This window comes from Bifidobacterium sp. LH_512, from assembly GCF_056356435.1.
The window spans coordinates 230,326-287,996 of sequence record NZ_JBKEUE010000001.1 but is presented as its reverse complement, the minus strand read 5'-3'; the positions used below and the strand labels follow the sequence as shown (position 1 = coordinate 287,996).

General features: G+C 57.5%; 49 protein-coding genes and 3 tRNA genes (2 of these 52 only partly in view). 16 read left to right on the top strand and 36 right to left on the bottom strand.

What is annotated here, in order from left to right; translation table 11 throughout:
* Nucleotides 1-180: the 3' portion of a DUF2530 domain-containing protein gene (locus AC1AWD_RS01235; RefSeq protein ID WP_476563254.1), read on the top strand. Its footprint begins 75 nt before the window's first position; 180 of the gene's 255 nt are visible here — the last part of the coding sequence; its start codon lies beyond the left edge, outside the window; the stop codon is at nt 178-180.
* A 13-nt stretch (nt 181-193) separates the two neighbouring features.
* On the opposite strand, the gene AC1AWD_RS01230 is transcribed toward AC1AWD_RS01235, so the two are convergent.
* Nucleotides 194-1,366 (bottom strand): sensor histidine kinase, encoded by a 1,173-nt coding sequence (locus AC1AWD_RS01230; RefSeq protein ID WP_476563253.1) that lies wholly within the window; start codon nt 1,364-1,366, stop codon nt 194-196.
* Between the two features lie 211 nt (nt 1,367-1,577).
* Here AC1AWD_RS01230 and phoU point away from each other — a divergent pair, with 211 nt between their 5' ends.
* Entirely contained in the window at nt 1,578-2,258 is a 681-nt protein-coding gene (phoU, locus tag AC1AWD_RS01225) for a phosphate signaling complex protein PhoU (protein WP_476563252.1), read from the top strand.
* 220 nt (nt 2,259-2,478) lie between these two features.
* On the opposite strand, the gene AC1AWD_RS01220 is transcribed toward phoU, so the two are convergent.
* The 3 genes from AC1AWD_RS01220 to lysS form a co-directional block, all read right to left on the bottom strand.
* Nucleotides 2,479-3,219, bottom strand: coding sequence for a phosphoglyceromutase (locus AC1AWD_RS01220; protein ID WP_476563251.1), 741 nt, complete (start codon nt 3,217-3,219; stop codon nt 2,479-2,481).
* Nucleotides 3,220-3,310: 91 nt separating this feature from the next.
* Entirely contained in the window at nt 3,311-4,405 is a 1,095-nt protein-coding gene (gene menA, locus AC1AWD_RS01215) for a 1,4-dihydroxy-2-naphthoate octaprenyltransferase (protein WP_476563250.1), read from the bottom strand.
* Nucleotides 4,406-4,591: 186 nt separating this feature from the next.
* Nucleotides 4,592-6,271 carry a lysine--tRNA ligase gene (lysS, locus tag AC1AWD_RS01210; RefSeq protein ID WP_476563249.1) on the bottom strand — a complete coding sequence of 560 codons (1,680 nt, stop codon included), beginning with the start codon at nt 6,269-6,271 and terminating at the stop codon, nt 4,592-4,594.
* 213 nt (nt 6,272-6,484) lie between these two features.
* Between lysS and AC1AWD_RS01205 the strand changes: the two genes are divergently transcribed.
* The 4 genes from AC1AWD_RS01205 (at nt 6,485) to AC1AWD_RS01190 (ending at nt 11,102) form a co-directional block, all read left to right on the top strand.
* Nucleotides 6,485-6,558 (top strand) — tRNA-Pro (locus tag AC1AWD_RS01205).
* A 91-nt stretch (nt 6,559-6,649) separates the two neighbouring features.
* On the top strand, nt 6,650-7,837 hold the full coding sequence (locus AC1AWD_RS01200) for an MFS transporter (RefSeq protein ID WP_476563248.1): 1,188 nt from the start codon (nt 6,650-6,652) through the stop codon (nt 7,835-7,837).
* A 151-nt stretch (nt 7,838-7,988) separates the two neighbouring features.
* Nucleotides 7,989-10,295 (top strand): DUF4037 domain-containing protein, encoded by a 2,307-nt coding sequence (locus AC1AWD_RS01195; protein ID WP_476563247.1) that lies wholly within the window; start codon nt 7,989-7,991, stop codon nt 10,293-10,295.
* Between the two features lie 174 nt (nt 10,296-10,469).
* Nucleotides 10,470-11,102 carry a DUF4125 family protein gene (locus tag AC1AWD_RS01190; RefSeq protein WP_476563246.1) on the top strand — a complete coding sequence of 211 codons (633 nt, stop codon included), beginning with the start codon at nt 10,470-10,472 and terminating at the stop codon, nt 11,100-11,102.
* Nucleotides 11,103-11,788: 686 nt separating this feature from the next.
* On the opposite strand, the gene AC1AWD_RS01185 is transcribed toward AC1AWD_RS01190, so the two are convergent.
* Nucleotides 11,789-12,574, bottom strand: a complete 786-nt coding sequence (locus AC1AWD_RS01185; RefSeq protein ID WP_476563245.1) for a YidH family protein — start codon at nt 12,572-12,574, stop codon at nt 11,789-11,791.
* Complete coding sequence (locus AC1AWD_RS01180; RefSeq protein WP_476563244.1) at nt 12,567-14,330, bottom strand: PspC domain-containing protein; 1,764 nt, start codon at nt 14,328-14,330, stop codon at nt 12,567-12,569. The genes AC1AWD_RS01185 and AC1AWD_RS01180 overlap by 8 nt, the downstream gene beginning before the upstream one ends.
* A gap of 282 nt (nt 14,331-14,612) precedes the next feature.
* Between AC1AWD_RS01180 and AC1AWD_RS01175 the strand changes: the two genes are divergently transcribed.
* Both AC1AWD_RS01175 and AC1AWD_RS01170 read left to right on the top strand, forming a co-directional pair.
* The gene (locus tag AC1AWD_RS01175; protein ID WP_476564513.1) at nt 14,613-15,935 is read left to right on the top strand and encodes an ATP-binding protein; all 1,323 of its coding nucleotides are present in this window, start codon (nt 14,613-14,615) and stop codon (nt 15,933-15,935) included.
* Between the two features lie 14 nt (nt 15,936-15,949).
* Nucleotides 15,950-16,687 carry a LuxR C-terminal-related transcriptional regulator gene (locus tag AC1AWD_RS01170; RefSeq protein WP_476564511.1) on the top strand — a complete coding sequence of 246 codons (738 nt, stop codon included), beginning with the start codon at nt 15,950-15,952 and terminating at the stop codon, nt 16,685-16,687.
* A 140-nt stretch (nt 16,688-16,827) separates the two neighbouring features.
* Here AC1AWD_RS01170 and galE read toward each other — a convergent pair whose 3' ends face one another.
* The 9 genes from galE to serS form a co-directional block, all read right to left on the bottom strand.
* Nucleotides 16,828-17,847, bottom strand: coding sequence for a UDP-glucose 4-epimerase GalE (galE, locus tag AC1AWD_RS01165; RefSeq protein WP_476563243.1), 1,020 nt, complete (start codon nt 17,845-17,847; stop codon nt 16,828-16,830).
* 237 nt (nt 17,848-18,084) lie between these two features.
* Nucleotides 18,085-19,596 (bottom strand): UDP-glucose--hexose-1-phosphate uridylyltransferase, encoded by a 1,512-nt coding sequence (locus tag AC1AWD_RS01160; RefSeq protein WP_476563242.1) that lies wholly within the window; start codon nt 19,594-19,596, stop codon nt 18,085-18,087.
* Nucleotides 19,596-20,678 (bottom strand): phosphotransferase enzyme family protein, encoded by a 1,083-nt coding sequence (locus tag AC1AWD_RS01155; protein WP_476563241.1) that lies wholly within the window; start codon nt 20,676-20,678, stop codon nt 19,596-19,598. Before AC1AWD_RS01155 ends, AC1AWD_RS01160 begins: the two co-directional genes overlap by 1 nt.
* Nucleotides 20,679-20,813: 135 nt before the next feature.
* Nucleotides 20,814-23,066: a 1,3-beta-galactosyl-N-acetylhexosamine phosphorylase gene (gene gnpA / locus AC1AWD_RS01150; RefSeq protein WP_476563240.1), complete on the bottom strand. Its 2,253-nt coding sequence runs from the start codon at nt 23,064-23,066 to the stop codon at nt 20,814-20,816.
* A gap of 99 nt (nt 23,067-23,165) precedes the next feature.
* Nucleotides 23,166-24,107, bottom strand: coding sequence for a carbohydrate ABC transporter permease (locus AC1AWD_RS01145; protein ID WP_476564509.1), 942 nt, complete (start codon nt 24,105-24,107; stop codon nt 23,166-23,168).
* A 17-nt stretch (nt 24,108-24,124) separates the two neighbouring features.
* Nucleotides 24,125-25,096 carry a carbohydrate ABC transporter permease gene (locus AC1AWD_RS01140; RefSeq protein WP_476563239.1) on the bottom strand — a complete coding sequence of 324 codons (972 nt, stop codon included), beginning with the start codon at nt 25,094-25,096 and terminating at the stop codon, nt 24,125-24,127.
* A gap of 156 nt (nt 25,097-25,252) precedes the next feature.
* Nucleotides 25,253-26,569 (bottom strand): ABC transporter substrate-binding protein, encoded by a 1,317-nt coding sequence (locus AC1AWD_RS01135; RefSeq protein ID WP_476563238.1) that lies wholly within the window; start codon nt 26,567-26,569, stop codon nt 25,253-25,255.
* A gap of 282 nt (nt 26,570-26,851) precedes the next feature.
* A tRNA-Ser gene (locus AC1AWD_RS01130) sits at nt 26,852-26,939 on the bottom strand.
* 124 nt (nt 26,940-27,063) lie between these two features.
* Nucleotides 27,064-28,350, bottom strand: coding sequence for a serine--tRNA ligase (serS, locus tag AC1AWD_RS01125; protein WP_476563237.1), 1,287 nt, complete (start codon nt 28,348-28,350; stop codon nt 27,064-27,066).
* A 162-nt stretch (nt 28,351-28,512) separates the two neighbouring features.
* Here serS and AC1AWD_RS01120 point away from each other — a divergent pair, with 162 nt between their 5' ends.
* Nucleotides 28,513-29,685: a diacylglycerol/lipid kinase family protein gene (locus tag AC1AWD_RS01120; RefSeq protein WP_476563236.1), complete on the top strand. Its 1,173-nt coding sequence runs from the start codon at nt 28,513-28,515 to the stop codon at nt 29,683-29,685.
* A gap of 164 nt (nt 29,686-29,849) precedes the next feature.
* Here AC1AWD_RS01120 and AC1AWD_RS01115 read toward each other — a convergent pair whose 3' ends face one another.
* Together AC1AWD_RS01115 and AC1AWD_RS01110 are read right to left on the bottom strand one after the other, a co-directional pair.
* Entirely contained in the window at nt 29,850-30,701 is an 852-nt protein-coding gene (locus tag AC1AWD_RS01115) for a PRD domain-containing protein (protein WP_476563235.1), read from the bottom strand.
* A 27-nt stretch (nt 30,702-30,728) separates the two neighbouring features.
* On the bottom strand, nt 30,729-32,843 hold the full coding sequence (locus AC1AWD_RS01110; protein WP_476563234.1) for a glucose PTS transporter subunit IIA: 2,115 nt from the start codon (nt 32,841-32,843) through the stop codon (nt 30,729-30,731).
* A gap of 294 nt (nt 32,844-33,137) precedes the next feature.
* On the opposite strand from AC1AWD_RS01110, the gene pgm reads away from it, so the two are divergent.
* From pgm to rpiA, 3 genes are all read left to right on the top strand, one after another.
* A complete protein-coding gene (gene pgm, locus AC1AWD_RS01105) occupies nt 33,138-34,814 on the top strand; it encodes a phosphoglucomutase (alpha-D-glucose-1,6-bisphosphate-dependent) (RefSeq protein ID WP_476563233.1) in 1,677 nt (558 codons plus the stop codon).
* 151 nt (nt 34,815-34,965) lie between these two features.
* Nucleotides 34,966-36,180, top strand: a complete 1,215-nt coding sequence (locus tag AC1AWD_RS01100) for a ribonuclease H family protein (protein WP_476563232.1) — start codon at nt 34,966-34,968, stop codon at nt 36,178-36,180.
* 129 nt (nt 36,181-36,309) lie between these two features.
* Entirely contained in the window at nt 36,310-37,008 is a 699-nt protein-coding gene (rpiA, locus tag AC1AWD_RS01095; protein ID WP_476563231.1) for a ribose-5-phosphate isomerase RpiA, read from the top strand.
* Nucleotides 37,009-37,224: 216 nt separating this feature from the next.
* On the opposite strand, the gene AC1AWD_RS01090 is transcribed toward rpiA, so the two are convergent.
* Nucleotides 37,225-37,314, bottom strand: coding sequence for a 30S ribosomal protein bS22 (locus tag AC1AWD_RS01090; protein WP_004268639.1), 90 nt, complete (start codon nt 37,312-37,314; stop codon nt 37,225-37,227).
* Nucleotides 37,315-37,439: 125 nt separating this feature from the next.
* On the bottom strand, nt 37,440-38,063 hold the full coding sequence (locus AC1AWD_RS01085) for a hypothetical protein (protein WP_476563230.1): 624 nt from the start codon (nt 38,061-38,063) through the stop codon (nt 37,440-37,442).
* A gap of 68 nt (nt 38,064-38,131) precedes the next feature.
* On the opposite strand from AC1AWD_RS01085, the gene radA reads away from it, so the two are divergent.
* The gene (gene radA, locus AC1AWD_RS01080) at nt 38,132-39,577 is read left to right on the top strand and encodes a DNA repair protein RadA (RefSeq protein WP_476563229.1); all 1,446 of its coding nucleotides are present in this window, start codon (nt 38,132-38,134) and stop codon (nt 39,575-39,577) included.
* 237 nt (nt 39,578-39,814) lie between these two features.
* Here the strand turns inward: radA and ribF are convergent, their stop codons facing one another.
* From ribF to nusA, 5 genes are all read right to left on the bottom strand, one after another.
* Nucleotides 39,815-40,966 (bottom strand): bifunctional riboflavin kinase/FMN adenylyltransferase, encoded by a 1,152-nt coding sequence (gene ribF, locus AC1AWD_RS01075; protein WP_476563228.1) that lies wholly within the window; start codon nt 40,964-40,966, stop codon nt 39,815-39,817.
* A gap of 72 nt (nt 40,967-41,038) precedes the next feature.
* Nucleotides 41,039-42,055, bottom strand: a complete 1,017-nt coding sequence (gene truB / locus AC1AWD_RS01070; protein ID WP_476563227.1) for a tRNA pseudouridine(55) synthase TruB — start codon at nt 42,053-42,055, stop codon at nt 41,039-41,041.
* A complete protein-coding gene (gene rbfA / locus AC1AWD_RS01065; RefSeq protein WP_476563226.1) occupies nt 42,052-42,615 on the bottom strand; it encodes a 30S ribosome-binding factor RbfA in 564 nt (187 codons plus the stop codon). The genes truB and rbfA overlap by 4 nt, the downstream gene beginning before the upstream one ends.
* 239 nt (nt 42,616-42,854) lie before the next feature.
* Nucleotides 42,855-45,707, bottom strand: coding sequence for a translation initiation factor IF-2 (gene infB, locus AC1AWD_RS01060; protein WP_476563225.1), 2,853 nt, complete (start codon nt 45,705-45,707; stop codon nt 42,855-42,857).
* Nucleotides 45,708-45,927: 220 nt separating this feature from the next.
* Nucleotides 45,928-47,022 (bottom strand): transcription termination factor NusA, encoded by a 1,095-nt coding sequence (nusA, locus tag AC1AWD_RS01055; protein ID WP_476563224.1) that lies wholly within the window; start codon nt 47,020-47,022, stop codon nt 45,928-45,930.
* A gap of 133 nt (nt 47,023-47,155) precedes the next feature.
* Here nusA and AC1AWD_RS01050 point away from each other — a divergent pair, with 133 nt between their 5' ends.
* The 3 genes from AC1AWD_RS01050 (at nt 47,156) to AC1AWD_RS01040 (ending at nt 49,904) form a co-directional block, all read left to right on the top strand.
* Complete coding sequence (locus tag AC1AWD_RS01050) at nt 47,156-47,995, top strand: hypothetical protein (RefSeq protein ID WP_476563223.1); 840 nt, start codon at nt 47,156-47,158, stop codon at nt 47,993-47,995.
* A 205-nt stretch (nt 47,996-48,200) separates the two neighbouring features.
* A tRNA-Ser gene (locus AC1AWD_RS01045) sits at nt 48,201-48,288 on the top strand.
* Between the two features lie 176 nt (nt 48,289-48,464).
* Nucleotides 48,465-49,904, top strand: a complete 1,440-nt coding sequence (locus AC1AWD_RS01040) for a C1 family peptidase (RefSeq protein WP_476564508.1) — start codon at nt 48,465-48,467, stop codon at nt 49,902-49,904.
* Nucleotides 49,905-50,203: 299 nt separating this feature from the next.
* Here AC1AWD_RS01040 and AC1AWD_RS01035 read toward each other — a convergent pair whose 3' ends face one another.
* The 12 genes from AC1AWD_RS01035 to rpsE all read right to left on the bottom strand — a co-directional run.
* Complete coding sequence (locus AC1AWD_RS01035) at nt 50,204-51,124, bottom strand: tRNA pseudouridine synthase A (RefSeq protein ID WP_476563222.1); 921 nt, start codon at nt 51,122-51,124, stop codon at nt 50,204-50,206.
* 210 nt (nt 51,125-51,334) lie between these two features.
* Nucleotides 51,335-51,808, bottom strand: a complete 474-nt coding sequence (gene rplQ / locus AC1AWD_RS01030; RefSeq protein WP_476563221.1) for a 50S ribosomal protein L17 — start codon at nt 51,806-51,808, stop codon at nt 51,335-51,337.
* 90 nt (nt 51,809-51,898) lie between these two features.
* Nucleotides 51,899-52,894 (bottom strand): DNA-directed RNA polymerase subunit alpha, encoded by a 996-nt coding sequence (locus AC1AWD_RS01025; RefSeq protein ID WP_476563220.1) that lies wholly within the window; start codon nt 52,892-52,894, stop codon nt 51,899-51,901.
* 79 nt (nt 52,895-52,973) lie between these two features.
* Nucleotides 52,974-53,372: a 30S ribosomal protein S11 gene (rpsK, locus tag AC1AWD_RS01020; RefSeq protein ID WP_476508833.1), complete on the bottom strand. Its 399-nt coding sequence runs from the start codon at nt 53,370-53,372 to the stop codon at nt 52,974-52,976.
* A gap of 82 nt (nt 53,373-53,454) precedes the next feature.
* The gene (gene rpsM / locus AC1AWD_RS01015) at nt 53,455-53,832 is read right to left on the bottom strand and encodes a 30S ribosomal protein S13 (RefSeq protein WP_107042202.1); all 378 of its coding nucleotides are present in this window, start codon (nt 53,830-53,832) and stop codon (nt 53,455-53,457) included.
* Nucleotides 53,833-53,971: 139 nt separating this feature from the next.
* Nucleotides 53,972-54,085, bottom strand: a complete 114-nt coding sequence (rpmJ, locus tag AC1AWD_RS01010) for a 50S ribosomal protein L36 (protein WP_003842636.1) — start codon at nt 54,083-54,085, stop codon at nt 53,972-53,974.
* Between the two features lie 23 nt (nt 54,086-54,108).
* Nucleotides 54,109-54,327, bottom strand: coding sequence for a translation initiation factor IF-1 (infA, locus tag AC1AWD_RS01005; protein ID WP_003808114.1), 219 nt, complete (start codon nt 54,325-54,327; stop codon nt 54,109-54,111).
* 214 nt (nt 54,328-54,541) lie between these two features.
* Nucleotides 54,542-55,102, bottom strand: a complete 561-nt coding sequence (locus AC1AWD_RS01000; RefSeq protein ID WP_476563219.1) for an adenylate kinase — start codon at nt 55,100-55,102, stop codon at nt 54,542-54,544.
* A 188-nt stretch (nt 55,103-55,290) separates the two neighbouring features.
* Entirely contained in the window at nt 55,291-56,628 is a 1,338-nt protein-coding gene (gene secY, locus AC1AWD_RS00995) for a preprotein translocase subunit SecY (RefSeq protein WP_476563218.1), read from the bottom strand.
* A gap of 224 nt (nt 56,629-56,852) precedes the next feature.
* On the bottom strand, nt 56,853-57,314 hold the full coding sequence (gene rplO, locus AC1AWD_RS00990) for a 50S ribosomal protein L15 (protein WP_476563217.1): 462 nt from the start codon (nt 57,312-57,314) through the stop codon (nt 56,853-56,855).
* 2 nt (nt 57,315-57,316) lie between these two features.
* On the bottom strand, nt 57,317-57,499 hold the full coding sequence (gene rpmD, locus AC1AWD_RS00985; protein WP_476563216.1) for a 50S ribosomal protein L30: 183 nt from the start codon (nt 57,497-57,499) through the stop codon (nt 57,317-57,319).
* Nucleotides 57,499-57,671 carry the 3' end of a 30S ribosomal protein S5 gene (gene rpsE, locus AC1AWD_RS00980; RefSeq protein ID WP_476563215.1) on the bottom strand. The gene runs 553 nt beyond the window's last position, so 173 of the gene's 726 nt are visible here — the last part of the coding sequence; its start codon lies beyond the right edge, outside the window; its stop codon occupies nt 57,499-57,501. Before rpsE ends, rpmD begins: the two co-directional genes overlap by 1 nt.

Sequence of the window (57,671 nt, the reverse complement as noted above, 5' to 3'; positions counted from 1 at the left end):
GTCTTCACCATCGGCACCGCATTGTGGGCATTGGCATTGGTGGTATGCCTTATTCTTGACGCCGCAGGGATCGGCCTCGATTATGTCAGGACGGTTTGCGCGGCAGGCACCATCATCGGCGTGACGTTGCTGGTATGGGAGCATTTCGACCGTTGGGATTACCGTCGTCTGGGCCAATAATCCCCTGATATGATCACACGGCAGCCGGCAGAATCAGATTGAACGTGCTGCCCTGCCCCGGACTGCTCCACACCGTCGCATTGCCGTGATGCGTCAATGCGACATGCTTGACAATCGCCAATCCCAAACCGATGCCTTCTGTTGAACGCTCATTCTGATTGTTTCCACGATAAAAACGCTCGAAAATACGTGATTGTTCGCTGCGAGCGATGCCGCAGCCGAGATCGATCACACGAATCACCACATCGTGGCCATCGTCCGATGCGAGGGCTGAAATGCTAACTTCTGATCCTTGCGGAGAATATACAATCGCATTGTCCAACAATTTGATCACGGCAATGCGAATCTGATCAGATTCGTCATGCGCCATCAACGATTCGTCACCTTCCAGACGAACGCGCACATCACACATTTCCGCCTGCGGACGAATCTCCTGAATCGCGGCACGCAACTGGTCCATCACACTGACCTTGTTGTCTTCTGTGGCCGTAACGGGCTCCTGTGCACGAATCAGCAACAACAAATCGGCCATCATATGGCTCATACGCATATACGATGTGCGCAGTACGCGCGCATCCTGCCGAATCGCGGCCTCGTCCAATTGGTCATGCTCCAGCGAATTCGCAAGCTTTTCCAATTCCTGCGTCGGCTTAAGCAACTGCTCCGACACATTAGTGATGAAAGAATCACGAACTTGCGAGAAACGAATGGATTCGCTGATGTCGTCGATCAACACCACCACAAAACGCTTATCAATGCGCCCAACCGTTACTTTCAGCCAATTGGGTCTACTTACCGAGGTTTCATGCTGCATCTGCTGCGACGAAGACTTCTGCGAATGCGCATCAATCTGCGTCCAAGTATCACGCTTCGGTGTATTCGTCGTCAGATTGAACTGACGTTTTCCGCCGGATACCCGAATATCATGAACCGCCGCCAAAACAGTGTCATTGATGATGGTGTCATCACGAACTACGCCCAACGAATATGCCGACGGGTTCGAACGAATCACTTCATCGTTTTCACCGACGACAACGGATGCCTGCGTCAAAATCGACAGCAACGTCGCCGTCGAAGCATCCAAATCATCCGCGTCACCATCATCATCGTCATCATTATTCCGCTTTCTGAACAGGCGTTTCAGCAATGACTGCACGTCGCCCGCGGAATTCCTCGATTCGAACATATATGTATTGTCACACAGCAAACCAAGTATGACAGTCCAAAACAGCGAATCGCCCCCACAACGTGTCTCAAATGCGACCCTCATATGAACAGTATTTGAACGCGGCGTGGCTTTTATCCAATATGGTGGAGAATGCGCGCCGCAAACTATACACTTGGAAAAGGCTTATACCCAGTAGACCGGTCAGAAAACCACATGAAAGGCGAATCAAATGCGCGTTATTTTCAATGAGGAACTCAAGGCCGTGGCCGATGACCTCGAGCGCATGGTGCAAGGCGTGCGCAAGGCGGTCAACGGTGCCGGCGAAGCGCTGCTTCATCAGAACATCGAAGCCGCACAGGCCGTTATCGATGGCGACATCGAGATTGATGCTTTGGAGGAAAGCATTGTTGACCAGTGCGTGAAGCTGCTGGCCAAGCAAAACCCTGTTGCCACCGATTTACGCGTGGTCGTATCCACGATGCGTCTGGCCACCACTTTTGAGCGTATGGGCGATCTTGCTCGCCACATCGCAGAATCCGCCCGCCGCACCTACCCGTCCTCCCCGCTGCCGGCCGAGGCCGTTGAACTGTTCTCCCAGATGCAGGAATTCCTGAACATGACCGCCGACCGCGTGGTTGACATGCTGGCCATACGCGACACGTCCGTCGCCGAACAGATCATCATCGACGATGACAAGCTGGACGTCCTGCACCAAAAGTCCTTCGAACTGGTTCAGTCCCCGGAATGGAACGGCACGAACCAGCAACTGATCGATGTGGTACTGATCGGTCGTTTCATGGAGCGTTTGGGCGATCATGCCGTGTCCGCAGCACGCCGTGTTGTGTTCATCGTTTCCGGTTTCGATCCAAGCAAGGAGCCGACCCGCGATGAAGAAGGCATGACCGACTGAGCCGCATCAGCATTGTCTCGAAAACGCTGACTGATTGTGGTCCGCATTCCGATCGGACTGCGGACCACAATCGTTATGATTTCATGTTGTACCGCATTGCATCGTGCTGTTGAAATGCGCACGTCGCGATACGAAAAGAATACAAAAGCGAATATGAAAAGGCCGCCGACTTAAAGTCGACGGCCTTTTCATTACGGCTTACAGCTGTTCCAAAGTCAGATCACTTCTGGCCCTGAGCAGCGACGGCAGCGGCACCGGCAGCGGCAGCTTCCGGATCCAGATACTCGCCACGCGGCTTGATCGGCTTGAAGTTTTCGTCCAGCTCGTACAGCAGCGGCATTGCGGTCGGAATGTTGACCTTGGCGATTTCCTCTTCGCTCAGATTGTCAAGCATCTTGACAATGGCGCGCAGGGAGTTGCCGTGAGCGGCGATCAGAACGGTCTTGCCGGCCTTGAGCTCCGGAATAATGTCGGATTCGAAGTACGGCTTGACGCGCTCGACCACATCGGCCAGGCATTCGGCTTCCGGAACCGGATCGCCGGCGTAGCGCGGATCGTTGTTCTGCGCATACTCGTCGTTCGGATCGATTTCCGGCGGCGGGGTTGCATAGGAACGACGCCACAGCATGAACTTCTCATCACCGTACTCTTCACGGATCTGAGTCTTGTTCTTGCCCTGCAGAGCGCCATAGTGACGCTCGTTCAGACGCCAGCTGCGCTTGACCGGAATCCACAGGCGGTCAGCCTCATCCAGTGCGACATTGGCGGTGTTGATGGCGCGACGCAGCATCGAGGTGAAGACGATGTCCGGCAGAACATTCTTCTCCTTGAGCAGACGGCCGCCGTTCTTGGCTTCCTCAACGCCCTGTTCGGTCAGCGGGACGTCAACCCAGCCGGTGAACTGATTGGTTTTATTCCATGCGCTCTGTCCATGACGGAGCAATACTAGTTTGTAAGTCATACTGCACAGTCTACCGCTCAAGGCACCCCAACCGCGCCATTTCTTAGATTTTGGCGAATATCATCATTAAAAATATCCGTACAAAATCACATCATGACAATTGCGCAGACAGCACCGACGCCGATCCAACGAATACAAAACCCCAGCAAATCGCCGTAATCACAGCAAACAGACCCACCGAAAGCAGAGCGCGCTTCCAATTACGGCGCTGCACACCGCGAAATGCGATAATCGCGAACACCCAGACCGGCAACGACAGCACCAACGATCCCAGCCCGTTGAACAATTCCATATTGTAGGTCGTCATAAACAATGCACTGATAATCAGTGTGTTCGTCAACATCGCGTACAGCATGCCCCTTGCACGGGGCGCGCCCACGTGTGCCGCATAGGTGCGTTTTCCGGCGGCCTTGTCGGCATCGATATCGCGGATATTGTTGACCAGCATCAGCGACACCGCATTGAAACCGGCAATCAGCGAGGCCAGCAGCACATGTTGGAAACGCAGGTCGAAGGTGCCAATCATCGCATAATATGTGCCGCCCACCGCGACGGGGCCAAAGAATATGAATGCCGCGATTTCGCCGAATCCGCGGTATCCGTACGGATTGCGGCCGCCTGTATAGAACCAGCCGGCGGCAAGGCAGGCGACGCCGACCAACAACAGAGGCCAGCAGCCACTGATTGCGACGACGGCGACACCAGCAATGCAGGCCATGCCAGCGGCAATGCCGGCCGCCAGCAATACTTTTTTCGGTACGACACCGGAGGCCACCAGACGGCGTGGCTTGTCGGATTGTGCAACTGTCGACTGCGCCGGTTGCGTTGCGCCGCCTTGGACCACGTCGCTACCTTGGACCACGTCCCGGCCCGCATCCGTACCGCGAATGCCATCGGAATAATCATTCGCGAAATTCACAGCAATCTGCAAGCCGAGCGCAACGATAAGGCACAACACAAAATACAGCACAAACCAATTCGGGGAGCCGATAAACGAGGACTCGCACGCAGGATAGGCATTCGCCGGAAGCGAGCCGGTTTCATTGAGTACGGCATCGCATTCAGCAACCTGCTCGTGCACGCGCATCCATGCGGCGCACGCGCCCATAATCACCGGAGAGGCGCCGATCATCAACGTTTTCGGTCGCATACCCTGCAACCACATCGTCCAAGTCGTCTTCGTCATATGCACCATCGTAATATGCGTCATCGCAAACGGGTGAGGATATATGGCGTCAATGCCGTGGATACAAACATCCCGCCGCGAAAGCGAACGCCTGCACAGCGGGATGTTCAGAATACTACAGTGACGCTGCAGTGGCGCTACCGTGACTGCTATAAACGGCAGTGTCGGTTCAGCGCCGATTCCGCATCAATTCAAGGGCTTGACCAATGGGAAGGTGATCGTCTCGCGAATCGTGGCGCCCGTAAGTGCGATCAGCAGACGGTCGATGCCCATGCCTGTGCCACCTGCCGGCGGCATGCCGACACCGAGGGCCTCCAAGAAGTCCTCATCGATGTCGCAAGCTTCCTCGTCACCGGCCAGCGCATCCTTCGCCTGGGCGACAAAACGTTCGCGCTGCACCACCGGATCATTGAGCTCGGAGTAGCCCGTGGCCAGCTCGAAGCCGCGCACGTACAGATCCCACTTCTCCACAACGCCCGGCTTGCTGCGGTGGCCCTTGACCAGCGGCGAAGTCTCAACCGGGAAGTCGCGCACGAAAGTCGGCTCATAGAGCTTGTCTTCGTAGAAGTGCTCCCACAGATGTTCGACCAGCTTGCCGTGGTTCTCGACATCGTCGCGTTCCACGCCCAGCTTGTCGGCGATGGCGCCCAAGTGTTCGACGGAGGTGCCCGGATTGTCCGGACCGCCGTTCGGAATGATCTCCTCGCCCAACGCTTCAGACAGGGAATCGTACATGCTCATGGTCTTCCATTCGCCACCGAAATCGTATTCGGTGCCGTCCAGCAGCGTGACCTTATGCGAGCCGTACACGTCCATGGCGGTGCGTTGGATCAGCTCCTTGACCAGCGCGCCGATGGTGTCATAATTGCCGTACGCCTGGTACGCCTCAAGCATGGCGAATTCCGGAGCGTGTGTGGCGTCGACGCCTTCATTGCGGAAGTTGCGGTTGATTTCGAACACGCGGTCGATGCCGCCGACCAAGCAGCGCTTCAGGAACAGTTCCGGCGCGATGCGCAGATACAGGTCCAGATCGAAGGCGTTCATATGCGTGGTGAATGGGCGTGCCGCGGCGCCACCATGCACGGTCTGCAACATCGGGGTTTCGACTTCAAGGAAGTCGTGCTCGGCGAAGGTGTTGCGGATGGAACGCACGGCCTTGGAACGATTACGGACCATGTCGCGGATCTTCTCGTCGGCGATCATGCCGATATACGGCTTGCGAGTACGGGTATCGTCATTCAATTCCTTATGCAGGGCCGGCAGCGGCTGCAGAGCCTTGGCGGCGATGGCCCATTCGGTGGCGAACACGGACAGTTCGCCGGTCTTGGAGGAGATCACGCGGCCCTTCAAAAACAGGTGGTCACCCAAATCAACCAGCTGCTTGAACTGCTTCAAAGAATCGGCGCCGATTTCCTTCTTGGAAATCATGCCCTGAATCTTCGTGCCGTCGCCAGCGGAAAGCTGTACGAAGCACAGGCCACCGGCGTTACGTAGAAACAGCACGCGGCCTGCAATACCGACAACGTCTTCAGTTTCCGCACCGGCTTCCAACTTGCCGTCATATTCAGCGCGCACCTGCTCGATTGTGTGCGTCACATCCAGAGTCACCGGGTACGGATCAACTCCGTTTTCCAGCATCATCGCACGCTTGGCCACGCGCATCTGCACCTGTTCCGGATGTGCGGACGGGCCGAATTCCTTATTGCCCGGGTCGACGGCTTCATCCAGAGTCGCGCCTGCTGCGATCTTCGCGCGAATGGCTTCATCCTGGTCAAGCAGCATCTGAGCGCGTTCCACCGTGCTCATAACGGAGACGGCATGCTCTTCTTCATTCTGATTTTCAAGGGTTTCTTCGATGTCACTCATAGGCCAACAGTGTAGCGTTACGGCGATACACGGCCGATGGCCGATAAAAGAGATATACAGGCGAAGCGGCAAGAACGGTGATGCATATATGACGAGACTGGAACCGACAAGCGCAAAAACATCGTACGGAACAGACAATGGCGGAAATAAGCACGACACGCCGATATTTGCATTTCTCCCGAAATGACGTAAAGTATCACCCGTTGCGAACAACGGGCTGTAGCGCAGCTTGGTAGCGCGCTTCGTTCGGGACGAAGAGGCCGCGGGTTCAAATCCCGCCAGCCCGACCCATGAAGAACCGCCGGAAACGGCGGTTCTTTTTTTGTATCCACTGCAACCTTGAGGCATTCCGTGCCGCGATTCCCCGGGAGAAATCCATTGAAAAAGAATCTGCTTGCGCTGGCTTCCGGCGCATTCGTCCTCGGCGCCGCCGAATTTGTGATGATGGGCATCCTGCCGCAAACGGCCGACGCGATGGACGTTGATATCCCGACCGCGGGCAATTTCATTTCCGCCTACGCGATCGGCGTGTGCGTCGGCACATTGATGCTGGTGTTCGGCCGTAAAGCGCCGCCGCGCAATCTTATCGTCCTGTTCATGGTCATCGCATTGCTCGGCAATCTGTTGAGCGCCCTCTCCATGAATGCGCCGATGCTGATCGCGGCGCGTTTCATCTCCGGCCTGCCGCATGGCGCATTTTTTGGCACGGCCACGCTGATCGCAAAAGTCCTCGCCGAACGAGGCAAGGAAGCGCAGTCTGTTTCCATGATGGTCACCGGTCAGACCATCGCCAACATGTTGGGCGTTCCCGCAGGCACATTGATGGCTGAATTCATGTCATGGCGTCTTGCCTTCGGCATTCTCACCTTGTGGGCCGCAATGACAGTAGTGCTGGTGCTGGCGTGGATTCCGCGCGTGGAACCGATTAAGGATGCCGGCATCGCAGGTCAGTTCCGCTTCCTCACCAAGCCCGGCCCATGGATGATTCTTCTTGCCGTTTTCACCGGCAATACCGGCATTTTCTGCTGGTGGAGCTACGTGTCGCCGTGGCTGCAGAAGGTCGGCGGCTGGGCGTCCGGCATCGTGCCGATGCTGATGATGCTTGCCGGTTTCGGCATGGTTGTCGGCGGCATTATCGGCGGCAAAATCACCGACCGTTGGCGTCACGCAGGCACGGCCGCCGTCGGTCAGGCGGTCGCCTGCACTGGTTTGTTGTTGGTGTTCCTCCTGCCTGGCAATTATGGCACCACCACTTTGCTTACGTTCTGGATTGCATTCGGCCTGTTTTTTATTTCCGCTCCTCAGCAGCTGCTGATGGTCGAAGCCGGCCAAGGCGGCGGCGAACTAATCGCCGGCGCAGCCGTGCAGGTGGCATTCAATTTCGGCAACGCCGTCGGATCGGTCATCGGCGGCGCCATGCTGACTGGTTTCGCCATGAATTACCACTACACCGGCCTCGGCGGCCTGCCTTTCGCCGCAGTCGCCGTGGCTCTGCTGGCGTTCTATTCGATTCGCTACGAAAAGCACGTCAGCGCAATGGACCGTCTGCAGCGCGTCGAAGTCTGATCCCGCAAATCGTTAAAACCACGTGGTTTTAACGATTTGCGGCCTATTGAGAGTGCGTTTTCGTTAAAACCACGTGGTTTTAACGAAAACGGGCGGACGATGCGGCGGAGTCTTACACTGGTAGGAGATTTTCCTGGTGTAAGGAGACGCAATGGGCGAGGATGCTTTGGACACGGACGCAGCGAATAGCGAGACGAACGACGCAGCAAACAGCACAACGGACAACGCAGCAGGCTCCGCCGCAAACGGCGGCGCCGCCTGGGACGCGCAGGAGTTTTTACGCGGTCTTGACGCGATTTTCGACGCGCATGTTGGTGAGACGAAAGCCGAACCATATCTGCTGGAGGCATTAACAGATGCCGAAAACGCTGGCGATGACGCCGGTCAGCTCACCGTACTGAACGAAATCATGGGATTTTATCGGTCGCGGGGCCGTCATGACGACAATCAGTGGATGATTCAGCGCGCAATGGAGCTGGGGCTGCGCATGCGCATTCAAGGCACGGAAGCGTGGGCGACGACGCTGATTAATGCAGCGACCAGTATGCGTGCCGCCGGGCGTTATGATCAGGCCACCGATTTGTACGATATGGCGTTGGCCGAGGCGTCGCGCTGCTTCTCCCCTGCAGATCGCCGCCTGGCCGCATTGCATAACAATATTTCGATGCTATACAGCGAAACCGGCAACCTCGCACAAGCCGACCGGGAACTGCGCGCGGCGTTGGATATTCTGCGACAATCCAGCATTGACGCGTCGACTGACATTGACATCGCGTCCACACATACGAATTTGGCGCTGGTCTTGCTGGGTGAGGCGCAGGCGGCCACCGCCAATGCCGATTCCTCCGCGGCCGCTGATGATACAAGCGGCAGCGGCGACACGGATGCCGCCGGCAACAACACCGCAAACGACGCAGCGTCACGATTGCTGCGGGATGCCCGCAAGCATGCGCAGGCCGCGCTTGATATCTACAAGGCTGGTCATTTGGAAAACAACAGCCATTACGCATCCGCCTTGGCAGGGTTCGCGCAAGTGAGTTTCACCGATGGTGATTTCGCCGCAGCTGCGAACGGATACCGCCGCTCATTGGCGGTAATCGAGGATTGCTACGGCAAGGATAGCGACTATTGGAAAATCACCGACGCGAATTTGCAGCAGGTGATTGAGATCGCCCGCAATCATGGCGTCAATATTGACGAGCCTGCCGCTAATGCGCCTCTCTTCCCTGCAGCATCATCACAACCAGCGTCGCAACCGTCAGCATCCTCGCCGGCAACGCCATCATCCGCATCATCCGATGCATCCGCGACGTCGCCAACATCACAACAATCTTCCACTTCGGAGTCAGCGGCATCATCATCCGCAATACCAACGTCTGCATCATCCGACGTGTCACTGGCAGCGCAGCAGCCGCCGGCAACGCCTGCCGCCGCCGCACCGGCCAATATCACTGGCATGCAGCTGGCCCGCGAATATTGGAAGACGTATGGCAAGCCGCTGCTCGCCAGCAAGTACGCCGCATATCAGGGCCACATCGCCGCCGGCCTCGTCGGGCACGGTTCGGAATGTTACGGTTTCGACGACGCGATTTCACGCGACCATGATTTCGGCCCCGGCTTCTGCCTATGGCTGACCGACGAGGATTATGAGGCGATCGGCGAGCAATTGCAGGCCGATTACGACGCATTGCCGCAGGAATTCATGGGATTCGGCCCACGCGAGGCGACGCCGCGAGCGCAAGGCGCAGGCAGGCGTGTCGGAGTATTTCGCATCGGCGATTTTTTCGCCGGTATCACCGGCTACGAACAGGCGCCGGGCGACGACAGTCCGCATGAGTGGCTGATGTTGGATGAGCCGACATTGGCCGCGGCGACGAATGGCCAGGTGTTTGCTGATCCGTTGGGCGCGTTTTCAAAGCGGCGTCAAGGTTTCAAATTGATGCCTGACGATGTGCGCTTGTCGCTGATTTCGCGCCGCTTGGGCATGATCGCACAGTCCGGCCAATACAATCTGCCGCGCATGTTGGCCCGCAATGATGGCGCCGCGGCAATGGCAAGCATTCATGAATTCGCTGAGGCCGTCGTTTCACTGGTTTTCCTTATTAATACGCCGATTTCGGCCGGATATATGCCGTATTACAAATGGCGTTTTGCGGCGCTGCGCGCGTTGAGCGCCCGCATGGCGGCCCGTTTGCCGGATGCGTGCGCGCGTTTGGAGGAAATATTGCGATTGTCGTCAGCGGCCTGTTTTGGCGGCGCCGGTTTTGGCGAGGGCGGCAAGGGCGCGGCTCCGGCGGCCGCTCGTGTGAATGCGCTTGTTAATGAAATCTGCGCCGATATCGTCGCTGAATTGCGCCATGAAGGCTTGACGTCTTCGGATGACGTCTTCTTGGAATGGCAGAGGCCATACGTGGAGGCGCATATTCGCAGCGATTCGCCGGTGCTGCACAGCCTGTGACACCGTCGTGCTTCGCCGCGACATCACCGTATCGGAAGCATCGCATCGTCGCGGCTGACGCCGTCACGGCAACGTCACCGCGATCTCGCCGCAATATCACGGCAACATCACAGCACTGTCAATCGTGAAAACATCCGTGAAACATAATCAACAATGTGTGGAAAGCCATCGATAATGTCTGAAGAACAAGTATCCAACGAAGCACTCATCGAAGCGATCATTACACTGGAATGGGATCAATTTCAGAACACCACCAATGAAGGCGGCCGCGCATCTTGCCAAGGTAATTGGCCGATGTTCCATCAGATGCGCGACAGCCAATTTTTGACGTGGCCACGCGATCTGCTGGAAAGCTACCGCGACGATTTGGTTAATGCGAATCAGGTTGGCCGCAATCTCATCACCGAAAAATATGGACGCATGATGGCCTCGACCGTACCGGAGGATTACCGGCGCAACATCGAGCCGTATATTCCGCGACTTACCGACGAGCGAATCGCCCGCCAGGAGCAGGTAATCGAACGTCAAGTCGCATGGGCCGCGGATTTTCGCGAGCGCTATCCGAAACTCGGCATGGCGATGCGTGTATTGACCACAGCCGAAGACACCGCTGAGGACACGTCGTTCGAAACGTATCTGCGCGGCGAATTGAGCACATATTCCGATGCAACGTTCGCTCTGTATGAGCGGATGGTAGTGGATTTCGCCGCCTCCGGCCGTAATCTCACCGAGGAGACGATCCGTAACACCGTGTTCTTGGGTGGATTTTCCGGTCTTGACGAGGCTGAGGCTATGCAGGCCGCATAACCCACGCCGTACCGGCTCTGTCCTGTTCAAGAACGTGATTTTCTTGGGGAAATCACGTTCCGCCCATCAACTCCGAAGCCAAAACGTTGGAAGCAACTCCACCCACACAATGCATGGGCAGTATCAACAGAATGTACGAGTGACGCAACACACAGCAGCACACAATATGTAACGCCATCAGAATGTACGGGGTGGCCCACTTGCGGATTCCCCTCCTTTCATTAAGCGCGGCCGGGAACACCAGCAGAATTGCAAGGTGGCGCACGCGCGTTGTATCCCGCACATCGCGATGTGTGTGCTGCATCAGCAGAATACATAGAGGAGCACACGCGCAATGTGTAGGTGACACTAACACATTGTGCATATGGCACCCACACAATGTGCGCCCTACCCCCGTACAACGCACATTGTGTGTCCGAACAACGCACAATGTGCGCTAATCCGACACGCAATGTGCGTACCGGAAACCAATGACGCACAATGTGCGAGTGCCACTAACACAATGTGCATATGGCACTGGCACAATGTATGAGTAACACACGCACAATGTGCGGGTGACGCGCGCGCAATGTGCGGGCCGAGAAGGCACATTGCGTATGTGGAGACGATGCCCGACAACAGCACACGTGCATCGCTCATCGCCACAGGCACATTGTGCTCGCCGGTAAAATACTCTCCTGTTGTTTTTAATGTTGCGGATTGCGGCCGGCTTCGCCCATTGTTAGATCGGATTCAGCCAATTTACTGTTTTTGCGATTACCGATTGCTTTGGAAACGCCCCAGACGACGGCGACTACCAGCAGAATCGCACCGATTCCGCCGAAAACAACTGCAATCAGAACACGCGGCTCAAACTGGGAGAGGTTAATAGGCATCCAATAGCCGAACATTGCAGTGAATAGACCAAGCAGAATCATCAGCACGCCCAAAACAATGGTCATGACGCTGGGGCCTTTAGGTCGTACGACAGGACTCTGCATCGGAGCTTGGCGAGGAACCTGCACATACGGATATGCGGGTCGCTGCCGGAATCCGTTCATATTACCGGGATTCATTGGATTTCCTTGTTGAGGAGTCCCTGATTGCGACGGCATCCCAGAATGCTGAGCCCCCTGCATTCGTGGCGGTTCGGCGCTATACAACGGCACCTGACTGCCGGGGGTAGCATCATATTGCGCGGATTGCGCAATGGGCTGATCCAACTTCGAAGCAGCATCAGTAGCCTTCTGATTACCATCTACAGTCGACTCATCGAAAGACCCACGCATATGATTCACCGGCATCGTGGAATCATCGGACGCCACAGTAGTTTCATCAGATGCCACAGACTGCTTACGCATCGCCACCGTCGGTTCGCCAGGTGCCGAAGTCACCTTGCTCAGCTGCACCGTAGGTTCGCCGGAGGCCGCAGTCACCTTGTTCATTTGCACCGTAGGCTCATCGACACGCGACATTTTCGTAGTGTCACTCATGGTCGGACTCCTTGTGATAGATGCCGTCACCGGCCACAGACCTGCCGGCCGAAGGCAACGTGTTTTGTGATTCATATTGAACGATGATCTTGGCGTCAGCGACTCCCCGAACATTGATATTCAGGTCCGGTACAGCGGATTCCGGCGCCACCGCACGGCACGGCCAATACGGATCGGAAGGAATATCGTCGGAGGAGATGACCTCATAATCAACGGTATCGCACACATCCTGCGCAGATACCTCCATGGAGGACTCCCAGTCGAAGGGTGAGGAAAGGGAGACGCCACCATACTGGCCGATAAACGAATGGCGTCCGTACCCATAGCTGCCATCGCCGGCCCAACCATTGTTGAATGTCCAGCCGCAACCGTCCGGCAATGTGACGTACACACGGGATTCCTCGGCGTAAAGATTCAGCGTTCCCGCCGGGCATGCACTGTCCACCGCACTGCCATCGTTCAGCCTTCCCGTGTGCGTACCGTTATTGCGGACGTAATCGGCCAAATCGATGTGTACGATGCTCTCGTCGTAATCATCTCCAAGAAAGGCTATGCCTTGCGTATATGCCTGCATCTGCTCCGGAGACGACCCGTATACACGCAAATCACCCACTTCGACCCTGTTGTAGTTTCCGATGCCGCGACGAACCTCATTCAACGAGTACGCGTATCCCATGGAGACGAAGAGCATGCATGAGGCGACGATGGCTGCACACCATGCCAAGGGGTGCAGGCCTCCGGCACGACGTCCGAAAGCGCCCAATCCGACGATCAATACACCAAGCGCCGCGCAGATGATGCCGGACCATATGCATAGCCGTTGCAGGTCTTCCGTTATCGAGTCCGTGCCATCAAGACCGAGGGCGACCGCCCCTACGCTTACAAGCATCAAACCCAATGCGACCAGCACGACAAGAGGGCCGGCCGGTTTACGACGCACACGTTTGGGGCACGGGACCTCCTGCGGAGCACGATATGCGAAAGTCACCGGCATTCCGTCCGGCATCGGCTGCTGTGGCGCCGCCTGCATCAGCGGGACCGACTGCGTAGACGAAACCGGCCCTGCAGGAGGAACCGGCTGCTCCGATTGATGTGTTGACCGCATCGTGTTCGTCGGAGGCATATTTGTCGCAGACATGTTCTCCGACGACATAGCCGATGAATACGCCGTGGTTGCGGAATATGGAGGAATCGCAGCCCCCATCGGACGCTGCTCGTATCGCCAAGCTGCGCGCTCGCTGGCACGGACCAGATACCACAACAGCACCGCAGCCAATGCGAAGGCCAACCATCCGGTGCCCGGAATCAGCAATGCGCATGCCAGACACAGGAACACGCCGACCATGCTCCAATCCCACTGCCCATCAACCAGATCCTGCACAAGAATATGACCATTCCTACTATCCGGGAGCAGCATCCAAGCCAATCCATAAAAGGCGGCACCAGCACCAAACAGCAATACTGAAGCGACCATCAGCGAGCGCACCAGCACGGTGCTCCAGCCGAGACGTTGGGCTATGCCGTCGCATGCGCCGCCGATCCAGCGATCATCCGTCCGCTGCAATCCGCTCTCGCGAATACGGCGGAACAACCGTTGCAGCCAGGTCTCCTTCGGGATGTCGCCATAGGGAACATTGCTGTACGGCGCATTGTTATACGAAGTGCCACCATATGAGGCGCCCCCATGCGCCGCATCATCGTATCGCATAGTTCCGTCGCGCCTGTCAGCGCGATAATCATCATTCATACCGTTCATGTTTTCATTACAGCAGTCAGACGTCTTCCCCACCCCCGGGAAACACCCTGAATGCACCCTGAATTTCCCCTTCAGGCATCGCATCGCCTCCCCCAGGCGCGGCACAATGGAATCATGCCCGATTCGATGAAACACCAGCGGCGTATCACTTTGCCCGCCGACGGCACTGCGGCAAACCGCATGCCGCCGTATGCCGGCCCCTATGCGACATCAGCGTCTTCTGAGACTGCCGACACCGCCCACTCGCGGTTGCAGCCGATACGTCCTGCGAAGCTTCCCCTGATGCGCCCTAGGCAAGGCCGCTGGCTGGCTGGCGTCTGCAAAGGCATCGCCATGCATCTTGGAATTAGAGTCGGCGTCGTACGGTCGCTGTTCGTCATCTCCACGATGATGTGCGGAGCTGGAACGGCCGCGTATATCATGCTATGGATGCTCGTGCCAACGGGCGACCCCGTTGTGCAGGCCGCACGACAGGCGCGATTCAACGACATCAATGCCCCACTGTCTCGTGGAAACATACAGTATGGCGGCACAGCAGAAGCTTTTAATAATGCCGATGCGGAAGAGACGACCTCGTCCGGAGAGAGCCTCTCCGAAATGTTTCGTCATGCGTCAAAACCGGCGCTGATTGCAGCGGCAGGCATCATATTGCTCACACTCGCTCTGTTGCTGACGGCCAGCGGCGTCAATCGAACGCTGATTCTTCCGGCGGTGCTCACACTCAGCGGCATCGGCATATCCTGGCTGCGGTACAACGCGAAGGACGGCCAATCGTGGACCATGATTGGCGGAATCGTTTTGATTTTCCTCGCCTACATATTGGTGGCGGTCGACGTAACGCAACAGCGATACGGCACAAGCGCGCCGCATATGATCATCGCGGGATTCCTGATGTTAATCAGCATTGTGTTGACCGTCGTGCCGTGGGCGGTTTCTTTGATTCGCGACATCGGCACCGAACGGGCGTTGAAGGAACGCGAAGAGGAACGTGCCGATATGACCGCACATCTGCATGACGGGGTGTTGCAGACGTTGGCGCTGATTCAACTGCATGCCGGCGAGGCGCAAACCGTATTCACATTGGCTCGATCCCAAGAGCGCGAGCTGCGCGAATGGCTATATCAGGAGCGTTCCACATCGGATCGCTCCATCAAAGCGGGCCTCAAACTCATCACCGCACAAGTCGAAGACGATCATGGCAAGCCGATTGAAGTGGTTACCGTCGGCGACGCCCAACCGAGTGCGCAGACCGACGCGCTGCTTGATGCCACGCGGCAGGCCTTGGTCAATGCGGTCACGCACGGTGCGGAACCCATTTCCGTATATTGCGAAGTGCATGACGGCACCGTCGAGATTTTCGTGCGCGATCACGGCAATGGTTTTGACATTCATGCGATTCCGCAGGGCAGACTTGGCATTAAGGAATCGATTATCGGCAGGATTCAACGCCGCGGCGGTACAGTGGAAATCGTATCCCGCGAAGGCTGGGGCACGGAAGTGCGCATGCATATGCCAATTGGCGTAGGTACCGAGCGCGGAGGCAGCGCCAGCACAACTGGAAGCACACCTAACGCGCCCGAATACGGCGAGGAGATTCAACGATGAATGATGCAGCGATGATGAATGACACGACGACGGACGATGCGCCGTTTGACGGCACCGCCGAGCAGAAGCCGATTCGCATTGCGGTCGTGGACGATCATGAAATGTTTCGTGCAGGCGTGGTTGCGACGTTGAAGCCATATTTCGATATTGTCGGGCAGGCGCCTGATGTGGAAGGCTCGGTTGCGATGATTGCACAGACGAAGCCGGATGTCGTGCTGTTGGACGTGCATGTGCCGGGCGGCGAAGGTGGTGGCGGCGCGGAGATTCTGGCCAAAGCGAAGCTGTATTCACCGCATTCGGTGTTTCTTGCCTTGTCCGTTTCCGATTCCCCGCAGGATGTGGGCGCCGTGATTCGTGCGGGCGCACAAGGCTATGTCACCAAAACGATTTCCGGCAATGATCTGATCGCCTCAATCAAACAGGTTTATGAGGGTTATGCAGTGTTTTCACCGAAGCTGGCGGGATTCGTACTTTCCGTATTCCAAGGCGGACCGGCAACCGGCGGAGCCGGCGCATATGGTGACATCACATCGGGCACGCCCATTCATGACGAGGAATTGGACCGCTTGTCGGCGCGCGAACAGGAGGTCATGCGGCTTATCGCACGCGGCTACACATACAAGGAAGTCGCCGCCGAACTGTTTATCTCCATTAAAACCGTGGAAACACACGTCAGCTCGGTACTGCGCAAACTGCAGCTTTCCAATCGCACCGAGCTCACCCGCTGGGCCACCGACCGCCGCATTGTATGACAGCACATCATAAACGCACGAAACACAAAAGCCGCGCCAGCCAGCCCATATCAGGCCAGCCGGCACGGCTTATATATCAGCGCTTCAAGCGAGACCTCAATCAGACGCTGAAATCAGACAATGCTGCAATCAGCGGCGCATCAGGCAGCACGGAAACCGTTCGGATTCTTAGTCTGCCAGTTGATCGACGATGCGGCCATATCGTCCATCGTCAATTCCGCCTTCCATTCCAGCTCGCGTTCAGCCTTCGAAGCATCAGCATAGCAGGCATCAATGTCACCGGGACGACGCGGCTTGATGGCAAACGGAATCGCGTGGCCCGCGGCCTTCTCGTAAGCCTTGATGACTTCCAGCACGGAATAGCCGTGGCCAGTGCCTAGATTGTAGGTGTACACGCCCGGCTTGTCGATATGATCAACGACTGCGACATGGCCGCGGGCCAGGTCGACGACATGAATGTAATCACGCACGCCGGTGCCGTCCGGAGTGTCGTAATCGTCACCGAAGACCTGAACTTCCTTAAGTTCACCCAATGCGACCTTCGCAATGTACGGGGTCAGATTTGCCGGAATGCCCTTCGGGTCTTCGCCCAGCAGGCCGGATTCGTGGGCGCCGACCGGGTTGAAGTAGCGCAGGATGACCACGGTCCAGGAATCGTCGGAAACGACGACGTCGCGCAGAATCTGCTCCTGGAACAGCTTGGATGTGCCATACGGATTGGTGGTGCCGCCGATTGGGGTTTCTTCGGTGATCGGCAGCTCTTCCGGCTTGCCGTATACGGTGGCGGAAGAGGAGAAGATGATCTTCTTGACGTTGTGGGCACGCATGGTCTTCAGCAGCACCAGCGTGGAATACAGGTTGTTGTCGTAGTATTCGATCGGCTTGGCCACGGATTCGCCGACTGCCTTAAGGCCTGCAAAATGGATGACCCAGTCAATGTTGTTTTCGGTGAAGATGCGGTCCATCAGCGCTTCGTCACGCACATCGCCGTCGTAACGCTTGATGGTCTTGCCAGTGATCTGCTCGACGCGATTCAGCGCTTCCGGGGAGGAATTGCCGTAATTGTCGACGGACACGACGTCGTATCCCCTATTCAGCAGTTCAATATCGGTATGCGTAGCGATATAGCCGGCGCCACCGGTGACCAGAATGGTCGTCATATGTCACTCCTTCAATCATGTCGGCTTGCTCATTCATGTCGACAGTTCAATCGTACCGGCTTTTGTCGGAAAATGATGCTTTTACACGACAAAAACGAACAATTTCTATCATGTTTTCACAAAAAATTTCGTTTGGCAATTCCAATCCGCACATTCGGACGGAATCGCCAAACGAAATTTGGTCAGGATAGCGAAATTATCGGGTCACCCGACAGATTCATCCAGCAGAATCACCCGTCAGGCCCGTTCCGCGAATCCCAAGGACCGCATGAAGCCGAACGTCAGATCCTTCGTCTTGAACACCGCCGTGTTATTGAGGATTCGTTCGCATACGCTGCCCAGTTCGTCTTCGACCGCGGCATGGATGGCGGCGCGGTCACGGGAACCGTTCAGCTTTGCCGTAAGCTCCTCCCATTCGAGGCTGAATTCGCTTTCCGCTTCCGGCAAAGGCTCCCCCGCCGCCAACGCGTCTTCGATATGTCCAAGCTGCTCGACCAGACGGCCGGGCAGAATGAACAGACCCTGCGCTTCGATCAGTCCGATCGGCTCCTGCTTGACCGGGTAGAATTCCGGATGTGCATGGAAGATGCCGTCCGGATATTCGTCGCTGACGCCGTTGTTACGGAAGATCAGGCTCATTTCATAACCACGGTCGGTGGCGATCGCACTCGGGGATAGTGCGGAACGTTTGCCGTCCTCGCCTTCGCAGATGATGCCGAGCTCCGGATTCGAATACGAAATCCAGCCTTCGCGGATGATGTCGCTGACTTCGATGATGCTGCTGCGATTCTTCGAAACGACACGCACCGCGGTTCCCGGCCAGTCGAGGATTTCGACGATGGTGTCCGGGTAGGTGTCAAGTTTCAGCGTCATCCATGCCGGAGCCTTGTGCATCGGGAGCATTTCGCCGCCGCCCTGGTAATGGTCGTGCGCGAGCACCGATCCGCCGATGCGCGGCAATGCGGCGTTGCATCCAAGGAAGTACCCGGGGAAACGATCGACGAAATCCAGCAGCTTGCCGAAGGTGGAACGGCTCACATGCATCGGCGTGTGTTCGGTGTTCACGCAGATACCGTGCTGGTCGAAGTAGCCGTACGGCGAGAACTGCCAGAACCAGTCTTCACCGCCCAATGTCACAGGCATGGTGCGCAGCGTGCGCTTGTTGCGCCCTGCGAAGCCCTCGTTCTCATGACAGATCGTGCACTGCGGGTATCCACCTGCCGTGCTGTTGCCCGCGGCCGCCTTCTTCATGTTCTTGAATTCCGGCTTGGCCATGTTGATGGTGATCACCAGACCATGCGAGTCGAAGCGCGGATTGCGGTCGAGCACGGCACGCTTGACATACGTGTTGGCGACGCAATAGTCGTAGAACCACTGCATTGCCGCCATGCCACCCTGCTCGCGCTCGACGTCGAGGAACCGCTTCTGCAGCACTGACGGGCGTGCCGAAAGCAGACCCATCACGATGTCGCCATACACGGCGGCCTCGTCGTCGTCGAACAGTCCTGCAGCGACCGCAGCGGCGCGGAAGCGAGCTAACAGGTCATCCTGTGTGTCATCGCCCGCAACCGTTCCCGTCGGACGGTACGAGTCCAATGAGAACAGCTCGAACACACGGTTGCGCGCCCAATCCGCGTCTGCGGCATCCAAATCAAGACGCTTGCAGGCAAAGTCGACCAGTGCGTCAATGCCGGCATACACATCGGCGTGCACGTCCACGCCTTGCTCTTCCTGTGTCTCTCCTACCATCAGCGAGCCGCCTTTTCTATCACTTCTTCCACGATGACGCGGGTTTCGTCGACTTTCCGCTCCATTTCCCGTACGAGCTTGATTTGCGTGCGGGTGCGCACGAGGTTGTGTTCCGGGTACTTGGTGGCGAAGTAGGTGTCGCCCACCAGGTAGTCGGCGAGGAAGCGCATGCCGCATTCCATAGTCATCATGTTGCCACCGAATGCGAGCAGTTCGATTTCACGTTCGGTCATGGTTGGGCGCACTTCGTCGACAAAGCCTTCCGCGTAGGCACGGAAGAATTCGGTGCTGAAATGCACCTTGTCGAGGTCCTTTTCGTCTTCAAGTGCAGTGGAGGCGCCAAAGCGGATGGAGTCGCCGAAGTCGAACAGCATGGAGCCCGGCATGATGGTGTCGAGGTCGATGATGGCACGGGCCTTGCCTGTTTCGGCATCCATGAGGATGTTGTTGAGCTTGGTGTCGTTGTGGGTGACGCGCAGCGGAATCGAGCCGTCGGCGAGGCCGTTCATGATGATCGGATACTGTTCGGCGTGATCCATGTAGAAGGCGATTTCGTCACGGCAACTGGCGGCGCGGCCGAGCGGGTCGGATTCAACGGCAGCCTGGAAGTCGCGGAAGCGGCTTGGCGTGTCATGGAAGTGCGCGATGGTTTCGGCCAACTGCGATGCGTCGAATTCCGCCAGATAGGTTTGGAACTCGCCGAATGCACGCCCTGCTTCGCGGAATACGTCGGAGTTGGGCACCAGATTGTAGGAGATGGTGTTTTCAATGAAATCATATACGCGCCACATGCCGCCTTCATACTCGCAGTATGATGCGCCGTCGGTGGTTCGGATGATGTTGAGCGTCTCCTTGCCTTTTGCTTTGAGCGAGGCGGTGACCAATTCGATATTGCGCATCAGATTCGCGGTATCGGGGAACACACTGGTGTTCATGCGCTGCAGAATGTAACGCTTCACATTGGTGATGACGAGATACGTGGCGTTGATGTGGCCATCGCCATATGGCGTGATGCTTTCGACGGTGCCTTCAATTTGGAAGCGGTCGGCTACGGCGGCGAGTGTTGCGTCGATGTCTGCCATGAGGTGCTTCTTTCTTCTCTGATGATGTTGCGATGCTGCGATATTTACGATTCGAATTGGTGCAGTCGATGCCGCATCCTTGGCTGGGATCATTCAAGGATGCGGCATGACTGCTTTCGGAGCGGAGGGGTTGGTTCATACCTCGCGCCATGCGATGGCGCTGGATTCGAGCTCGAAGGTTTCCGATTCACCGTTTGCCGTGTGGACGGTGGTGATCTGCGGCTTGTCGGTGTTGTTGATGACGCAATACGTGTGCGATTGCGGGAAGTAGGCGACTTCGCACTCCGGGTTGCTGGAGCTCCATGCGTCATACTTGTCTTCGTTGTGGCTCACGTAGAACAGGATGCGTTCCAGCAGGCGCGCATTCGCTGCCGAGTATGGCAGTCCGGAGACGTACACGCCACGACCCTTGCCATATTCGTTGACGGCCAGCTGCACTTCGCCCTTGTCGGCGCGAATCAGCGTCACGTTCTCGTTGATCGGATACGTATTCGCCACGACTTCGCCGAAGTCGATGCCTCCGACTTCACCGAGGCCGTAACCGCCGCCGCAACCGCTGAGGTTGCCTGCACGGCCGGCCTTTTCGGCCGCCTCAAGCACGCCTTCATCCAGATGCACGTCGGCGGTGATGAAATGTTCCGGAGTCGTGGCCGGGAAGTACTTGTCGACCGACAGGGTCTGGAAGCGTTCTTCGTCCACGCCGAGCACGTCGGCCAACTGGAAGAAGCGGCCGTTGCGGAACACGCCGGTGGAAGTTGGTTCGCCGACGCCGACGAACGCGCCTCCTTCGCGAACCCATGCGCGGATGATTTCCTGCAGTCGCGGATCGGCCCAGGCGTCACCACCGGAGAAGGCGGTTCCTGCGGGACCGCCGTTGATGATGACGTCGATGTCCGCATCGATGCCGTGTTCAAGCACGTCGTCGAAGCTGATGAATCGCACGTTGACACGCATGCCGGAAAGGGCTTCGAGCATGCCGTAATACGAATAGGTTTGCTTGTTGGGTAGTGCGTGGGCGACGGTGAATGCCATCCAGGAGCGCATCTTGCCCCAACAGTTCAGGATTGCGACGTTGAGTTCGCCTTCGGCTGCGACGCCGTTGGTACGGTCGTGAATATCGCGGAATTCGTCGGCGATATGGGTGACGGTGTCGACGAACTTCGGGAACTTGGCCGCCAAGGAGAGGTATCCGCCGTAGCCCATGCGGGAGATCGGGCTGCGCAGGATTGCACGGCGGGCCTTACGCCAGTTGTCAAGGCCTTCGATGCTCGGATCGTTGCCCTCGTAGAAGGTGTCCGGAAAGAAGTATGGCAGGAAGCGGCCTTCCGTGTACTTGACGCCCGGGATGTCGGCGATCATACGGGTGGTGGTGCCGTCGCCGATGGAGCCGACCACGGCGTCGAGGCCGAGATCGCCGAAACCGTCCTTATACGGTTCGGTGCCGATCCACTGGTCGCCGAGGAACATCATCGCTTCCTTGCCGGCGGCATGGGTTTCGTCAACGAGATGCTTGACGTTGGCACGCACGAAGCTGGAGAGAAAGTCGATCCAATCGCGCTGCTCCTTGCGCGGCACACGCCATGCGGAGTTGTAGCTGCCGCCGTCCACGAAGTCTTCCGGACGCAGACGATAGCCATACTGCGCTTCGAAGTCGTCAAGAGCCTTGGGAGAAACCGTGCAGGCACAACCGAACCAGTCGACGATCTTTTCACGATGCTTCTGGTCGAACAGCAGCGTGAACTGGTAGAAGAAGGTGGTGAAACGGACCACATCGGTATCAGGATTTTCTTCCAGCCACTTGTGGAAGGTTTCCATCACGAATTCGCGGGTCTTCTCGTGATAGATGTCGAACGGGATTTCGTGTTCCTTGTCGCCCCAATCATTGGTCAGATGGTTGTACATCTCGACCGGATCCCAAATGATGTAGGCGAGGAAGGATGCGGTGTACTCGTGCATCGGCGTTGCGCCGAGCACGTGAACGATGTCTTCATTTCCGTCCAACGTCCAAGCGTCCGTAGGCACGACTTCGCCAGTGGTGCGATCCACGACTTCCCAATACTTATGCGGGTCTGCGTCGCGGTTCGGCTTGAGCTGTTCCTCGTAGAAACCGTCCATCAGCGGAATGTCGACAGCGTCGCTTCCGGCGAGGATTCGGTCGGTCAGCAGGTATACCTGCGGCGTTTCATCCATGTGCAGGGTGATCCACTCATTGTGGGCACGGGTCGGGAAATATGCACTGTAGATCTTCTTGCCGAGCGCACGTACGGCGTCGTCGAGATGGGTGCCGTCGGAGTTGCGGATGGCGTCTGCCCCCCACAGTTCGGCGAGTTCCTTGGTTTTCTCAGCGAAATTCTCTTCGCTGGGAATGGTGAAGCGTCCTGTCGTCATGAATAGGTTCTCCTTTTTTGTGCATCGCTGCAATACAGTCGATCATTATGTACTGAGATAAATCGGGCCGCGGTTTATATTCCGCGGCCCTTCGAGTCGTCAGCCCTTGACGGCACCTGCCGCCAGGCCCGCCTGCCAGTATCGTTGCAGGCCGAGGAAGAGCACGATCACCGGCAGCACACCGAGCAATGCGCCCATCATCAGTGCGCCTCGTTCGTTGAACAGTGCGTACGACACCATGCCGTACAGGCCGAGCGTCACCGGCTTCAGTTCGTCGGACGACACCATCATCAGCGGAAGCAGGAAGTTGTTCCAGGTCGAAACGAACAGGAAGAGGAAGATCGTCACCATGGCCGGGGCCAGCAGGCGCAGCACTATCGTGAAGAAGATTCGGGCTTCACTGGCACCGTCGATGCGGGCGGCTTCCAACAGTTCGTCAGGCACGGAGGTCTGCGCGTACACGCGGCCCAGGAAGAAGCCGAATGGGCTGACGCAACACGGGATAATGATGGACAGCATCGTGTTGGTCAGGTGCAGCGCATGGAAAATCGAATACTGCGGGATGGTCAGCAAGGCCGCCGGCATCAGCATGCAGGCCATGACGACGCCAATGGCGGCATTCTTGCCACGGAAGTTGAACTTCGCCGTAGCGTAGCCGGCCATGACCGACAGCAGTGTACCGATCAGGGCGGAAGCTCCGGAATACACCAAGGAATTCAGCACCCAGCGCCAGAACTGGCCCTTGGTCAAGCCAAGCAGCTTCGCATAGTTCCTGGCGATGGCGTCAGGCAGTTCCTGAAGGCTTACCGCGAACCACAGGCCGTTGCTGCCCGTCATCTGCGAGGGGGTCTTGGTGGAGGCGATCAGTGCCCAGTAGATCGGGAACAGGAAGTAGATGAAGACCAGCAGCAGGACGATGAAGGTGAGTACCTTGATGTAGGTCTTCGGCTGCATGGAACGAGGCAGATCGTTGGCATGCGCGTCACGAATCCTATCGGCCTTCCTGCGCTTGCGATATTCGGCGCGCTGTTGCGGCGTCATATTACGGGTTGCGATGCTCATTCTGCATTCACCTTCCTTTCAGCCAGCGTGTACAGCACAGCGAGAATACCTGCGATCAAGGCCATGACGATGGCGATGGCGGACGCGGGGCCGTCGCCACTCGGAGTCAGGGTGCCGCGTGATGTGTTCATGGCCATCATCATCGGCGTATATGAATCGGAAATGCCCGGATCGGCCGTCTGCATGATCTGCGGCTCATTGAACAGCTGGATGGTGCCGACAATGGACAGCAGCATGGCCAGCAGGGCTGCCGCACGCACGTTCGGCAGCTTGATGCGCCAGGCGATCTGCCATCCGGAGGCGCCGTCGATGCGGGCGGCCTCATACAGATCATGCGGGATGGCTTGCAGCGCGGCCAGGAAGATCAGCATGTTGTAACCGGTGAAAGTCCAGGTGGTGATGTTGGCCATCGCGGGAAGTTCCAAGCTCGGAGTAAAGAAGTCGACGTTAATGCCGATTGCAGCCAAGCCCTTGACAATCGGGGAGATCTGGCCGTTATACAGGTAGACCCAGATGATGGAGGCCACGACGCCCGGAATCGCGTACGGCAGGAAGTAGCCGAGACGGAATCCAGTGACGTGCTTGACGATGAAGGAATCAATCAGCATGGCCAGAACCAGAGCCGCGATGATCATGATCGGCACCTGGAACAAAGTGTAGACCAACACCCTGCCGGTACCAGCCCAGAACGCGGTGGATGTTACGGCATACTTGAAGTTTTCCAGTCCGACGAATTTATTGACCAGCTCGCCGCCACCGTAGGCGCCGCCGCCCTCGGAAATCTGACGGAAGAAGCTGTTGTAAACGGCCCATAGGATGGGCAGAACGAATACCAGTGCGAACATGATGGCGAATGGCGCCATGAATGCCCACCCTGCGCGGCTTTCACGCTTGGCGGCGTCCGAACGCTTTGCCGCCTTCGGACGCTTCGCTGCGCCCGTTTTCGCGTTATGTGTTGTTGCAGTCATATCGTGACCTATCTTTCAAATCATCGGGAAGGCACATCGCTTCGTAGAAAAAGGGCCAGAGCGTCCGTTGCCCTGACCCTTTCCACGCTCATGAACGGAACATTACTCCGCGTGTCGTCGTATCGAATGCGTCGCGTTCGATACGACGACACATCATTACTCAGCTACAGACAGGTTGTAGTTCTTCAGCGTTTCAACTGAAGTCTTCTGCGCTGCCGCATAGATATCGGCAACAGTACCGGATCCGTCAACGGCCTTGGCAGCGGCCTCGGTCATTGCGGTTCCGACTGCGGAGAAGCCCGGGATGTAGTTGAATTCGGTCATATTGTCGTTAGCGGTCTTGAACTCAGCCATAACGTCCTGATCACCGAAGAAATCCAGCCAATCCTGAGGAGTTGCGGCATCTTCAGTGGTAGCTGCCACAACCAGACCCTGGGAAACCAGTTCCGGAACCTGGGTGTTGAACCAGTCAAGGAACTCCATGGCTTCCTTCGGATGCTCGCAGTCCTTCATCACGGCCACGCCGGAACCACCGTCGGCACCAGTGCCAGTACCATTGCCGAACCAGTCAGGCAGCTGAGCGACACGCCAATCGCCCGCACCGGTGCCACCGGTGGAGTCGATGAACAACGGGGCCTCCCAAGCGGCGGCCACGGTGCCGATCAGGCTGCCGTCCTGCAGAGAAGCATCGAAAGAAGCGTCCCAACGTGGGTTGGTGGTAACCGCCTTGGCGTCGAGCAGCTGCTGATACACATCAGCAACGGCCTTGGAGCCATCGGTTTCGGTGTTCACAACCCAAGCGTCATCCTTGACGGTGTACCAAGCGCCAGCAGAGCCAGCCTGCCCAGACATCATCATCATGGCCTCATCAGGCTGGAAGCTCATGATGTACTTGCCCTGAGCGGCGGTCTTCTTCGCCGTCTCGATCAGCTCGTCCGCGGTCTGCGGAACCGTGATGCCCAGCTTCTCGAATTCCGCCTCATTGTAGAAGTAAGTCAACGGACCGGTATCCTGCGGAAGACCGTAAGTCTTGCCATTCACCTGCATCATTGCGTATGCGCCGGCCGCAAAATCATCCTTATACTGATCGGCATATTCGCTCACATCCTGCAGCATGCCCTTGTTGAAGACCTCAGGAACTTCGGAGTAGCCAATCTGGGCCATATCCGGAGCTTCACCGGCCTTGACGTCAGTTTCAAGCTTCTTGATCATATCGGAAGCGTTACCATCGAACTTGGTGGCGGTGACGTGAATATCCGGATGAGCTTCGTTCCATTCAGCAACGATGTCGTTGACCAAGGTCATACCTTCATTGTCCGGCAGACGATGCATGTAGGTCAATTCGATCGGGCCATCGCTGGCGGTATTATTCGCATCGTTCGTATCCCCGCCGCCACCGCAGCCGGACAGTGCGATGCCGAGCACTGCAACAGACGCCAGCGCGGTCATAAAACGCTTGTTATTACTGTTCATCTCCGCTCCTTTACGTGAGAATCACTGCCACTGCCTTGTGGCAACTGATTAACAGTATATGTGCCCGCCCAACAAATGTCAACTTCACTAACAATAAACGCATTTCTTCGCGTGCCGCTATCAAAACCAGCGGGAAAAAAACAAAAATTTCCGCAGTTTATATGTAAACGACACCTATCAGACACACCCAAAAAACATTCCGTCAGCAGCAATAACGCACCAATGCTACGTTTTTCAATGCAAAAAGCCCTTGACCGGGAACACACCCAGCCAAGGGCTACATGGCGGATAGGGCGAGATTCGAACTCGCGGAAGCTTGCGCTTCAACGGTTTTCAAGACCGTCTCCTTAGACCGCTCGGACACCTATCCTTGATGTGCGTTTACGCTTGCGGGCAAACGACCAACGCACAAGTGTTCAGTGTACCACGCTCATCCGGAAGTCGACACCACCGAGAGGAACACGCCGCGCAACATACAGGAAAGACAAGAAAACTCAGGCTTCCCACTTGGTCGGCTCGATGACTTCCTTACCGCCCATGTACGGACGCATAGCCTTCGGGATCTCGATGGAACCGTCGGCCTGCTGATGGTTCTCCATAATGGCGACCAGCCAACGGGTGGTGGCCAGCGTACCGTTCAACGTGGAAACCGGGCGGGTACCGCCATCTTCCATACGCTCACGGACGTTCAGACGACGTGCCTGATATTCGGTGCAGTTGGAGGTGGAGGTCAGCTCACGGTAACGGCCCTGCGTCGGCACCCAGGCCTCGCAGTCGAACTTACGAGCGGCGGAAGAACCCAGATCGCCTGCAGCGGTGTCGATGATGCGATACGGCACTTCGACTTTGCCGAGCATCTCCTGCTCCATTTCCAGCAGGTGCTGGTGTTCGGCGCGAGCATCCTCCTGCTTCGCGTACACGAACATCTCCACCTTGTCGAACTGATGTACACGGATGATGCCGGAGGTGTCCTTGCCTGCGGCGCCGGCTTCACGGCGGTAGCAGGAGCTCCAACCGCAATAGCGCAGCGGGCCGTTGCCCAGATCGAGGATTTCGTCGGCGTGCATGCCGGCCAGTGCGACCTCGGAGGTGCCGACCAGATACTGCTCGTCCGGCTCACGCAGACGGTAGATTTCGTCCGCATGTGAGTTCAGAAAGCCGGTGCCGCGCATCACTTCCGGACGCACCAGCGTCGGGGTGACGGCCAGCGTGAAGCCGTGTTCTTCTGCCTGATCGACGGCCATGGTCAGCATGGCGATCTGCATACGGGCCACAGCGCCGCGCAGGAAGTAGAAACGGGAACCGGAGACCTTGACGCCACGACGCATATCGATGCCGGCGACGCCGGTGCCGAGTGTCAGATGATCCTTCGGTTCGAAGCCTTCAGCGGCGAAGTCACGAATCTGACCGACCTTCTTGACGACGACGTAATCATCTTCGCCGCCTTCCGGAGCTTCGTCCTCAACGATGTTCGACAGCTTCCACATGGCGGTCGTGTATTCTTCAGCCGCAGCATCGGCGGTGGCCTTGTATTCGGACACGCGCTGCGACAGTTCCTTGGTCTGCGCGATCAGCGCAGCCTTTTCCTCGGCCGGGGCCGCGGCGACCTTCTTGCCGATTTCCTTCTGTTCGGCACGCGCCGCTTCGAATTCCTTCAGCGCGGAACGACGAACCTCATCAGAGCGCAGCACTTCGTCAACCAGTTCAACGGATTCGCCGCGCTTACGCTGCGATTCCTTAACCACGTCAGCATGTTCACGGATGAATTGAATATCAAGCATGCTCCTTAGATTAATGCCGTAAGCCGACAGCCTAAATTATTTTGTCCAAATGGCATCGTTGCACCGCTTCGCACCCTCAATGCGTCCGTCATCGTGCATATTTCGTCAAAGATCGAGATTGTTATTCAGCTTTTTTCCAGCATATGCATAACAATAGGACGCATGCCCACTCCTACCGTCATTACCTTGCTTGTTATCGCAGCGCTTCTTATCATTGCCGCCGCGACCTTTGCCATACGCGCATATCAGCGCCGCAAAAGGGCTTTAACGCTTAATCAGCGGGATGACGATCAAGTACGATACGCTTTCATCATCAACCCTTCGAAGCCGCAGGCCGACCGGTATCGCAAGCGCATCGAGCGGTTTTGCGAAGAAAAAGACATTACCGATATCAAGTTCATTGAAACGAAGCTTGATAAAAGTGGCCGTGAATGCGCCAAAGAGGCGCTCGAATGGGGGGCCGACGTCGTTGTCGCAGTCGGCGGCGACGGCACGGTGCGCACGGTAGCGAGCGCGCTTTCCAATACCGGCCACGCCATGGGCATTATTCCGATCGGCACCGGCAATCTGTTCGCCCGCAATATGGGCATTCCGGTGGACGACGTCGATGCAGCACTGACCGTAGCTACGTCGCATGGTTCACGTTTGGTCGATGTGGGCCGCGTGGAATTGTTGGATGAGGATTCCGATCACGGCCACGCGTTTCTTATTATTGCCGGCGTCGGTTTTGATGCGGCAATGATCGATAACACCGACCCTGAATTGAAGAAGAACATCAGTTGGATGGCGTATTTCTTCGGCGCCGTCAAGCATTTGTTCGCCCCCAAGTATCGCGGCGATGTGACGATTACCGCGCCGAATGGCGATTCGCGCACGATTAAGGGTTTGGCTTTCCGCACGTTTATGGCCGGCAATTGCGGCGAGATTCCGGTGTTTTCGCTGATGCCCGAAGCTTCCTACAACGACGGCGTGCTGGATTTCGAAATCATCGACACTTCCGGCGGCATTATTGGCTGGGCGAATCTTTTCGGCGACGTCGTGCACCAGACCGTTACCGGCAAGGCGCAGCAAAGTCCGCTGTCGACGAATTCCACGATTGATCAGATTCCTGGCATCAGCGCGGAAATCGTGTCGGAGAAGCCGTATCCGGTTGAGGTGGATGGCGATATGCTGCCTCAGTCTCGGCACTTGCGTTTTTCGGTGGAACGTGAGGCTTTGTGCGTGCGCATTCCCGAAGGCGTTCCCGCTTCCGCCGAAAACGGCTATATGACTGGTGTGATGCCACCGCTTACCGACGACGTCATCAGCGACATCGCAAATAACAAGCAGCAGTAGTCTGCGGTAATCAGCGATGATCAGCAATCACTGAATCTGCATGACAATGATTACACACCTCAATATTCAAGGCCGCAATACTGCAATGCATTGCGTCCTTTTGCGATTGATGTTGTGTGATTGCATTACACGATTTGCATTGACGCATTTTGTATTATGCGATTTTATTGTGCGGCGTTGCGCCGTGCGTCGGCGACGACGCGCGCAACGTGCAACGTCAGATATGCGGTTTCGTCTTCGGTAAGGGCGGCGCCAAGTCTCACATTAATAATTGACGCGATGCGCCGCGCACAATCCGTCGCCTCCGGATAGGATTGCCGGATTGAATCGACGATCAGCTCAGGTTCGGCGGCGAGCTGACGATGCTGGTGAATGCGCACGAACAGATAGCGCAGATGCGTGATGAAACGCCCCACATTGACGCTATGCTGATTCAATTCGACGTTGTATGCGGATTCGATTACGACGAGGATCTGCTGGATGATTCCCGTCATGACATACGTGTTGGAAAGATCGCCTGTTGCGAAGCCGGCATTGACCAGATGCATGGCGACTGCCACGGCCTCGCTGTGCGGGAGAAGGCCTTGCAGATAGGTGTTCATTCCCGCGACGATGGCCTCGCCTTTGGCGTATTCGTCCGCATACAACAAGCGTACTTCCGCCTCCAACGGGTATTCGATGGTGATGCCGTCATGCGCGCGTTTAATGGCGCTGCACATGTGGTCGGCCAATGCCATGACGAGCGAGGGAGTGTGCTCGGCCTGTTCGGCGAGCCCCGCGCGCGCCATGGCATCAGATACCAGACGTACGATTTCCGGCGGAATCGAGGCAAGCAATTCCGCCATATGGTCCGGGTCACGCCCGTCGGAGGGAACGAATTTCCTCATGACTTTCTCTTCATCAACATGCTGCCCCGGCTTGGCTTGGAAGCCGAGCCCGCGGCCGGTCAGAATCACTTCCTGGCCACCGTCTTTTGCAAGAACGACATTATTGTTGAATACGCGTAACACTTCCACGTTGCGCACCCGGACCTTTCATCATCGTCAGCGCTCCACTTCGAGCACCGGGTCGCCGGCCTTCACATCGACGTCAGTGCGAGGAGCAACCGAAGCGAACGCCACGGTGTTCAGCACCGTCATCAGCGTAGTGGTGCTGTAGCCTGCCGCCTTGACCTTATCGAAGTCGACATGCACCAGTGTATCGCCTGCATTGACGCGCTGGTTTGCGGACACGGCGACAGTGAAGCCTTCACCGTTCATCTTAACGGTGTCGATGCCGACATGCACAAGGACCTCCACGCCGTCATCGGTTTTGATGCCGAAGGCGTGTCCGGTTTCAGCCACGGTCTGCAGCACACCGGAAACCGGGGCCACAACGGTGGATTCGGATGGCTGGACGCCGACACCCTCGCCGAGAGCGCGGGAGGCGAATACCGGGTCGCCGGTTTCATCCAGAGAAATGACATGGCCGGCAACAGGGGCACAGACCACGGACTTTCCTGCCGGCTTACCGGCAGCGTCGTCTGCGGATGCGGGAGCAACGGTTTCAGCGGCAGCCGGAGCGGTTTCGGCAACGGTTTCGCCTTTGCCCTTGGCGGCCGCCGCCTCAGCGGCTTCAGCGGCAACGCGAGCCTTCACTTCGGCCTTCTGCTCAGGCGTGCGGTAGTCGAAGGTGATGATCAGCATCATGGACACGATGAACGCGACCGCGATGGAGACGCCGTACACCCACATCTGGTTGAACACCGGGATGGTCAGCAGCGAGGTGAAAGCGAAAGCGGAGGTGGCCACGCCATGCACGGTCAGGCCGTTCTCGGTGACGGACGGGAACAGCCAGCCAAGCACGGCGATGGTGACGCCGCCGACGGCGCAGCCGATCAGCATGCGCTTGTAGACAAGCTTGTAACGCAGGTGGATGCCATACAGGGACGGTTCGGACACGCCGCCGAGCAGACCCGCGGCCAAAGCGCCAAACGAGGTTTCACGCATCAGCTTGTCCTTGTCGCGTATGGAAAGCACCAGCACACCGGCGGTGGCGCCGAAGCAAGCGAAGTTCCACACGCCCATCGGCCCTTGGATGAAGTCGTAGCCGAGCGTCTGGATGTTCATGAGCATCAGGGCGTTCAACGGCCAATGCAGGCCCAGCGGGACCAGGAACGGATACAGCATCGGGATGAGGATGGCGAAGATGAACGGGGCGTTGGTGTTGAGCCATGCGAGACCGATGCCGAGGCCGTTGGCAACCCACACGCCGACCGGGCCGATCAGGAAGGCGGTCAGGCAGCCGACGATGATCATGGAGAAGAACGGCACGAACACGAGCTGCACGCTGTCCGGGATGATCTTCTTCAGTCCGTGGTAGACCAGCGCCAGCACGGCGGCCATCAGCAACGGCACGAACACGTTGCCGCTGTAATCGCTCAGCAGCATCGGCAGACCGAAGATCTTCGCGGTGCAGGAGGTGGTGCCGAGGGCGTCGTTCACGGTGCAAGTGGTCACGCCCGGATAGGTCTCCTGATTCATCAGCCCCAGGAACTGCGGGGTGAGCAGCATTGCCATGATGGAGCCGCCCAGCCACGGATCGACCTTGAGCTTCTTGGAGGCGTTGTATGCGACCATGATCGGCAGGAAGTAGAACACGCCCTTCCAGATGGCCTTAATGAACACCCAGGACGCGGAGGCCTCATCATTGGGGATCACGCCGAGGGAGATGAGCAGGTTGACGATCGCGATGATGATGGATGCGCCCAACAGCACACCCAGCACCGGACGGAACGAGTCGGACAGGTACTCGAAGAAGGAATCCAGCCATGCGACCTTGCCACGGGCCTTGGCACGGGCCGCGGCCTTCACGTCTGCGTTGGACATTCCCTCGTCGCTCTTCTTGGAGGCACCGGCCGTGCCTGCATTCGTCATTTCGGGCAGATGCATGATCTCCTCATACATGCTGGCCACGGCGCCGCCGATGACGACCTGGTAACGGTCGCCGCTCTGCGGAACCGCGCCGAGGACGCCCTTCATGTGCTCAAGCCGGTTCTGATCGACCTTACCGGCGTCGGCAAGCTCGAAACGCAGTCGCGTCGCACAGTGCGTCAGGCTACGGACGTTCTGTGCACCTCCGATTGCGTCGATGATTTGCGATGCGGTTGATTCTGCCATCGAAAATCCTTCCGTAAAAGTTACTCTCCTGATTTCCTTCGTCATCGCAAGGTATTCGGGCAACAAAAAAGACCTGAGGTACGGCAAAAGAGCCGTTCCTCAGGTCTTGCGTCTTGTAGACTTGCAACCCTGCAATAGTCGGATGAATGAAAGATACACCGATGACGCGCCGGACACAACTCCGGCTTGTCGCAACACAAACCATACGGTGAATTTACGTAACATCAATAGCGAATATATGACATTTTCGAACATTTACGCACAAAAATTCCGTTTTCGTGGCAGAATGGAGTCATGGTAGCAAACAATGCGGGTATGCCCGCCACCCCAGCTGATTTGATCAACGTCGACGAAGTCATCGGCAAGTACTACGACATCGTCCCCGATCCGTCCATCCCGGCACAGCGAGTGTCGTTCGGCACCTCCGGCCATCGCGGATCGTCCCTGAAGATCTCCTTCAACGAAGCCCATATCGTCGCCATCACACAGGCCATCGCCGAATACCGCAAGAAGGCCGGAGTCACCGGCCCGCTGTATATCGGCCGCGATACGCATGCGCTGAGCGAACCGGCCCAGAAGACCGCGATCGAGGTGCTCGTCGCCAACGGCGTGCACGTTCGTATCGATTCCCGCGGCGACTATGTGCCGACCCCGGTGGTCTCCCATGCCATCCTCACCCACAACCGCGCAGCCGACGGCTCCCAGCGCTTCACCGGCGAGGGGCTGGCCGACGGCATCGTCGTCACCCCGTCCCATAACCCGCCCACCGATGGCGGCTTCAAGTACGACCCGGTCACCGGAGGCCCGGCGCCGGCCGAAGTCACCAACGCCATCGCGGAACGCGCCAACGAACTGCTCGGCGACTTCAAATCCGTCAAGCGTATTCCATACGAGGAAGCAATCAAGTCCGACCTCGTCGAAGGCTTCGACTATCGCGACCACTACGTCTCCGACCTGGCCGATGTCATCGACATGGACCTGATCCGCACCTCCGGGGTACGTCTGGGCATCGACCCACTCGGCGGCGCCTCCGTCAACTACTGGCCGCTGATGAACGAAAAGTTCGGCCTGTCCATCGACGTGGTCCGCCCGGAAGTCGACCCGACCTGGCGCTTCATGACCATCGACCATGACGGCAAGATCCGCATGGACCCCTCCTCCACCTATGCGATGAAGGGTCTCGTGGATGAACTCAACGCCGGCGCTTGGGACAAGTACGACTTGGTAGGCGGCACCGATCCGGACGCCGACCGCCACGGCATCGTCTGCCCGAACTGGGGCGTGATGAACCCGAACCACTACATCGCCGTCTGCGTCGAATACCTGTTCGGCGGCAACCGTCCTAGCTGGCCGGAAGGCGCCGGCATCGGCAAGACACTGGTCTCCTCCTCACTGATCGACCGCGTCGCTGCATCCATCGGAGCCAAACTGGTCGAAGTGCCGGTCGGCTTCAAGTGGTTCGTCGACCCGCTGTTCAAGGGCGAAGTCGCCTTCGGCGGCGAAGAGAGCTCCGGCATGAGCTTCCTGCGCCGTGACGGCCGCGTGTGGACCACCGACAAGGACGGTCTGATTCCTGATCTGCTGGCCGCGGAAATCACCGCGAAGACCGGCAAGAACCCGGCCCAGCTGCACCTCGAGCAGGTCGAGCGTTTCGGCGAAAGCTGGTACAAGCGCGTCGACACGCCGACCACACTGGAGCAGAAGGCCAAGTTCGCCGCCCTGACCGGCGACGACGTGACCGCCTCCACACTGGCCGGCGAAGACATCGAAGCCAAGCTGACCGAAGCCCCGGGCAACGGTGCGAAAATCGGTGGACTGAAGGTGACGACCAAGAACAACTGGTTCGCGGCGCGCCCGTCCGGCACCGAGAACATCTACAAGGTGTACGCCGAGTCCTTCGAATCCCCCGAAGCCCTCGACAAGGTACTTGAAGAGGCCGCCGAAGTCGTCGACAAGGCTCTTGGCGAATGATTCGATGAATCTCCAATGATTCCGCAATCCCAGTCAATCGACTGGATGCGTATGAAACCCCGCCCGGCCCAGCGCCCGGCGGGGTTTCGCATATCATGAAGCCGTTTGGCGCCATCAGACAAGATGCCACCCCGTGCGTTAGGGTTGAAGCATGACTATTACGGTATCTACGGACGGCAGCGCGCTGGGCAATCCGAACGGCCCGATGGGCTGGGCTTGGGCGGACCACGGCTCTCCAACGGCTTCGTCTGATGAGCATCAGCATCCCGGCGACTGCGACGCGGGCGGCGCCACCAACGGCACGAATCAAATCGGCGAATTGTGCGCGGTTTTGGAGGCTTTGCGAGCGCATCCCGGCAATGAGCCGCTTATTATCGAAACCGATTCACAGTACGCCATCAATTGTTCGACCACATGGGTGCACGGTTGGAAGAAGAACGGCTGGAAGAATTCACAGAAGAAACCGGTGAAGAACGCGGCTCTGATCAAAGCGATTGATACGGAGCTGTCGAATCGCAAGGGCAGCGTAAAATTCGTATGGGTGAAAGGCCACGCAGGGAATGCCGGCAATGAGAAGGTCGACGAATTGGCCCGTACGTACGCATCTGGCTGCCGTTCCAAGGCCCGTGATGGCTACCTGCCGCCGGAAGGCTGGCAGTCACTGCTGGCAAGCGAATACGCCGCAGGCGTTGACATTCCTTCCGATGCGCAAATGCTGCTTGATGGCAGCATCAGCAATGCCGACTATCATCTTGCGCGAGGCAATGACGATGCCGGTTTTTCGCCGCATGACGGCGAAACGAGGGTGATGCCTGCCGCGATGGCCGCTGTAAAGCCTCGCAACATCGCCGACATGTTGGCTGAGCCGGAAGGATATCCAGCTGATGACCTCGAAGAGAATAGCGAAGACGGCATTGATGACGACACGATTGCCGACACCGTCACGATTGATGATGCCGCCGATAATGACGCCGCCAATATCGACAATGCCGAATCGAATGATGTCACCAGTAATGATGACGCAGAAATCAGCACGATACCGATTGAACCCGAAGAAGCCACTCAACTGGTTAAATCAGGCGAACAATCAGAATCGTCAGAGCAATCCGCGGAACCGGCTGCACGCTCTGCGCAAGCTGCACAGCCAATGGCATCCGAACACCCCGAAACTGCGGCAAAACCAGCCTCCAAGCATTCCGGGCTGACGGTTTCCGGCACATTGCGATTCTCTCCTCCCCCATCATCAAGCCCGACATATAACGGACGTCCGCGTCTTATTCGCGGATATGTGCAGGTTGAAGGCCATGTGGACGGCGACGGCACCATTGTGATTACCGATGCGCCGTTTGCTGTGCGACATATGTGAAAAACAAACATTTTCAAACATGGAAGAACATTTTCCCTTCTGGATTGCACATCAAATCATCACGTCGGATAAGATAGGAAACAGTCTTCGCGGCGTAAGCCCGAAAGAATTCCCCATTGAAGGAGCATTATGGACAAGGCACAGCAGGATGAGCTGAAGAAGGCGGCCGGCATCGAAGCCGCCAAGCTGATTCAAAACGGCATGATCGCAGGCTTGGGCACTGGCTCGACCGTGCGCTTCCTGGTAGATGAACTCGGCCGCCGCGTGCAGGAGGAAGGACTGCAGTTCACAGGCGTCACCACGTCCCGCCGTACTCAGGAACAGGCCGAAGGCTACGGCATCAAGATTGTCGACATCGATGATGTTGACCACATCGACATCACAATCGACGGCGCCGACGAAGTCGACAAGAACTTCAACGGCATCAAGGGTGGCGGCGCCGCCCTGCTGTGGGAGAAGATCGTGGCCACCAACTCCGACAAGATCGTATGGATCGTCGACGAATCCAAGATCGTCGACACCATCGGTGCGTTCCCGCTGCCGGTCGAAGTCATTCCGTTCGGCGCAGGCCAGGTTGTTCGCAAGTTCGAAGCCAAGGGCTACAAGCCGGTCCTGCGTCTCGACGCCGAAGGACAGCCGGTGCGCACCGACGAAAACAACTATGTCGTCGACCTGCATCTTGAGCGCATCGACCACCCGGAGGCGCTGGCCGAAGATCTGATCAACACCGTCGGTGTTGTCGAGCACGGCCTGTTCCTCAACATGGTCGACAAGGTCATCGTCGGCGACCCGAACGGCCCGCGCGTTATGACCAACGGCAACAAGTGATTTTTTCATGTTTTCAATGGTGGGCCGCCCAAAATCGGACAGCCCACCATTGTTGTACGGCAAGAATCGGCGACCGACGACCGACACGGCAACCTGCATGGCAGATAAAACGGCAGACCACGCGACAGTCGGAACAACACCCCGAGCAGAAAACACAAAAGCCCTGAAATCCTCACAGATTCCAGGGCTTTTCTGCGCTTCGTACGCGCTTGAAGACTACTTGCGCTGATGGCGAGTCTTACGCAGAAGTTTGCGATGCTTCTTCTTGCTCATACGCTTGCGACGCTTCTTGATGACGGAACCCATCTGAAGCCTCCAATCCTTGATATAAGGGAAAAGTTTGCAACTTGCCTAATATTACACTCATTTGAGGACGAACGACACCGCAAATGCAAAATCGTACGCAATCACATGTCGTAATCCAGCAACATTTACAGCGGGAATTTCTGGTAGAAGCGTTCCACCGAATCCTTGGCACCAGTAACCTGGAACACCACCGTATCGTTCTGCCACAAAGCGATAGCCTTATTGGCGTCCGACGCGTCTTCCTGCACGGTGTAGCTGCCCGTCGTCTTGCCCGACACCTTCACGCTGCCAGCGGCCAACGCGTCACCTGACATCATGCCGGCAAGCGCATCGTACTGCTTCTTTGCGGAATCAGAATCCGACCACTGCGCCATAATCATCGTCACATCTTCACCGTCTTTACCGGTGGAATACGTAACCGTATACTCTTCCAGCGGCGACGCGCTCTGCCACGACGTGGTGGCCTGAGCATCAGTACGTGCGAAATTCAACACGCTGTCAGGCGTCGACGACAGCAATGCAGTGGCATCATCCGGCAATGCGACGGCATCGATCGACGGCGTGGTCGCCTCTTTCTTCTCGGCCTTCTGCTGGGAAGTCTGCTGCGTCGACGCATTCGAAGATCCTTGATGCAACGCCCACCCCGGCCACACGAAGGCCGACGCCAATGCAAGAAGCACAACGACCGCAGCCGTTACGACAACAGCGATTAATTTGCCATGCGAAGAAGAAGTTTGCGTGTTCGACATGCCTCCGATTGTTTCACACACATGCGACGCCCTACATGATGTCTGTCAACCCCCGTACGCTCGAATGTATGACAAAGAATCCCGTGCAATACCTGTGTTCGGAATGCGGATGGACAGGCTCGAAATGGTATGGAAAATGCCCTGAATGCGGGCAGTGGGGTTCTATCGACGAATTTCATGAGGCTCGTTCGTCGTCGATGCTGTCCTCCGGATCTCGGACCGGTTCACGTGCAGGCGGGCGCGCAGGCGTCGCTGCGTCCGGCCGCACGCGCGCGCAATCCGCGATGCTTGCAAGCGATGCCGCACAGCCGATTACGAATATCGGCGCGGAATCGGTACGCCGCATTCCGACCGGGTTCAACGAATTCGACCGTATTCTTGGCGGCGGTATCGTCCCTGGATCGGTGACGCTTATCGCAGGCGAGCCTGGTATCGGCAAGTCGACGCTGCTGTTGGAAACGGCCGGCAATGTGGCGCGCTTACAGGCGGGCGCGCTTGAACGCAATACCGTGCTGTATTTGTCAGGAGAGGAATCGCAGGCGCAGGTGCGTATGCGCGCTTCTCGCATCGATGCGATGGAACCGAACCTGCTGCTGGCTTCCACCACTGATTTGGCTACGGTGTTGGGTCTGATCGAACGGCATAAGCCAGCGTTGGCCATTGTGGATTCGGCGCAGACGATTGTCTCCCAAGATGTTGATGGCATTTCTGGCGGTTCCACGCAGGTGCGCGAAGTGGCGAGCGCGCTAATCGATGTGGCGAAAACGCTTGATGTTCCAGTGCTGTTGGTTGGCCATGTCACAAAGGATGGTTCAATCGCCGGCCCACGTACGTTGGAGCATCTGGTTGATGTGGTGTGCCAGTTCGAAGGTGACGGTCAGACTGCGTTGCGTATATTGCGCGCGGTGAAGAATCGTTTCGGGCCGACCGATGAGGTCGGCTGCTTTGATATAAGCGGCGAAGGCATCGAAGAGGTGACCGACCCGTCGGGATTGTTCCTTTCGGGCGGTGACCCGCAGGTTGAGGGCACATGTGTGACATTCACATTGGATGGACATCGCAGTCTGCCAATTGAAGTGCAGGCGTTGGTAACCAAGTCGGTACTGCCGACGCCGCGACGCGCCGTCAATGGTGTTGACGCGAGTCGCATTGCGATGTTGACGGCTGTGCTGTACCGGCATGGCAAAGTCAATTTGTTGGCGAACGACTTGTATGTTTCGACGATTGCCGGAGGACTGGCGAAGGAGCCGGCCTGCGATCTCGCGATTGTCGCTGCGCTGGCGAGCGCGGCCAAGTCGAAGCCGATTGCGCGTACGACGTGCGCGATTGGCGAGATTTCGCTGACCGGTCAGGTGCGCCCTGTGCCGCGTTTGGAATATCGTCTGCGGGAAGCGACCCGTCTGGGCTTCACCGTCGCCGTCACTCCCCCGCTACGTAAGCATATCGTGATTCCGGGCCTGCGCATCATCCAGGTCAATTCCCTGCGTGACGCTTTGGAATCGCTATCCCTCTAGTACATGTGACCGTCTATCCCCCCACTGAAAACGGTCACATCTGCAGTCCACAACACACTCCATCAGCAAGAGTGACCGTTTTAGGACCTCAAAACGGTCACATCTGCTGCAGGAGTGCGCCCACATCAGCAAATGTGACCGTTTTAAGGCCTGAAAACGGTCATGCTTGCAGGAGGGAAAGGACGGCTGTGGGGCGGGGAGACGGAGATGGGACAGGTGGAGGGGCACAAGTGATTATTAGTGTTCGGCAGTGAGGCGTTTGGTTTGTTCGACGTTGGCGCGCAACGTGTCGGTCAACGCATCCAACGTGTCAAAGCGGATTTGCGGACGGAGGAATCCGACGAATTCCACGCGCACCTTGTGATCGTACAAGTCCAGCCATTCATCGGTGATGGCATAGGCTTCGACCACACGATCCCGCAGGTCGGTTTCTTCGCTGAAGGTCGGCTTGGTGCCGATGGAAATCGCGGCTGGCCAACGATTCAGCCCGTCATTATCGTCCACTGCCAAATCGGTCAGCCAGCCGGCATACACGCCGTCAACCGGCAGGTAGCCTTCAATCGCATCGCCCAGATTGGCGGTCGGGAAACCGATGGTCCGGCCACGCTCTTCACCGTGCACGACGACGCCTTCCACGCTATGCGGGTGGCCCAGCACATCATTGGCATCCTTGATGCGCCCCTGCGAAAGCATGTAGCGCACATTCGTGGAGCTCCACACGCGTGCGGCCTTGGCTTGATTACGCTTGCTCCATGCACGACGTTCCGCCTTATTCAAGCCAGCCAGCGGATCGGAAGGCTCGCCCTCCCCGCTTGGAGCCTGCGGCACGATCACAGCCGGAACACGGGTTTCGCCGGGCCCGCGATCGTCGACGATTTCCAGTTCAAACACGCCGGTTGCGGCGGCAAGATTCGCAATGGCCTGCACATCGCCTTCACGATTCGCGCCCATCTGCGCGTCCTTGCCCAATACCAGCCCACGCATGCCCAGTTTGCCGACCATCTGGCCGAGGAAGAAACGGTAGGATTTCGCCGCGAACGGCAGCGTGTAATGCACGACCATCACATAATCGACGCCCAACTGTTCGCATATGCGCAGACGCTCGTCCACACCGCACAAAGTCTCAGAATCGATCATGTTCTCAGGCATGTCTTCCCCGTTATGCGTTTTCGCCCAGCCATGCACTGCTGCCGGACGACGGTCGAACATCACCACAACGGAGAAGGAATCATTTGCTTGAGCCAATTCAACAGTGCGTCCGATCACCGCCTGATGGCCCTTATGCATGCCGTCGAACACGCCGACCGTGACAATGGATTTCCTGTCCACACTAGGCGTCGGCCAAGCGACCGCGCCGGTTTCATCAGGAACAAGCCGAGTGATTTCCATCCAAAAATCCTTTCAAAAGTCATGCGAATGCGCGTGGCCATGAGTATCAGCGAAGCCGTGCGCATCATTCATTCACTGCGCAAACACGACGATTGGCTTGGCTTCCCCGCGTTTCGCGCGTTCCACAATTGCGACCACGTCTTCACTGTGCGGCACATATGCGACGGCGATGCCATGCATGTCGCGGGCGATACGGCGTCCAAAACGCAGATCCGCGGCTTCCTGTTCGGCAATCGGCAATGCCGGCATGGTGGATGTCGCACTTTCCAGCATGCCGATCATGTGTTCGGCAATAGTGCTGTCGGTTGCGTCCAATACGGCGCGATTGCGCGTTATCTCCCCGCCTTCGCGATTGGTGAAGGTGCGACTTTCCGTATGCGCGGTGACGATACGAGGATCATCCGCACGGAAATCACCGACACGAGTACGACGAAGACGCGTCAGATGGCCGCCCACACCCAATTCGGCACCCAAATCGCGGGCCAAAGCGCGAATATACGTGCCAGCAGAGCAGGATACACGCACGTCGACGTCAATCACGGCACGGCCATTCGGCGCGGTCGCATTGCGCATATCCGACACCACGAATTCCTCGATGGTGACGTTGCGAGCCTGCAATTGCACGTCCTTGCCCTCACGCGCCAAATCATAAGCATGCTGGCCGTTGATTTTAATGGCGGAAAACGTGTTCGGCACCTGCTCGATTCCGCCGGTGTAGTGTTCGGCAATCACCGATTCGAGACGTTCTCGCGTGACTTGTTTCAGAGCTGCTTTGACTGCGGTTTCATCGTCTTCCAACATGTCACCGTCGGCGTCATCAGTGGTGGTGCGCTGTCCAAGACGAATCGTCGCCTCATAGGTTTTGCTATGGTCGACGATGTAATTCAGCAGCCTCGTGGCATTGCCAAATCCGACGACCAGCACGCCGGTGGCCATCGGATCGAGGGTGCCCGCATGGCCGACACGCTTCATATGCAGCGTGCTGCGAACGGCGGCCACAATGTCATGGCTGGTAACGCCTTGCGGCTTGTCGATAATAAGCAATCCGGAGGATTGCTGCTGTGCGCCTGTGCTCACGGTACGCGTCATGCCTCGGTCACGGCGTCATCATCGGAAGTGCCGTCATCCAACGAATCATCATCAAAATCTTCAACGACGACATCGTCATCAAAATCATCGTCGAAATCATCATCTTCGGAATCGTCGTCATCACGCTCTTCCGGATGCCTATACGGATCGGCATCACCGGCATACTGCGCGTTTTCGCGCGTCTTCGCCAACTCCTCGTCACGCTTGCGCGCCATCATCAGAATGTCTTCGATGCCGTGGGCCTCACCCGGCACCTCATCGAAAATGAATTCCAGCTGCGGCGTCAAGCGCAGGCCGGCCTTCGCACCAACCAAAGAGCGCAGACGGCCCTTCGCCTGGTTCAACGCCTGCTGTGCGCGTTTGCGTTCGCCCTGCTCGTGGCCTTCGTGGCCAAGCTGGGTCCAATAAATCTTCGCGATCTGCAAATCGTTGGTGACGCGCACTTCCGTAATCGTCACATTATGCAGACGCTTGTCGTGAAGCTGAGCCTCCATCGAAGAGGCAATCACGCGCTGAATCAAAGCCGCGATACGCGCGGCGCGAGGATTGGTGCCTGCCATTATCAGGTTCCTTTTTTTCTTCATGCGTGCATGAAATCACACGCCTAACAAATCATGTTGGCATCATTGTCGCACAGCCCCCACTACATGCTTAAGACATGCGCGGGTCTGCCTGTAATTGATGCTTGAAGACGCGCGATGCGCCCGCGCCGGTGTTTCCCGACGTGGGCGCATCGTCATCATAACGTTGCGCGGCCGGCTTCATAACCAAGCCGATTACGCCGCACAAATCGTCGACACTACTTGCGTTCGACTTCCTGCATCTCGAAGGTTTCGATGATATCGCCGATCTCGATGTCGTTGAAGGTGCCGAGGTTGATACCCGCCTCGTAGCCTTCCTTGACGGAGGTGACGTCGTCCTTGAAACGACGCAGCGAGGAAATCTCCAAGTCGTTGACCGTGGCCACGCCATTGCGCAGGATACGGCACTTGGTGCCTCGCTTGACTTCGCCGTCCTGCACGAGGACGCCGGCGATATTGCCGAACTTCGAGGAGCGGAAGATTTCGCGGATCTCCGAGTGGGAGGTGACGACCTCTTCGTATTCCGGCTTGAGCATGCCCTTGAGGGATGCTTCGATGTCTTCGATCGCCTTGTAGATGATCGAATAGTACTTGACTTCGACGCCTTCACGTTCGGCCAGATCGGCGACCTGACGGTTCGGGCGCACGTTGAAGCCGATGATGACGGCCTTGTCGACCGTGGCCAGGTTGACGTCGTTCTGGGTGATTGCGCCAACACCGCGGTGGATGACCTGGATGCCGACTTCGTCGGAAACCTCGATCTTCATCAAGGAATCTTCCAGAGCTTCGACAGAGCCGGAGGAGTCGCCCTTGATAACGATGTTGAGCATATCCACTTCGGACTTGGCGAACTGCTCTTTGAGGCTTTCCAAGGAGACGATCTTGCGGCGCTTGGCCAGCTGGGCGGCACGCTCGGTGGCCTGACGCTTTTCGGCAATCTGGCGTGCGGTACGATCGTCACCGGCAACGAGGAACAAGTCGCCTGCAGTCGGCACGGAGGTAAGGCCCAAGACCTGCACCGGCGTAGACGGGCCGGCTTCCTTCATCTGATTGCCGTTTTCGTCGAGCATCGCACGGACACGGCCATAGGACGTGCCGGCTACGATGGCGTCGCCGATATGCAGCGTACCGGACTGCACCAGCACAGTGGCGACGGCACCACGGCCCTTGTCGAGTCGGGCTTCGACGGTGGCGCCGCGGGCGTCCATATCCGGATTCGCACGCAGGTCGAGCTCGGCGTCGGCGGTCAGCAGCACGGCTTCCAGCAGCTTGTCGACGTTCGTGCCCTGCTTTGCGGAGATGTCGACAAACATGGTGTTGCCGCCATACTCTTCCGGAACCAAGCCGAATTCAGTGAGCTGGCCTCGAACCTTGTCGGGGTTCGCGCCCGGCTTATCGATCTTGTTCACAGCCACGACAATCGGAACGTGAGCCGCTTGAGCGTGGTTGATGGCTTCAACGGTCTGCGGCATGACACCGTCATCGGCGGCCACCACAAGGATGGCGACATCGGTGAGTTCGGCACCACGGGCACGCATAGCGGTGAAGGCTTCGTGGCCTGGGGTGTCGAGGAACGTGATCTTGCGCGCTTCGCCTTCCATATCCACAGTCACCTGGTATGCACCGATGCGCTGCGTGATGCCGCCGGCTTCGCGTGCGATGACGTTGGTGGAGCGGATGGTGTCAAGCAGTCGGGTCTTACCGTGATCGACGTGGCCCATGACGGTGACGACCGGCGGACGCGGCTTGAGGTCTTCATCCTCCTGCAGCTCTTCCTCATCGAGGTTGATGTCGAACTGCTGCAACAGCTCCTTGTCTTCCTCTTCGGCGGAAACGATCTTGATGTTCCAGCCAATCTCCTCGCCGAGAATCTGGAACGTGGATTCGTCCAGAGACTGGGTCGCGGTGGCCATTTCTCCCAAGTGGAACAGCACGGTGACCAGTGCGGCCTGGTTGACGTTGATCTTCTCGGCCAAGTCGGCCAGGGAAGCGCCCTGACGCAGACGGACGGTCTGACCGTTACCGGTCGGGATGCGCACACCGCCGATGACCGGAGCCTTCAGCTCCTGGAACTCCTGACGTTTCGCAAGCCTGTTCTTACGTGCCTTCGAGGACTTACCGCCCTGACGACCGAACGCGCCTGCGGCGCCACCACGGCCACCGCCACGGCCGCCACGTGCCGGCCCATTATTGGAACCGCCCTGATAGCCGCCGTTCGAATTGCCGGCGCCGGCGCCGAAACGATTACCACCCGGACGACCATTATTGGAGGCACCACCCTGTCCCGGACGATGCTGGCCCCACTGGCCCGGCTTGGCACCCTGAGCGCCCTGGCCCGGACGACCGCGGAAACCGCCGCGGGCACCGCCCTGACCATTGCCCTGGCCCGGACGCGGACCACGGCCACGACCACCTTCGGCATTGTTGTTGGCGTTCGGACGGGCCATCGGGTGCGGACGAGGAATATCGCCGGGCGTAGGAGTACGCATACCCTGCTTACGGCTGAATGGATTATTGCCCGGGCGAGGTCCGGACGTACGCTGACGAGAATCGCCGTTGCCTTCAGGCTTTCCGGCATTGCCATTGGCAGCGCCATTCTGGCCGCCACGCGGACCGCGTGGGCCAGGAACCGCGGACGGCTTCGCGGCGAATCCGGGCTTATTGCCTGCGGGCTGGCCGGAACGTGCACCGGGCTTTGCCTGCGGTGCGGACGGCTTTGAAGAGTTGGAATGACCTGCGGCCTGAGCTGGGGTCGGCGCTGCCGGCTTTGCAGCGGCCGGTGCCGAATGCGCCGACGTCGGAGCTGGCGAGGCGGGCTTGGGGGCTGCCGGTTTCGCGGCAACAGGCTTGGTGGCGACCGGCTTTGCAGCGGCCGGAGCCGACTGAGTCTTCTTCGGAGCGGGGGCTGCCGCGCTTGAAGAGAACGACTCTTTGAGTCTACGCACGACCGGTGCTTCTACGGTCGACGACGCGGACTTGACGAATTCTCCCATGTCCTTGAGCTTTTCAAGGACAGTTTTGCTATCTACGCCAAATTCCTTGGCGAGTTCATATACGCGTGCTTTCGGCACTCAATTTCTCCTATCCTGGACCGCGCGCATATGAGCGCGGCCTCTAGTGATTCACGGCGAGCCTGCTCTGTCTCATCGTGCAACCATGTTCGTAATACCTCGTCTTTGCCATGGCATGCCAGCAATTGCCTGCATGCTTGGATTGTCGAGTTCAGCATACTCACGGCGCTGGATGTGAATCCCATGTACAACCAGCACCGTGAATACGCACCAAATCCTGTTATTCCGCGGTGTTTTCAGATGCTTGAGCATCAGCCGCTTCCGCGTTCACATCGGCAGCTTCGGCGGCCTTGGCGGCCTCCTCCTGCTTGCGGGCATGCGTTTCGGCGGATTCGATGCCGATCTTCCAGCCGGTCAACTTAGCGGCCAGACGAGCATTCTGACCTTCCCTGCCGATGGCCAGTGACAACTGGTCATCGTGAATGTAGGCGATGGCGGTCTGGTTCTTTTCGCTAATCACCTGCACGCCGGTCGCGACAGCCGGAGACAGCGCGGCAGCGATGAATTCCGCCGGATCGGCAGACCAATCGACAATGTCGATCTTCTCCGGTCCAAGATTTTCCATAACAGCGCGAACGCGAGCGCCGCCAGGACCAATCAGGGCACCCTTCGGATTGATGCCTTCAGTGTTGGCGCGCACGGCAATCTTCGTGCGGGCTCCGGCTTCACGGGCGATGGCCATGATCGACACGGCACCGGACACCAATTCCGGCACTTCACGTTCGAACAGGCGACGCACCAGTTCCGGATGGGAGCGGGACACCACAATTTCCGGTCCGCGCAGACCACGCGCAACATTCACGACATACACGCGGATGCGTTCGCCGTGGCGATAGCGTTCGCCCGGAACCTGCTCACGACGGGGAAGGATGGCTTCCACATCGCCCACGGCGACGTGCACGTTTGCGGTGTCCTTCGCATCCTGCTGCACAACGCCAGTGATAAGCTTGCCCTTCTGACCGGAGAATGCACCGAAGATCTTATCGTCTTCAGCCTTGCGGAACAGAAGGGAAATCACCTGACGTGCGGTGGAGGCGGCAAGACGGCCGAAATCGCGCGGGGTGTCGTCATATTCTTCGCCAAGCGTCGGATATGGGTGAGGATCTTCCTCGGTCGGTTCCGCCGGAATCTCATCCTGAGCCCAAACGGTGAACGTGCCAGCACGTTCGTCCAGTTCAATACGTGCATGCTTGGCGGCGTGCGGCGTCTTCAGATACGCCAATCGCAGCGCCTCTGCGAGAGCCTCGTCGAGCGCCTCGGGTTCGATGCCTTGCTCCGCGGCAAGACGATGCATTCCTGCCAGGTCCAGTTCCATTTCAGACCTCCTATGAAGTTATTATCCGAGCGCTTGGCCCAATGGTCACAGTCAACCATTAGTGTAATGTTTCATGCAGACACGTCTATCCTCCTCCATGTCACGTCGTCATCGCATCATCACGACGTCAATCATGGTGGCATCAGCACTGTTCTGCACTGCCTGCGCAGCACCAAACATCGAAGGCCGCGCACAATCCGAACAGCGATTCAGCCCCTGCGAAACCGCATATTATGCGGCTTCCGATCTGCGCGATGTTCTGCAGTCCGCGATTCCCCGGCTGTCGAAATATTTTGCGGCTTTGCAAGCGGCATCGCAATGGCTTGACGTCGCCTCATATTGCACGGGCCGCTTCGACGAAGGCGTTATTCGCAGCGCGCAATCGCGACAGCAGGCCAATACGATTGCCGCACAATTCGATATGCCCACGCTTCAGCAATCCACGCGTCCTCTTGACAACGTCGACGATTTGGATTTGGACGATGCCACGCTTGCGGCGATGGCACTTGCGGAGGATCGTTTGGGATTCATCGCCGAAGTCGCCGCGGCGCGCAATATCGATGACGTTACGCTTGCGGACGCCGATTCCTATCACTCGACCGGCGAACGCTTGATTGATTTGGCCGACGATATTGACGATCCACGTCTGAAAGTCTACGACATTACCGATTCAGGATTATTGGATGGCGCGGAAACGATTATCGACCCCGCGAATGGCTTGAATGCGCCGTTGATGGCGGTTGCGCGCATGAATTGCGCGCGTGAGGAGATGACGGCGATCTCCAATGCCGCTGCCGATGGTGCTGACGCTGCTGATGATTCCGATGATTCTGCGCAGCCCACTTCTTCGGCCAAGCAAAACCGCGCGGATTCCCTGCACGTACTTGCACAATTGGTGTCGAATCATGCGTATCGCGCTTTCCAAAACGGATATCCTTCTTTTGACGAGGCGCTGCTGAAAAATAGCGGATGACGCCGCTGTATGGCCACACGATCAGACTGACTGCGTAAATCAAACAATTTCATAGCCAAACGATGGCCCAATCAAACTAATCGTGCAATCAGACTGACCACATCTTTAAACCAATCCTGCGGCGGTTCAGCCGGTGACCCGCCGCCGAATTTGACAAGTCCAAAATCTATGGCAGAATAAACAAGCTGCTTAGTTGCAGCATTATGGATGAATGTCCGAGCGGTCTAAGGAGCACGCCTCGAAAGCGTGTGAGGCCAAAACCTCCGCGAGTTCGAATCTCGCTTCATCCGCCATCGCCCTTATCGAGAAAATCGGTAGGGGCTTTTCTTTTTTCGTTCCCTTCAAGCCGTGAACGTCGGAGACACGTCACATGCGCTATACGACCAGCCATGGCGGTAACACGTATTCGGTTAAGCGTTAGAATGCAAACGTTCATGCGAATTCGTCAACCGCAAGGAGAATCATGAGTATGACTCAAACCGCGTCACCCAAGGCAATGACCGCCGAGCAAATGCGTCAATATTCCACCGATTTCAATGCCGACCGCGCCAACCTGGTCGCCGCCAACGCCGCGGTGTCGGCCGGTGTGTTGAAAGCCGCCACCGCATATCAAGGCGTACGTGCGCTCCCCCGCGACTTCTCCATCGACTTGAAGCAGGGTTCCATCACCAACCAGGAGCATTCCGGCCGCTGCTGGATGTTCGCGTCGCTGAACGTGCTGCGCTACGAACTGATGCACAAGTGGCATCTCGAGGATTTTGAATTCTCCGAAACCTACCTGTTCTTCTGGGATGCGATCGAAAAGTCGAACGCCTATCTGGAAAACGTGTTGGACACGTTGGATGAGCCGACGGACAGCCGCGTATTCCAGGCCATCAATGAAGGCCCGGCGGATGATGGCGGCTGGTGGCAGATGTTCGCCGCCTTGGTCAACAAGTATGGTCTTGTGCCGAAGTCGGCGTATCCGGAATCCGCGAATTCCCGTAATTCCGACGCTTTCAAGCAGTATCTGAATACGAAGCTGCGTGAGATCGCCGCCGATTTGCGTGCCCGTCATCACGATGGCGCCGCCATTGAGGAGTTGCGTGCAGCAAAGGATAAAGCCATGGGCGTGGTCTATCGTATTTGCGCGATCAGCTTGGGCGAGCCGCCGGAACATTTCGATTTCTTTGCTCGCGTCAATGATGATGACAAGAATAAAACCGACGATAAGGCTGCTGATGCCACTACGGAAGCCGCGGCTGATGCCAAGAAGGAAACCGGCAAGGATGAGCGACGCCAGATTCGCGAATTCGGCATTACGCCGATGGAGTTCTACCGCAAATATGTGCCGGTTGATGTCAACGATTTCGTGACGGTATGCAATTCGCCGATGCAGCGCACGCCGTTCGGCAAACGTTACAGCATCCGCTATTCCACGAATGTGGCGGAAGCTCCCGATATGGAATTCGTCAACGTACCGTTGGACGTGTTCAAGAAGGCGGCCGTCGATCAGCTTTCCGCAGGTCATCCGATCTGGTTCGCCTGCGATTGCATGCAGTTCTCGCTTCGTGGCGATGGCGTTTTCGACTGCGATACCGTGCGCGTCGACCAGCTGTTCGGCACTGAATTCACCTTCGACAAGGCCGACGGCCTGGAATATGGCGACCGTCCGAGCAATCATGCGATGACGCTGACCGGCGTGAATCTGGATGCGAACGGCACACCGGATCGTTGGAAGGTTGAAAACAGCTGGGGCAAGGACAATGGCAAGGACGGCTACTATGTTGCCTCCGATAGCTGGTTCGACCAGTATGTCACCGAAATCATTATCCACGAGAATTATCTGGATGCGGACACATTGGCGCTGACCGCTTCCGAACCGGTTGTGCTTGAGCCGTGGGAGCCTCTGACCAAGCGCTGCGACTGATGATTCGATAATGCACTGCCCACACGGTCACTTGTGCTGATGTGAACATATCCCGTCAGCACATGTGACCGTTTCAACACGGTTTTCCGGTCACACTTGCTGATACAAACGTGTCCCGTCTGCAAAAGTGACCGTTTTAGCCCTACTTTTCGGTCACATATGCTGACGCGGTCGTGCTCCATCTGCATGTGTGACCGTTTTCAGGTGATGCAACGGTCACACATGGAAATGGGGCGCACTGATGCATGGACTGCGGCTATGTGCATGGCCTTGCGGATTGCAGCGCCATACGTAGCTGACTATGCAGGCAATTCGCGTTTTGCGCGAATCGCTTCCGCACGAATCGCCAGCTGGTCGTCCGGAGGGTAGGCAATGTATTCCAGCGTCAATCCTTGCGGCGCAATCGGCCCCGTCGATCCTTCACGCAGCGGCGTCGCCATCTTTTTCTCAAACCAATCAACCGAACGCTTGCCAACGCCGACCTGCACACATCCATTCACCAACGAACGCACCATATTGCGTGCGAACGCGTCGGCGACAATCGTGAAACACAATAATCCCGACTCAGCCGATGGCGTACTATATGACTCCCCCATCGGCGACGGCATCAACGGCGAAGCAGGAATGCGCCGCCAATAAGCGGTTTTCACGTCGCGAATCGTCGTGCCTCCAGGATTCGGCGTCGCGAAGGAGCCGAAATCGTGCAATCCCAGAGTCAACGCCGCCGCCTCGTTCATCACGTCAATATTCAGCGTGTCGTCGATATGCAGCACAAAATTGCGCATGCGCGGATCAATGAGACTGTTCCGATCGGCGATGCGATACACATAAGTGCGTTCAAGCGCGGAAAAACGCGCATCAAATCCAACTGGGGCTTCGCTGATGCGATGAATGGCGATATCATTGGGCAGCATGCGTTGCAGGCGATGCTGCAACGCAATGATTGGCGGGACTTGCATATGACCGACACAGCGTTGCAATGATTCTTCGGTGACGTCAACATGACAGACCTGATGTAAAGCGTGAACACCGGTATCCGTACGGCCCGCAACGGTCAGGCGCGGCTGATTGCCGACGTCGTCTTCAGGGATGCGCAGGATGCGACGCATCGCCTGCTCGATTTCCCCTTGCACGGTACGGATATTGGGCTGCTTCGCCCAGCCGAAGAACGCGCCACCATCATATGCCAAATCAATACGTAGTCTCACTTGGTTGAGCATACCAATACGCCGCTACGCGAAACATGTTCCCGACAAGATGGAAACCGTTGCAACCGCAGGGTTGTGACGGAATGGGGTGCTGGGACAGCAACAAACCGTTGCGACCACATGGTTGTAACGGTTTTGAATGGGTGATAGTGGACTTGGACATGAAAAAGGCTGGGAATCAGTGATTCCCAGCCTTTATTCGTCTATGTCAGACTATCTGACTCACTCAGCCTGCTCGGCCGGAGCTTCGACGGTGGCCTCTTCGACGACCGGAGCGGCTTCAGCGGCAACCTTGGTTGCGGCTTCGGCTTCCTTGACGACGGCCTTCTTCGGGCTCACCGGCTCGGTGACGAGCTCGATGATAGCCGCCGGAGCGGAATCGCCCTTACGCGGAGCGATCTTGACGATGCGGGTGTAGCCGCCTTCGCGCTGCTCCATCTGCTCAGCGATTTCGGTGAACAGCTTGTGTACGACAGACTTGTTGCGGATGACGCGCATCACGCGACGGCGGGAGTGCAGATCACCACGCTTGGCGAAGGTGATCAGGCGCTCGGCCAGCGGACGAAGGCGCTTGGCCTTCGGCAGCGTGGTGACGATGCGGCCGTGCATGAACAGGCTGGTGGCCATGTTCGCGAGCATCAGGCGCTCATGAGCCGGGCTGGACGCCAGGCGCGGGCCCTTCTTAGGTGTAGGCATTATTGTCTCCTTGAATGCCTCATCGAATCCAGGTGGGCAACTGCCCGAACATCCGAATTCGATGAAGCGGTTGAATCAAAAACGACGCGATTACTCGTCTTCCGGCGAGAAGAACGTGCCGCCTTCGAGGTTAGTGGTGTCGAAGCCAAGCGGGGAGGCCTTCAGAGCCAGACCGAGGGTCTGCAGCTTTTCCTTGACCTCATCGATGGACTTCATACCGAAATTGCGGATGTCGAGCAGATCCTGCTCGGTGTGGGCAACCAGCTCACCGACCGTGTGGATTCCTTCACGCTTCAGGCAGTTGTAGCTGCGCTGGGTGAGGTTCAGGTCCTCGATCGGAACAGCCATCTCAGGGTTGGTCTCTTCGACCACAGGGGCCGGTCCGACTTCAACGCCTTCCGCCTGGGTGTTGAGTTCACGGCACAGACCGAAGAGCTCAACCAAGGTGGAGCCAGCGGATGCAACAGCATCACGCGGGGTGATGGCGGGCTTGGTTTCCACGTCTAGAATGAGCCTGTCGAAGTCCGTGCGCTGTTCCACACGGGTAGCCTCGACCTTGTAGCTCACCTTGAGCACCGGGGAGTAAATGGAGTCAACCGGAATACGGCCAATCTCGGCATTATCCTGCTTATTCATCTGGGCGGGCACGTAACCGCGGCCGCGTTCGACAGTGAACTCGATTTCAAGTTCGCCGTCTTCGGCGAGCGTGGCGATATGCATGTCCGGATTGGCGATGGTGACGCCGGCCGGCGGGGTGATGTCGCCCGCGACTGCTTCGCCCTTGCCGCTCTTGCGCAGATACATGACAACCGGCTCATCGTATTCGCTGGTGAGCACGATGCCCTTGATGTTCAGCAGGATTTCGGTAACGTCCTCACGAACGCCCTGCAGAGTGGTGAACTCATGCAGCGCACCGGAAATACGCACCGAAGTCACAGCCGCTCCAGGAATCGAGCTCAGCAGGGTGCGGCGCAGCGAGTTGCCAAGTGTGTAGCCGAAGCCCGGCTCAAGAGGCTCGATGACGAAGCGGGAACGCTGAGGATTAATAACTTCCTCGGTAAGTGTCGGACGCTGTGCGATAAGCACTGTGGTTATCCTTTCAGCTTCTGACCGGTGGTGCACTCGCCGGCCTTAAGCGGCTTTGGATGGATGGTTTTCTTAGTGCTCAGACGCGACGGCGCTTCGGAGGACGAACGCCGTTGTGTGCCTGCGGGGTGACGTCGGTGATGGAGCCGACTTCGAGACCAGCGGACTGCAGGGAACGGATAGCGGTTTCACGACCGGAACCCGGGCCCTTGACGAACACGTCGACCTTCTTCAGGCCGTGTTCCATCGCCTTGCGAGCGGCGGCTTCAGCAGCCATGCCAGCGGCGTACGGCGTGGACTTACGGGAGCCCTTGAAGCCGACTTCGCCACCGGAGGCCCAGGACACAACAGCGCCGGACGGATCGGTGATGGAGATGATGGTGTTATTGAAAGTGGACTTGATATGCGCCTGCCCAACCGGGACCGACTTGCGGTCGCGGCGACGCGGCTTGCGCGCGGCTTGCTTTTGAGCTGCCATTGACCCTCGTTTCCTAGTAACGAACTATTGTAATCGTTCGAACGATGAGATGTGGTATCTCGTGGCTCGAACTTGCCACCCACTACTTGGTGGCCTTCTTCTTTCCGGCGACCGTGCGCTTCGGGCCCTTGCGTGTACGAGCGTTGGTCTTGGTGCGCTGGCCGCGCACAGGAAGTCCCTTACGGTGACGCAGGCCTTGATAGCAGTTGATCTGAATCTTACGACGGATATCAGCGTCGATTTCACGACGCAGATCACCCTCGATCTTGTAGTTGGCTTCGAGGTAGTCACGCAGCGTGATCAGCTGCTCATCCGTCAAATCCTTGACGCGGATGTCCGGATTGATACCGGTCGCGGCAAGCGTTTCCTTAGCGCGAGTGCGGCCGACACCGAAGATGTAGGTGAGGGCGATCTCGATGCGCTTCTCATTGGGGATGTCGACTCCGGCAAGACGTGCCATTGCGATTCCTTTTCATTTCCGCAGGTCTTGCACCGAGTCGTCCGGTTTCCCGGCCCGGGCCTGCGTACCCGGGGTGCGTTCGACTGGTTCAGCCGAATCGTGACTCAGCGCCTTTACTTCATTATGCCGCTGGATCTGCTCAGCCCTGGCGCTGCTTGTGGCGCGGGTTGATGCAGATCACCATGACGCGGCCGTGACGACGGATCACGCGGCAGTTTTCGCAGATCCTCTTCACACTAGGGCTGACCTTCATGGTTATCCTTCTTTGTTGTACCTTTACTTGTAACGGTACGTAATACGGCCTCGGTTCAGATCGTAGGGGCTCATTTCCAGCACAACACGATCCTGCGGCAGGATACGAATATAGTTCTTACGCATCTTGCCTGAGATGGTCGCAAGCACGATATGCTTGTTCTCGAGTTCAACGCGGAACATCGCGTTTGGCAGTGCTTCGACTACCTGTCCTTCGACTTCAATCACACCGTCTTTTGCCATGAGCCTCGTTCCGTTCCTTGGCGATTACTATGCATGTCCGAAGACACGCCAAATTGCAAGAATACACATAGGGTAGGAAAAAAACTTTTGGCGTGTCGTGATATAGGAAAAGGAGCGTCATCACTATGCGACAACGCTCCCGAATACGGATTGACGCTGATATTCAGTTGAGTATTATCCGGCTGAATATCATCACGAATAATCAGCCAAGTGTTCAGCCGAGCTTTGCGACGATATCGGCCTGAATGTCGGCGATTTCACCAACGCCGTTGATGGTGACGAGCAGGTCACGACCGCCGTAGATGTCGAGCAGCGGAGCGGTTTCCTTCTCGTAGGTTTCCAGACGCTTGGCAATGGCTTCCGGAGTGTCGTCGGAACGGCCCTGTTCAGCGGCGCGCTTGGCCATGCGTTCCAGCAGCACATCACGGTCGGCGTCCAATGCCACAACGTGGTCGAGCGGGGTGCCGAGTTCTTCAAGCATGGCGTCCAGGGCTTCGACCTGGGAGGCGTTACGCGGATAGCCGTCGAGAATCCAGCCGTTCTTGGCGTCGCCCATGGCCAGGCGATCCTTGACGATCTTGTTGGTCAGCTCATCCGGAACGAGTTCGCCCTTGTCGATGTACTTCAGCGCTTCAACGCCGAGTTCAGTCTTGTTCTTGATGTTGTAACGGAAAATGTCACCGGTGGAAATGGCCGGGATGCCATAATGTTCGCTCAGCAGAGCGGCCTGAGTACCCTTGCCAACGCCCTGGGGGCCCATGATCAGCAGTCGCATTGTTGTCTCCTGTACTGGTTTTACGCTTTGGAGGATTCTCGGTCTATGCCGGGTTCTTCTCTCCGCAGTTGTGTTTATCTGATGGACGGGTATGCCGTAAAGGCATGAGGCAACAGGAAACCGTCGTGCATGCTCGATTCGTTTGATGAGATGCACGACGGTTTCATGCCGCAAGGTTATTGCAAGGCTTACTTGCCTTCCTTGTGGTCCGTGTTTTCGAACAGGAAGCCAGTGTACTGGAACTGTTCGGTCTGGGCCTTGGCCTGACGCAACGTATCGAGGCCGACGCCGGCGATGATCAGGATGGTCGTACCACCGAACGGCAGCTGGGTGTTGAGCTGCAGCGCCATGATCAGGACAGTCGGAATCAAAGCGACGAACAGCAGGTAAACAGCGCCCACGGTGTTCAGACGATTCATCACGTACTTCAGGTAACGACTGGTGGCGCTGCCTGCACGGATGCCCGGGATGAATCCACCGTACTGCTTCATGTTGTCAGCGGTTTCGTCCGGGTTGAACGTGATTTCCGTATAGAAGAAGCAGAAGAACACGATCATGAGCGCGTACAGGGCGATGTACCACACGGAGGTAGTGTTGGCCAGGTTGTTGTTGATCCACGTGACCCAGCTGGCTTCGGAATCGCCAAACTGTGCGATCAGGGTCGGAACAGCCAGAATGGAGGATGCGAAGATCGGCGGGATGACGCCGCTCATATTGATCTTCAGCGGCAGATAGGTCGAAGAACCGCCATACATCTTGCGCCCGATCATACGACGGGTGTACTGGACCGGAAGACGACGCTGAGACAGTTCGACGAAGTCGACGAAAATCAGGATGACCAGCAGAACGCCGACGACGATGCCGAACTTCAGCCAATCACCGTCGGTGCCGTCGGTGCCCCAACCGATTTCCCACAACTGCGGCAGGAAGCCGGAGCAGATGGACATGAAGATAAGGATGGACATACCCTGGCCGATGCCCTTTTCGGTGATCAATTCAGCCATCCACATGATCAGGCCAGTACCGCCGGTCATAACAAATACCATGACGAGCAGGCTCCAGATGGAGTTGTCGGGAATGACCTGAGAGCACTGATAGTTGAACAGTGCGCCGGAGTGTGCGGTTACCAGAATGGTGGTGGACTGCAGCACAGCCAGGCCGATGGTCAGGTAACGAGTGTACTGGGTCAGCTTGGCTTCGCCGGACTGACCTTCCTTATGCAAAGCTTCGAAGCGAGGAATCACGACGCGCAGCAGCTGAATAACGATTGAAGCCGTGATGTACGGCATAACGCCCAATGCAAAAATCGACAGCTGCAACATTGCGCCGCCGGAGAAGAGGTTCACCAGTCCGATGAAGTTTTCGGAAGAACCGGTCATCGTGCTCAGGCAGTCCTGAACGACGGTATAGTCCACGCCCGGAACTGGGATGAACGAACCAATTCGATAAATAATGATCATCGCAAAGACGAAGAGGATCTTATTCCTCAACTCTTTGGTACGAAAGGCTTGAATTAAAGTCCTCAAGGGGATTTCCTTCCATTGTCTCGCGCGACGGCGCACCCATGCGAACAGACTCTAGGCGTCGAGTCTAGCGCAGGGCATAAACCAGCATCGACATATGCTCAAAATACGTCTTGGCGTGTCCGCTTGATTACATGACGGTTTTTACAAAAAAAGCCTTTCCCCGTCAATCAGACGGGGAAAGGCTTAAAACCTCACGGCGATGATTCAATCCGTGGACGGAATAATCAGTCCTCGGAGATGGAACCGCCGGCGGCTTCGATCTTGGCCTTGGCGGAAGCGGAAGCCTTAACACCCTTGATGGTGTAGGCAGCCGTGATTTCGCCATCACCCAGGACCTTGACCGGGTAACCGTCACGGACGGCACCCTTGGCGATCAGATCCTGAACAGTGATTTCGCCACCCTGCGGGAACAGTTCCGCAAGAGCGGCAATGTTGACGACCTGGAACTCCTTCTTGAAGGGGTTCTTGAAGCCGCGGAGCTTCGGCAGGCGCATGTACAGCGGCAGCTGGCCACCTTCAAAGCCAGGGCGAACCTGATAACGCTTCTTGGTGCCCTTGTCGCCACGGCCCGAGGTCTTGCCCTTGGAGCCTTCACCGCGACCGACACGGATGCGATCCTTGTTGGCACCCGGAGCCGGCTTGAGGTCATGCATCTGCAGGATTGTGGTTTCTTCTTCAGTAGCCATAATCAGTCTGCCTCCTCAACGGTGACCAGGTGACGCAGGACGTTCACCGAACCGCGAACGGCCGGGTTGTCCTCGCGCACGACGGTCTTGCCGATCTTGTTAAGACCCAGGGTCTTGGCATTTGCACGCTGCTTCGGGGTGGAATTCACCAAACCGTGGTGCAGAGTAATCTTCAGCTTAGCCATCACTCACCATCCTTCTGAGCAGCCTTGGCCTGGGCTTCTTCACGAGCCTTGCGAGCCTCGGCGATGCCAGCGGCGCGGGCACGCAGCAGCGCGTCCGGAGCCACTTCTTCGAGGGACAGGCCACGACGGGCGGCGATCTCCTCCGGCTCCTCAAGCTTCTTGAGGGCGTCGA

Coding starts and splice junctions, on each gene's coding strand:
- AC1AWD_RS01110 (WP_476563234.1), bottom strand. CDS start 32,843: ATGGCAGAATCAACCGCATCGCAAATCATCGACGCAATCGGAGGTGCA.
- rplO (WP_476563217.1), bottom strand. CDS start 57,314: ATGGCTACTGAAGAAGAAACCACAATCCTGCAGATGCATGACCTCAAG.
- radA (WP_476563229.1), top strand. CDS start 38,132: ATGACAAAGAATCCCGTGCAATACCTGTGTTCGGAATGCGGATGGACA.
- rbfA (WP_476563226.1), bottom strand. CDS start 42,615: ATGGCAGGCACCAATCCTCGCGCCGCGCGTATCGCGGCTTTGATTCAG.
- AC1AWD_RS01170 (WP_476564511.1), top strand. CDS start 15,950: ATGAATGACACGACGACGGACGATGCGCCGTTTGACGGCACCGCCGAG.
- phoU (WP_476563252.1), top strand. CDS start 1,578: ATGCGCGTTATTTTCAATGAGGAACTCAAGGCCGTGGCCGATGACCTC.
- menA (WP_476563250.1), bottom strand. CDS start 4,405: ATGACGAAGACGACTTGGACGATGTGGTTGCAGGGTATGCGACCGAAA.
- galE (WP_476563243.1), bottom strand. CDS start 17,847: ATGACGACCATTCTGGTCACCGGTGGCGCCGGCTATATCGCTACGCAT.
- gnpA (WP_476563240.1), bottom strand. CDS start 23,066: ATGACGACAGGACGCTTCACCATTCCCAGCGAAGAGAATTTCGCTGAG.
- rpmD (WP_476563216.1), bottom strand. CDS start 57,499: ATGGCTAAGCTGAAGATTACTCTGCACCACGGTTTGGTGAATTCCACC.
- AC1AWD_RS01155 (WP_476563241.1), bottom strand. CDS start 20,678: ATGGCAGACATCGACGCAACACTCGCCGCCGTAGCCGACCGCTTCCAA.
- AC1AWD_RS01085 (WP_476563230.1), bottom strand. CDS start 38,063: ATGTCGAACACGCAAACTTCTTCTTCGCATGGCAAATTAATCGCTGTT.
- AC1AWD_RS01195 (WP_476563247.1), top strand. CDS start 7,989: ATGGGCGAGGATGCTTTGGACACGGACGCAGCGAATAGCGAGACGAAC.
- AC1AWD_RS01145 (WP_476564509.1), bottom strand. CDS start 24,107: ATGACGCCGCAACAGCGCGCCGAATATCGCAAGCGCAGGAAGGCCGAT.
- AC1AWD_RS01000 (WP_476563219.1), bottom strand. CDS start 55,102: ATGCGACTGCTGATCATGGGCCCCCAGGGCGTTGGCAAGGGTACTCAG.
- AC1AWD_RS01220 (WP_476563251.1), bottom strand. CDS start 3,219: ATGACTTACAAACTAGTATTGCTCCGTCATGGACAGAGCGCATGGAAT.
- AC1AWD_RS01190 (WP_476563246.1), top strand. CDS start 10,470: ATGTCTGAAGAACAAGTATCCAACGAAGCACTCATCGAAGCGATCATT.
- AC1AWD_RS01090 (WP_004268639.1), bottom strand. CDS start 37,314: ATGGGTTCCGTCATCAAGAAGCGTCGCAAGCGTATGAGCAAGAAGAAG.
- lysS (WP_476563249.1), bottom strand. CDS start 6,271: ATGAGTGACATCGAAGAAACCCTTGAAAATCAGAATGAAGAAGAGCAT.
- nusA (WP_476563224.1), bottom strand. CDS start 47,022: ATGGAACTGGACCTGGCAGGAATGCATCGTCTTGCCGCGGAGCAAGGC.
- truB (WP_476563227.1), bottom strand. CDS start 42,055: ATGACGCGTACCGTGAGCACAGGCGCACAGCAGCAATCCTCCGGATTG.
- rpmJ (WP_003842636.1), bottom strand. CDS start 54,085: ATGAAGGTCAGCCCTAGTGTGAAGAGGATCTGCGAAAACTGCCGCGTG.
- AC1AWD_RS01140 (WP_476563239.1), bottom strand. CDS start 25,096: ATGACTGCAACAACACATAACGCGAAAACGGGCGCAGCGAAGCGTCCG.
- pgm (WP_476563233.1), top strand. CDS start 33,138: ATGGTAGCAAACAATGCGGGTATGCCCGCCACCCCAGCTGATTTGATC.
- rpiA (WP_476563231.1), top strand. CDS start 36,310: ATGGACAAGGCACAGCAGGATGAGCTGAAGAAGGCGGCCGGCATCGAA.
- ribF (WP_476563228.1), bottom strand. CDS start 40,966: ATGGAAATCACTCGGCTTGTTCCTGATGAAACCGGCGCGGTCGCTTGG.
- AC1AWD_RS01035 (WP_476563222.1), bottom strand. CDS start 51,124: ATGCTCAACCAAGTGAGACTACGTATTGATTTGGCATATGATGGTGGC.
- serS (WP_476563237.1), bottom strand. CDS start 28,350: ATGCTTGATATTCAATTCATCCGTGAACATGCTGACGTGGTTAAGGAA.
- AC1AWD_RS01175 (WP_476564513.1), top strand. CDS start 14,613: ATGCGCCCTAGGCAAGGCCGCTGGCTGGCTGGCGTCTGCAAAGGCATC.
- AC1AWD_RS01230 (WP_476563253.1), bottom strand. CDS start 1,366: ATGTTCGAATCGAGGAATTCCGCGGGCGACGTGCAGTCATTGCTGAAA.
- rpsM (WP_107042202.1), bottom strand. CDS start 53,832: ATGGCACGTCTTGCCGGAGTCGACATCCCCAATGAGAAGCGCATCGAG.
- rpsK (WP_476508833.1), bottom strand. CDS start 53,372: ATGGCAGCTCAAAAGCAAGCCGCGCGCAAGCCGCGTCGCCGCGACCGC.
- AC1AWD_RS01135 (WP_476563238.1), bottom strand. CDS start 26,569: ATGAACAGTAATAACAAGCGTTTTATGACCGCGCTGGCGTCTGTTGCA.
- AC1AWD_RS01185 (WP_476563245.1), bottom strand. CDS start 12,574: ATGAGTGACACTACGAAAATGTCGCGTGTCGATGAGCCTACGGTGCAA.
- infA (WP_003808114.1), bottom strand. CDS start 54,327: ATGGCAAAAGACGGTGTGATTGAAGTCGAAGGACAGGTAGTCGAAGCA.
- AC1AWD_RS01100 (WP_476563232.1), top strand. CDS start 34,966: ATGACTATTACGGTATCTACGGACGGCAGCGCGCTGGGCAATCCGAAC.
- AC1AWD_RS01160 (WP_476563242.1), bottom strand. CDS start 19,596: ATGGTAGGAGAGACACAGGAAGAGCAAGGCGTGGACGTGCACGCCGAT.
- rplQ (WP_476563221.1), bottom strand. CDS start 51,808: ATGCCTACACCTAAGAAGGGCCCGCGCCTGGCGTCCAGCCCGGCTCAT.
- AC1AWD_RS01040 (WP_476564508.1), top strand. CDS start 48,465: ATGACTCAAACCGCGTCACCCAAGGCAATGACCGCCGAGCAAATGCGT.
- AC1AWD_RS01050 (WP_476563223.1), top strand. CDS start 47,156: ATGGTGGCATCAGCACTGTTCTGCACTGCCTGCGCAGCACCAAACATC.
- AC1AWD_RS01180 (WP_476563244.1), bottom strand. CDS start 14,330: ATGAACGGTATGAATGATGATTATCGCGCTGACAGGCGCGACGGAACT.
- AC1AWD_RS01120 (WP_476563236.1), top strand. CDS start 28,513: ATGCCCACTCCTACCGTCATTACCTTGCTTGTTATCGCAGCGCTTCTT.